53 protein-coding genes (2 of these 53 running past the window's edge) are annotated in these 56,490 nt (G+C 70.1%); 33 read left to right on the forward strand and 20 right to left on the reverse strand.

Going from position 1 to position 56,490, the window contains the following annotated elements; genetic code table 11:
• A protein-coding gene (locus tag AB0P08_RS14645) for an alpha/beta fold hydrolase (protein WP_363590325.1) crosses the window boundary here: on the reverse strand, positions 1–390 show its 5' end (the start). It extends 612 nt beyond the left edge of the window; only the first 390 of its 1,002 coding nucleotides appear in the window; it begins with the start codon at positions 388–390; its stop codon lies beyond the left edge, outside the window.
• Between the two features lie 72 nt (positions 391–462).
• On the opposite strand from AB0P08_RS14645, the gene AB0P08_RS14650 reads away from it, so the two are divergent.
• Positions 463–1,110: a TetR family transcriptional regulator C-terminal domain-containing protein gene (locus tag AB0P08_RS14650; protein WP_363590326.1), complete on the forward strand. Its 648-nt coding sequence runs from the start codon at positions 463–465 to the stop codon at positions 1,108–1,110.
• A gap of 423 nt (positions 1,111–1,533) precedes the next feature.
• Here AB0P08_RS14650 and AB0P08_RS14655 read toward each other — a convergent pair whose 3' ends face one another.
• Positions 1,534–2,256, reverse strand: coding sequence for a MarR family winged helix-turn-helix transcriptional regulator (locus AB0P08_RS14655; protein ID WP_363590327.1), 723 nt, complete (start codon positions 2,254–2,256; stop codon positions 1,534–1,536).
• Between the two features lie 126 nt (positions 2,257–2,382).
• Between AB0P08_RS14655 and AB0P08_RS14660 the strand changes: the two genes are divergently transcribed.
• Positions 2,383–2,940, forward strand: a complete 558-nt coding sequence (locus AB0P08_RS14660) for a MarR family winged helix-turn-helix transcriptional regulator (protein ID WP_363590328.1) — start codon at positions 2,383–2,385, stop codon at positions 2,938–2,940.
• Positions 2,941–2,946: 6 nt separating this feature from the next.
• Here the strand turns inward: AB0P08_RS14660 and AB0P08_RS14665 are convergent, their stop codons facing one another.
• The 5 genes from AB0P08_RS14665 to AB0P08_RS14685 form a co-directional block, all read right to left on the reverse strand.
• A complete protein-coding gene (locus tag AB0P08_RS14665) occupies positions 2,947–3,864 on the reverse strand; it encodes a cation diffusion facilitator family transporter (protein WP_363590329.1) in 918 nt (305 codons plus the stop codon).
• A 46-nt stretch (positions 3,865–3,910) separates the two neighbouring features.
• Complete coding sequence (locus AB0P08_RS14670) at positions 3,911–5,317, reverse strand: MFS transporter (protein ID WP_363590330.1); 1,407 nt, start codon at positions 5,315–5,317, stop codon at positions 3,911–3,913.
• Between the two features lie 73 nt (positions 5,318–5,390).
• Positions 5,391–5,879 (reverse strand): DUF3253 domain-containing protein, encoded by a 489-nt coding sequence (locus AB0P08_RS14675; protein ID WP_363590331.1) that lies wholly within the window; start codon positions 5,877–5,879, stop codon positions 5,391–5,393.
• Between the two features lie 63 nt (positions 5,880–5,942).
• Entirely contained in the window at positions 5,943–6,098 is a 156-nt protein-coding gene (locus tag AB0P08_RS14680) for a hypothetical protein (protein ID WP_363590332.1), read from the reverse strand.
• Positions 6,099–6,233: 135 nt separating this feature from the next.
• Complete coding sequence (locus tag AB0P08_RS14685) at positions 6,234–7,130, reverse strand: Lrp/AsnC family transcriptional regulator (RefSeq protein ID WP_187662664.1); 897 nt, start codon at positions 7,128–7,130, stop codon at positions 6,234–6,236.
• Positions 7,131–7,348: 218 nt separating this feature from the next.
• On the opposite strand from AB0P08_RS14685, the gene AB0P08_RS14690 reads away from it, so the two are divergent.
• From AB0P08_RS14690 to speB, 4 genes are read left to right on the forward strand one after another with little or no spacing between them, the layout of a single operon-like run.
• Entirely contained in the window at positions 7,349–8,692 is a 1,344-nt protein-coding gene (locus tag AB0P08_RS14690) for an MFS transporter (protein ID WP_187662663.1), read from the forward strand.
• 42 nt (positions 8,693–8,734) lie between these two features.
• Positions 8,735–10,402, forward strand: a complete 1,668-nt coding sequence (locus tag AB0P08_RS14695) for an amidohydrolase (protein ID WP_363590333.1) — start codon at positions 8,735–8,737, stop codon at positions 10,400–10,402.
• A 10-nt stretch (positions 10,403–10,412) separates the two neighbouring features.
• The gene (locus tag AB0P08_RS14700) at positions 10,413–12,029 is read left to right on the forward strand and encodes a thiamine pyrophosphate-binding protein (protein WP_363590334.1); all 1,617 of its coding nucleotides are present in this window, start codon (positions 10,413–10,415) and stop codon (positions 12,027–12,029) included.
• 32 nt (positions 12,030–12,061) lie between these two features.
• The gene (gene speB / locus AB0P08_RS14705) at positions 12,062–13,009 is read left to right on the forward strand and encodes an agmatinase (RefSeq protein ID WP_363590335.1); all 948 of its coding nucleotides are present in this window, start codon (positions 12,062–12,064) and stop codon (positions 13,007–13,009) included.
• Positions 13,010–13,017: 8 nt separating this feature from the next.
• On the opposite strand, the gene AB0P08_RS14710 is transcribed toward speB, so the two are convergent.
• Positions 13,018–13,890, reverse strand: a complete 873-nt coding sequence (locus tag AB0P08_RS14710; RefSeq protein ID WP_363590336.1) for a serine protein kinase RIO — start codon at positions 13,888–13,890, stop codon at positions 13,018–13,020.
• A 250-nt stretch (positions 13,891–14,140) separates the two neighbouring features.
• On the opposite strand from AB0P08_RS14710, the gene AB0P08_RS14715 reads away from it, so the two are divergent.
• Positions 14,141–15,337 (forward strand): MFS transporter, encoded by a 1,197-nt coding sequence (locus AB0P08_RS14715; protein WP_363590337.1) that lies wholly within the window; start codon positions 14,141–14,143, stop codon positions 15,335–15,337.
• Between the two features lie 150 nt (positions 15,338–15,487).
• On the opposite strand, the gene AB0P08_RS14720 is transcribed toward AB0P08_RS14715, so the two are convergent.
• On the reverse strand, positions 15,488–16,453 hold the full coding sequence (locus tag AB0P08_RS14720) for a helix-turn-helix domain-containing protein (RefSeq protein ID WP_363590338.1): 966 nt from the start codon (positions 16,451–16,453) through the stop codon (positions 15,488–15,490).
• A gap of 84 nt (positions 16,454–16,537) precedes the next feature.
• Between AB0P08_RS14720 and AB0P08_RS14725 the strand changes: the two genes are divergently transcribed.
• Positions 16,538–16,999, forward strand: coding sequence for a DUF3817 domain-containing protein (locus AB0P08_RS14725; RefSeq protein WP_363590339.1), 462 nt, complete (start codon positions 16,538–16,540; stop codon positions 16,997–16,999).
• Between the two features lie 41 nt (positions 17,000–17,040).
• Here AB0P08_RS14725 and AB0P08_RS14730 read toward each other — a convergent pair whose 3' ends face one another.
• A complete protein-coding gene (locus tag AB0P08_RS14730; RefSeq protein ID WP_363590340.1) occupies positions 17,041–17,649 on the reverse strand; it encodes an HAD-IA family hydrolase in 609 nt (202 codons plus the stop codon).
• A 190-nt stretch (positions 17,650–17,839) separates the two neighbouring features.
• Here AB0P08_RS14730 and AB0P08_RS14735 point away from each other — a divergent pair, with 190 nt between their 5' ends.
• The 7 genes from AB0P08_RS14735 to AB0P08_RS14765 all read left to right on the forward strand — a co-directional run bounded on the left by AB0P08_RS14735 (position 17,840) and on the right by AB0P08_RS14765 (position 24,539).
• On the forward strand, positions 17,840–19,105 hold the full coding sequence (locus AB0P08_RS14735; protein ID WP_363590341.1) for an HNH endonuclease signature motif containing protein: 1,266 nt from the start codon (positions 17,840–17,842) through the stop codon (positions 19,103–19,105).
• A gap of 150 nt (positions 19,106–19,255) precedes the next feature.
• The gene (gene dnaK / locus AB0P08_RS14740; protein WP_363590342.1) at positions 19,256–21,118 is read left to right on the forward strand and encodes a molecular chaperone DnaK; all 1,863 of its coding nucleotides are present in this window, start codon (positions 19,256–19,258) and stop codon (positions 21,116–21,118) included.
• A gap of 2 nt (positions 21,119–21,120) precedes the next feature.
• Positions 21,121–21,765, forward strand: coding sequence for a nucleotide exchange factor GrpE (locus tag AB0P08_RS14745; protein WP_071329295.1), 645 nt, complete (start codon positions 21,121–21,123; stop codon positions 21,763–21,765).
• Between the two features lie 7 nt (positions 21,766–21,772).
• On the forward strand, positions 21,773–22,756 hold the full coding sequence (locus AB0P08_RS14750; protein WP_187662653.1) for a DnaJ C-terminal domain-containing protein: 984 nt from the start codon (positions 21,773–21,775) through the stop codon (positions 22,754–22,756).
• 94 nt (positions 22,757–22,850) lie between these two features.
• Positions 22,851–23,264, forward strand: coding sequence for a heat shock protein transcriptional repressor HspR (locus AB0P08_RS14755; RefSeq protein ID WP_363590343.1), 414 nt, complete (start codon positions 22,851–22,853; stop codon positions 23,262–23,264).
• A gap of 47 nt (positions 23,265–23,311) precedes the next feature.
• Positions 23,312–23,971: a GntR family transcriptional regulator gene (locus AB0P08_RS14760; RefSeq protein WP_187662651.1), complete on the forward strand. Its 660-nt coding sequence runs from the start codon at positions 23,312–23,314 to the stop codon at positions 23,969–23,971.
• Positions 23,972–24,095: 124 nt separating this feature from the next.
• Positions 24,096–24,539, forward strand: coding sequence for a DoxX family protein (locus AB0P08_RS14765; RefSeq protein ID WP_363590344.1), 444 nt, complete (start codon positions 24,096–24,098; stop codon positions 24,537–24,539).
• A 4-nt stretch (positions 24,540–24,543) separates the two neighbouring features.
• On the opposite strand, the gene AB0P08_RS14770 is transcribed toward AB0P08_RS14765, so the two are convergent.
• Genes AB0P08_RS14770 through AB0P08_RS14785 form a run of 4 tightly spaced genes read right to left on the reverse strand, consistent with a single transcriptional unit; the run spans position 24,544 to position 28,396 of the window.
• Complete coding sequence (locus tag AB0P08_RS14770; RefSeq protein WP_363446214.1) at positions 24,544–24,975, reverse strand: ATP-binding protein; 432 nt, start codon at positions 24,973–24,975, stop codon at positions 24,544–24,546.
• Complete coding sequence (locus tag AB0P08_RS14775) at positions 24,965–25,297, reverse strand: STAS domain-containing protein (RefSeq protein ID WP_187662648.1); 333 nt, start codon at positions 25,295–25,297, stop codon at positions 24,965–24,967. Before AB0P08_RS14775 ends, AB0P08_RS14770 begins: the two co-directional genes overlap by 11 nt.
• Positions 25,281–27,245 carry a glycosyltransferase family 2 protein gene (locus tag AB0P08_RS14780; RefSeq protein ID WP_363590345.1) on the reverse strand — a complete coding sequence of 655 codons (1,965 nt, stop codon included), beginning with the start codon at positions 27,243–27,245 and terminating at the stop codon, positions 25,281–25,283. The genes AB0P08_RS14775 and AB0P08_RS14780 overlap by 17 nt, the downstream gene beginning before the upstream one ends.
• Positions 27,242–28,396, reverse strand: a complete 1,155-nt coding sequence (locus AB0P08_RS14785) for a PP2C family protein-serine/threonine phosphatase (protein WP_363590346.1) — start codon at positions 28,394–28,396, stop codon at positions 27,242–27,244. The genes AB0P08_RS14780 and AB0P08_RS14785 overlap by 4 nt, the downstream gene beginning before the upstream one ends.
• 198 nt (positions 28,397–28,594) lie before the next feature.
• On the opposite strand from AB0P08_RS14785, the gene AB0P08_RS14790 reads away from it, so the two are divergent.
• The 15 genes from AB0P08_RS14790 to AB0P08_RS14860 all read left to right on the forward strand — a co-directional run bounded on the left by AB0P08_RS14790 (position 28,595) and on the right by AB0P08_RS14860 (position 44,041).
• The gene (locus AB0P08_RS14790; RefSeq protein ID WP_363590347.1) at positions 28,595–29,515 is read left to right on the forward strand and encodes a carbohydrate ABC transporter permease; all 921 of its coding nucleotides are present in this window, start codon (positions 28,595–28,597) and stop codon (positions 29,513–29,515) included.
• Positions 29,515–30,468 carry a carbohydrate ABC transporter permease gene (locus tag AB0P08_RS14795; RefSeq protein WP_363590348.1) on the forward strand — a complete coding sequence of 318 codons (954 nt, stop codon included), beginning with the start codon at positions 29,515–29,517 and terminating at the stop codon, positions 30,466–30,468. The genes AB0P08_RS14790 and AB0P08_RS14795 overlap by 1 nt, the downstream gene beginning before the upstream one ends.
• A gap of 26 nt (positions 30,469–30,494) precedes the next feature.
• Positions 30,495–31,859 (forward strand): extracellular solute-binding protein, encoded by a 1,365-nt coding sequence (locus AB0P08_RS14800; protein WP_363590349.1) that lies wholly within the window; start codon positions 30,495–30,497, stop codon positions 31,857–31,859.
• A 158-nt stretch (positions 31,860–32,017) separates the two neighbouring features.
• Positions 32,018–32,977, forward strand: coding sequence for a tripartite tricarboxylate transporter substrate binding protein (locus AB0P08_RS14805; RefSeq protein ID WP_363590350.1), 960 nt, complete (start codon positions 32,018–32,020; stop codon positions 32,975–32,977).
• A 57-nt stretch (positions 32,978–33,034) separates the two neighbouring features.
• On the forward strand, positions 33,035–33,574 hold the full coding sequence (locus tag AB0P08_RS14810) for a tripartite tricarboxylate transporter TctB family protein (RefSeq protein ID WP_363590351.1): 540 nt from the start codon (positions 33,035–33,037) through the stop codon (positions 33,572–33,574).
• Positions 33,571–35,241: a tripartite tricarboxylate transporter permease gene (locus tag AB0P08_RS14815; RefSeq protein WP_363590352.1), complete on the forward strand. Its 1,671-nt coding sequence runs from the start codon at positions 33,571–33,573 to the stop codon at positions 35,239–35,241. Before AB0P08_RS14810 ends, AB0P08_RS14815 begins: the two co-directional genes overlap by 4 nt.
• On the forward strand, positions 35,238–36,107 hold the full coding sequence (locus AB0P08_RS14820) for a dihydrodipicolinate synthase family protein (RefSeq protein ID WP_363590353.1): 870 nt from the start codon (positions 35,238–35,240) through the stop codon (positions 36,105–36,107). The genes AB0P08_RS14815 and AB0P08_RS14820 overlap by 4 nt, the downstream gene beginning before the upstream one ends.
• 182 nt (positions 36,108–36,289) lie before the next feature.
• The gene (locus AB0P08_RS14825; RefSeq protein ID WP_187662638.1) at positions 36,290–37,006 is read left to right on the forward strand and encodes a FadR/GntR family transcriptional regulator; all 717 of its coding nucleotides are present in this window, start codon (positions 36,290–36,292) and stop codon (positions 37,004–37,006) included.
• 87 nt (positions 37,007–37,093) lie between these two features.
• Positions 37,094–38,341, forward strand: coding sequence for an ABC transporter substrate-binding protein (locus tag AB0P08_RS14830; protein WP_363590354.1), 1,248 nt, complete (start codon positions 37,094–37,096; stop codon positions 38,339–38,341).
• Between the two features lie 8 nt (positions 38,342–38,349).
• Entirely contained in the window at positions 38,350–39,303 is a 954-nt protein-coding gene (locus tag AB0P08_RS14835; RefSeq protein ID WP_280564493.1) for a carbohydrate ABC transporter permease, read from the forward strand.
• A complete protein-coding gene (locus AB0P08_RS14840; RefSeq protein ID WP_363590355.1) occupies positions 39,300–40,154 on the forward strand; it encodes a carbohydrate ABC transporter permease in 855 nt (284 codons plus the stop codon). The genes AB0P08_RS14835 and AB0P08_RS14840 overlap by 4 nt, the downstream gene beginning before the upstream one ends.
• Before the next feature lie 42 nt (positions 40,155–40,196).
• Positions 40,197–41,282: a mandelate racemase/muconate lactonizing enzyme family protein gene (locus tag AB0P08_RS14845; RefSeq protein WP_315636562.1), complete on the forward strand. Its 1,086-nt coding sequence runs from the start codon at positions 40,197–40,199 to the stop codon at positions 41,280–41,282.
• Between the two features lie 14 nt (positions 41,283–41,296).
• On the forward strand, positions 41,297–42,124 hold the full coding sequence (locus tag AB0P08_RS14850; RefSeq protein ID WP_363590356.1) for an SDR family oxidoreductase: 828 nt from the start codon (positions 41,297–41,299) through the stop codon (positions 42,122–42,124).
• On the forward strand, positions 42,118–43,029 hold the full coding sequence (locus tag AB0P08_RS14855) for a dihydrodipicolinate synthase family protein (protein ID WP_363590357.1): 912 nt from the start codon (positions 42,118–42,120) through the stop codon (positions 43,027–43,029). Before AB0P08_RS14850 ends, AB0P08_RS14855 begins: the two co-directional genes overlap by 7 nt.
• Before the next feature lie 28 nt (positions 43,030–43,057).
• Positions 43,058–44,041, forward strand: coding sequence for a LacI family DNA-binding transcriptional regulator (locus AB0P08_RS14860; protein ID WP_363590358.1), 984 nt, complete (start codon positions 43,058–43,060; stop codon positions 44,039–44,041).
• 10 nt (positions 44,042–44,051) lie between these two features.
• On the opposite strand, the gene AB0P08_RS14865 is transcribed toward AB0P08_RS14860, so the two are convergent.
• Positions 44,052–44,798, reverse strand: a complete 747-nt coding sequence (locus tag AB0P08_RS14865) for a hypothetical protein (protein ID WP_363590359.1) — start codon at positions 44,796–44,798, stop codon at positions 44,052–44,054.
• 202 nt (positions 44,799–45,000) lie between these two features.
• On the opposite strand from AB0P08_RS14865, the gene AB0P08_RS14870 reads away from it, so the two are divergent.
• Positions 45,001–46,518, forward strand: a complete 1,518-nt coding sequence (locus AB0P08_RS14870; RefSeq protein ID WP_363590360.1) for an FGGY-family carbohydrate kinase — start codon at positions 45,001–45,003, stop codon at positions 46,516–46,518.
• Positions 46,515–48,149 carry a fucose isomerase gene (locus AB0P08_RS14875; RefSeq protein WP_363590361.1) on the forward strand — a complete coding sequence of 545 codons (1,635 nt, stop codon included), beginning with the start codon at positions 46,515–46,517 and terminating at the stop codon, positions 48,147–48,149. Before AB0P08_RS14870 ends, AB0P08_RS14875 begins: the two co-directional genes overlap by 4 nt.
• Positions 48,150–48,162: 13 nt before the next feature.
• Here the strand turns inward: AB0P08_RS14875 and AB0P08_RS14880 are convergent, their stop codons facing one another.
• Positions 48,163–48,441 carry a hypothetical protein gene (locus tag AB0P08_RS14880; RefSeq protein WP_060922290.1) on the reverse strand — a complete coding sequence of 93 codons (279 nt, stop codon included), beginning with the start codon at positions 48,439–48,441 and terminating at the stop codon, positions 48,163–48,165.
• Between the two features lie 115 nt (positions 48,442–48,556).
• A complete protein-coding gene (locus AB0P08_RS14885; protein ID WP_363590362.1) occupies positions 48,557–50,419 on the reverse strand; it encodes a heavy metal translocating P-type ATPase in 1,863 nt (620 codons plus the stop codon).
• 190 nt (positions 50,420–50,609) lie between these two features.
• Here AB0P08_RS14885 and AB0P08_RS14890 point away from each other — a divergent pair, with 190 nt between their 5' ends.
• Positions 50,610–51,488, forward strand: a complete 879-nt coding sequence (locus AB0P08_RS14890; RefSeq protein WP_363590363.1) for an endo-beta-N-acetylglucosaminidase H — start codon at positions 50,610–50,612, stop codon at positions 51,486–51,488.
• 1 nt (position 51,489) lies between these two features.
• On the opposite strand, the gene AB0P08_RS14895 is transcribed toward AB0P08_RS14890, so the two are convergent.
• The 3 genes in view from AB0P08_RS14895 to AB0P08_RS14905 are tightly spaced (each overlapping or abutting the next) and all read right to left on the reverse strand, a layout consistent with a single transcriptional unit that may run on beyond the window.
• Entirely contained in the window at positions 51,490–54,690 is a 3,201-nt protein-coding gene (locus AB0P08_RS14895; RefSeq protein WP_363590364.1) for a GH92 family glycosyl hydrolase, read from the reverse strand.
• Positions 54,687–55,619 carry a carbohydrate ABC transporter permease gene (locus tag AB0P08_RS14900; protein WP_197971856.1) on the reverse strand — a complete coding sequence of 311 codons (933 nt, stop codon included), beginning with the start codon at positions 55,617–55,619 and terminating at the stop codon, positions 54,687–54,689. Before AB0P08_RS14900 ends, AB0P08_RS14895 begins: the two co-directional genes overlap by 4 nt.
• Positions 55,616–56,490, reverse strand: the 3' portion of a protein-coding gene (locus AB0P08_RS14905; RefSeq protein ID WP_363590365.1) for a carbohydrate ABC transporter permease. 13 nt of this gene lie beyond the right edge of the window; 875 of the gene's 888 nt are visible here — the last part of the coding sequence; its start codon lies off the right edge, out of view — the gene reads right to left on this strand; its stop codon occupies positions 55,616–55,618. Before AB0P08_RS14905 ends, AB0P08_RS14900 begins: the two co-directional genes overlap by 4 nt.

A 56,490-nucleotide genomic window follows, 5' to 3' on the forward strand; every position in this document is an offset into this window, starting at 1 on the left:
CAGCTCCTGCGCGGCCTCGACCCAGTCGCGGATGTCGGTCCTCCGCCCGCCGGAGGAGCCGTGGGCCGGAGCGTCGAAGGCGACGACCCGGAGCCCCTCGGCGACGAGCTCCCGCACGAGTGGCGCGAACTGCGAGGCGCGGCCACGCCAGCCGTGCAGCAGCAGCACGGTGCGCGGACCCCCGCCCCACGTGTAGGTCGTGACGGGGATGTCGCGCACGAGGATGCTCCCGCGGCGGGCGGCCTCATGGGTCGCGGCGTCGGTGGCACGCACGCCCATCCGCGGACGGGTGGAGAAGAACAGTCCGTATGCGAGGTCGCCGGCGAGGCGGGGAGTGACACGTCCCACAGCGGGGAGGGTGCGGACGAGGAGGGTGGACGCGGACGGCATGGGGGCTCCTTCACCGAACTATACGAACGATCATCCGTATAGTAGGCGAACGATCGTTCGTATACTAGGGCTATGACGGACACGGTTATGCAGGACGGTCGGCGGGCGCGGGGCGATGCCTCCCGCCGCATCGTGCTGGAGAGTGCGACCGACCTCGCCTCCGTCGAGGGGTTGGACGGCGTGACGATCGGGCGCCTCGCCGCGGCCTCGGGGTCGAGCAAGAGCAGCATCGCGACGCTGTTCCAGAGCAAGGAGGGCCTGCAGCTCGCGACGGTCGCCGCCGCTCGGGACGTCTTCGTCGCGCGGATCATCGAGCCTGCCCGCGCCCAGCCGAGAGGAGCGCATCGCCTGGCCGCGCTCCTCCACAATGCCTTGGTCTACTCGAAGGACCGCGTCTTCACGGGCGGCTGCTTCTTCGCGGCGACTGCGGCGGACGTCGACTCCAAGCCCGGCCCCGTGAGCGATGCCGTGCAGGCAGCCCTCGTCGACTGGTACGGGTACATCGAGGCCCAGCTGCGGTTCGCCGCGGCGGAGGGCGAGGTCGAGGCGGCCGACGTGGAGGTCCTGGCGTTCGAGCTCGTCGCCCTCAATGAGCAGGCCAACGCGCGGTCGCTCCTCCTGCGGAGCGACAAGCCGTACGGGCTCGCGGCGGCCGCCATGCGCGCGCGCCTCCGAGTCGCCGGTGCCCCCGACACCGCCCTCGCCCTCCTCGCCCTCTAGCCCCATCCCGCGGCCGGGGCCCCATTCCCCTGCGGGATCACGAACGCCCCGCAATCCCCCTTCGAAGGCCCGCTTCTGATCCCGCCCGACCGTCGGGTCTGCCCCCTTCGCGTGCGGGATGGGAATCGGGCCCCGAGATCCACCGGGAGGCGCGATTCTGATCTCGTTCGGAGAGTGGGCGCTCGCGTCGCCGAGGTGTGGGATCAAGAATGTGCCGCGGGGCGGCTGTGGAGGCGCGACTCTGATCCCGTCTCGGCTCAGGGCGCTTCGCCCGCGTCTCCGCCTCGGGGCGCTGGGGTACGGGTGGGGGATCAGAAGAGTGCCGCTGGGGCGCTCGGGAGGCGCGGAAGTGATCCCGGCTCTGGTTTCGCGAAGCGCAAAGCGCCTCACCCGGGAGTCGGGTGAGGCGCTTGAGGGGGACGGTCAGGCGGCGTGGCCGTGGCGGAATCCGGCGTCGAAGCCGCGCTCGAATGCGCGCTCCGCCATCCGCTGCGCCCGATGGCCGTGGCCGTGGCCGCGATGCGCGTGACCGTGATCGCGGTGTGCGTGACCGTCGTGGTGACCGCGTCCGCGGTACCCGCCGTCCTCCTCGCCGTCGTGACGGTCGAAGCCGTGCCGGGGCTCGAAGTCCCCGGGGTCGAAGCCGTGTCCGGGCCCGAAGCCGTGCCCGTGCCCGTGCCGGCGACCGAAGCCGTGCCGGGGGCCGAAGCCGAACCCGGGACGCCGCTTCCGGGGGAGAGGAGTCTCCTCGTCCCAGTCGAAGGCGCGAGCGATCTTCTCGAGTGCGGCGAGGGTCGTCGCCATCTCCTCGTCGGAGACGGCGCCGGCGACCTTCGCGCGAATGCTGTCGACGGCGGCGCCGAGGCGTTCCTTCGCCGCGCGGCCTTCCTCGGTGAGTGTCCACCCGTCGCCGTCCGCTTCGACCCAGCCGCGGTCGACGAGGTCGTGCAGCTTGTGCGGGTTCAGCGGGCGGCGCGAGGGCGCCGAGCCGTCGACGACGTTCAGCAGCCGCCAGTCGCGACGGGTCGCGCCCTCCGCGGCGAAGGCGGTGGCGAAGTCCTGTGCCATCAGGCGATCCACGGCCTTGAGCCAGTAGCCGAACGGACGGGAGCTGTTGTCAGAGGTGTTGTCTGTCGTGGTGTTCATGGTGATCCTTCGTGGTCTGTGGTGCACCGGTGATGAATGTCATCCGACATATCAATGTGAGTGTGCATGTACATGCAGTGTGACATGGATGGGAGACGCATGTCAAGCTGCATGTAAAATCGGGGCATGGCCACCGATCCGATCGACCCCGCGCCCCCCGACGCCGCCGAAGCGATCGCGCAGGCGCTCTCCCGACTGCGCGGACGCCGGCCCGGACCCGGCGGTCGCGAGCACGGCGGGCCGCACGGTGCACACGGTCACGGCCCTCACGGCGACACGCACGAGCACTTCGCTCACCATCGTGGTCACCCGGGGATGCCGCCCTGGATGGCCGACGGCGGCCGCCTCGGCGGACCGGCCCGTCTCCGCATGCTCGAGGCGCTCGCCGCCGCGCCGGAGCCCCTGAGCGTGAGCGCGCTCGGGCAGGCGATCGGCGTGGATCAGCCGCGGGCGTCCCGGCTCGTGCAGCAGGGGGTCCAGGCCGGTTTCGTGCGGCGCGAAGCCGATCCGGACGATGCCCGCCGCACCCGCATCGCGTTGACCGAGGAGGGCCGGCGGCTCGCCCGCGGGATGCGGGGGGAACGCCGCGAGATGCTCGGCCGCGCGCTGGAGTCCTTCACCGAGGAGGAGCGCACCGAGCTCGCGCGGCTGCTCACCAAGCTCGCCGACAACTGGCGCGCCTGACCGGCCTCACACCCGGGCGAAATCCAGCGAGGTCTCGTCGTCCACCGAGAGCGACAGCACGACGGTCTCGACAGCATCGTGGGCCTCGATCCGCCGCTCCACCTCCCGCAGCCGCCCGGCCACGTCGTGCTCGCGCGCATCGCCCGCGAGGTCGACCTCGGCGACGAGGAACAGCCGATTCGGCCCCACGTACTCGATGTGCAGGTAGGTGACCCGCTCGATCTCGTCCATGCCGAGGAGGGCCGTGCCCACCCGCGAGCGCAGTGCGGGGGACACCGACGTGCCCACGAGGAACGCGATGTTCCGCCCGATCAGGATCACGGCGACGACGCCGAGCAGGATCCCGACGAGGATCGACCCGATCGCATCCCACGCGGCGACGCCGGTGAGCTGGTGCAGGAGGATCGATCCGCCCGCCAGCACGAGGCCGATGAGGGCGGCGGAGTCCTCGAAGAACACCGCCCGGAGCGTGGTGTCGCTCGTCTCGAGCACGAAGTCCCACGTGGAGGACCCGCGTTCCTTGGCCAGCCGACGGGAGCGGACCATCGCCTGCGTGAACGACGCCCCCTCCAGCACGAAGGCGATGCCCAGCACGACATAGGCGACGACCGGGCTCTCCACGGGGCCGGTGTCGGACAGCTCCTGGATCCCGTGCATGATCGACACGATCGAGCCGGCGGTGAAGATGCCGAACGCGGCGATGAGAGACCAGACGAACGCGTTGCGGCCGTAGCCGAGCGGATGCCGGGCGTCCTTGGTCTTCGCGCCGCGTCGATCGGCGATGAGCAGGAAGATCTCGTTCCCCGCGTCGGCCCAGGAGTGCGCGGCCTCCGCGACCATCGACGCGGACGAGGTGATGACGGCGGCGACCGTCTTCGCGATCGCGACGAGGATGTTGGCGAGGAAGGCGAGGACGACGGTCACCGGGTCAGGCTACTCCCGCCTGGCCGAAGTCGTGCACGGAGCGGACTCAGCGCGGTGCCTTCACGGGCAGCAGGAGGAGGAACCCGATGATGAGCACGATGACGATGCCGAGGATGCCGTAGGCGGTCTGACTCGTGGCGACGATCAGCACGGTCCAGGCGGCCGAGGCCATCCAGCTCGCCGCCCTGCCCGTCGTGGCGTAGAGGCCGAAGATCTCGCCTTCCCGTCCGGCCGGTGTGACGCGGGCGAGGAAGGACCGTGCCGCTGCCTGCGCCGGTCCCACGAAGGCGCAGAGGACGAGGCCGCCGATCCAGAACACGAGGGACCCGGCGTCGCGCAGCAGGAACACCGCGAGGCCGGCGACGATCATCGACCCGATCGAGCCGAGGATGATCCGCTTGGGGCCGAGGCGGTCGTCGAGGCGTCCGGCGATGATGGTCGAGACACCGGCGACGAGGTTCGCGGCGATGCCGAAGACGATGATGTCCTGGGTGCCGAACCGGAACACCGCGGTGCCGATGATGGCGCCGAACGCGAAGACGCCGCCGAGACCGTCGCGGAACACGGCGCTGGCGAGCAGGTACCAGAAAGTCGACCGGGTCTGCGGGTCGCGGTAGAGGCCGATCACGTCCTGCACGAGCACGGCGTACGAACGGAAGAACCCGACCTTGCGCTCCGGCCGCCCGAGGGACGGCTCCGGCACGTTGAGGAAGATCGGGATGCTGAAGACGATCGCCCAGACGGCGCATCCCACCGCGATGAGCCGGTACGCGAGGCCGTTGTCGGTGGACATCCCGAACCAGTCGAAGGTGTCCAGCAGGACGACGATGACGAGGGCGATGATGCCGCCGAGGTAGCCGAAGCCCCAGCCGAGTCCGGAGATGCGGCCGACGTTCTTCGGGTTCGCGATGCCGATGAGCATGGCGTTGGAGTTCACCGCGGCGATCTCGCCGAACACGGAGCCGGCGGAGATCAGCGCGACGCCGAGCCAGAACAGGGCCGGCTGCGGCTCAACGAACCACAGCCCCAGCATGCAGAGGATGAGGCCGCCGGTGCCGATGCCCAGCCAGAGCTTCTGTCGTCCGGCCGCATCGGCGCGCTGACCGAGGACGGGGGCGAGCAGGAGGATGCCGAGGGCGGCGATCGTCGAACCCAGTCCGAGACCGGAGGCGAGGTCGGCCTCCGCGGCGACGCGGACCGGGTCGCTCGGGTCGAGGGCGGCGACCTCCGGCGGCAGGAATGAGGCGCTGACGAGGTACAGCGCGGTGAAGACGAACGTGAGGATGACGGTGTTGAACGGCTGCGTCGCCCAATCCCACAGTGCCCAGGAGTACACCTGTTTGCGGGGTGCGGGGGTGTCTCCGCGCAGCTCGAGTCCGACGACGGCAACGGCGCCGCTGTTCGCTGTCGCCACGGGCTCGGGGGCGCCCGCGGCGGGATCGGGTGAGGTCATGCTCGAAGTCTGGCCGCGGACGGTGAACGGCCGGTGACGGCGCGCCGTCACCGGCCCCGAGCGCGAGGCGGGGTCAGAGGGCGGGACCGCGACGGATCCGCACGGGTCCGCGGGCGTCGGCGATCCAGACCGGTTCGCCCTTCTGCGTGACGACCACGACGTCGCGGGAGGCGAGGTCCGCGGCGACACGGCGGACGTCGGGCATCCGGTCGCGCCAGGCCTCGCCGCCGACCGCGCGGGCGACGTCGCTCGGGCAGATCGACGAGTCGGTGCGCTTCCTGGTGAGGGCGCGCATCGTCGCGGCGATCCGCTCCTCCGCCTGGGCTGCGGAGGGCTCCTCCCACCACGGCGCCCCCCGCTCGCCGAGGGCGGTCTTCGCATCCTGCACGCGACCGCGGGCGTCGGGCTCCGCGTTCTTGACCGCGCGCCGCGCGGCCATCAGCTCGTCCACGAGCTCCTGTCGCAGGTTCTCGGGGATCGACGGATCGGTGGCGCGCCACCGCCGGCCGTTCACGACGATGTGGTGTCCGTCCGCGGTCTGCGCGGGGCCGTCGTCCGTCATACCGGCCATCCTGCGCGCCGGCCGCGCGTGCCGCCATCCCCTTGACGTCCGAGCGGCTTCCGCTCAGCGGTAGAGGAGGTCGGCGTCGACGAGCCCCGGCCAGTCCGGCACCGCGAGCGACTCCGGGTCGTCCCACTCGCCCGCCGTGATCCGGCGGCCGCGGCCGGGGCGCGGGATCGAAAACGGTCCTCCACGCGGCTTCCGAGGCCCCTTTTCCATCCCGCACCGAGAGCGCCACCCGGTGCGAGTGCAGAAACGTGCCGGAAGTCGGCGACGGAGGCGCGCTTTTGGTCCCGCCACGCGGCGGGGGACAGGGGAGGGGGACGGGTCGGGACGGGTCGGGACGGGAGGAGCTCAGTCCGTCCGGAGGGGGCGGAGGGTGCGGGCGTAGTCCTCCTTGAGCACCGCGAGGTGCAGCCACGCCTCGATCCGGGTCACGCCGGGGAGGGCGCGCAGCCGCTCGAGACTTGCGTACAGGGCTCCGGCTGAGGGCTCCACGAGGGTCGCGACGGCATCGAACCGCCCGAGGGTCCGTGCCGCGAAGTCGACGCCGCGCCCCCGCCGCAGTTCGTCGATCACGGCCTCGTCGTCGTCTCCGAGCGTCATGCCCACGCCCATCGAGAGCTGTCGATGCGCGAGCCCGCGGGCCTCCACGGCGCTGATCTTGATGACCCCGGCGTCGATGAGGCGCTGCACCCGGGTGGCGACAGCGCTGGGGGAGAGCCGCACCTGCTCGCCGAGCGCGCGGAAGCTCATCCGTCCGTCGGTCTGCAGGAGTTCGATGAGAGCCTCGTCGATCCCGTCGAGCGTCACCCCGCCGTGGTACTCCGAGACGAAGAACCCCTTGATCACGGTCGAGTAGATGATGGTGTTGATGTCGAGCACGCCGGCGCTCCCGCGGATGCGCGCGAGCAGGTCGTGGAGCTCCGACATCGACCCCACCCGCACCTCCGTCACGATGTCGTGCGCGCCGCCGACCGCCGACACCAGCACGGTCTCGGACATGTCGCGCAGGTGCTCGGCGACCACCTCGACGGCGCCGTCGGTCCGGATCGACACGTGTGCGAGGACGTGCTGGCCGAGGAACACCGGGTCGACGGCCGCGACCACTCGCACCGTGCGGTCGCCGAGCAGGGTGCGCAGGCGTGCCGCCACGATGGCGCGGGACTGGCCGACGCGCTCGGCGAGGGAGAGGATGCTGGCGCGGCCGTCCTCCTGCAGCGCCCGGATGAGTTCCGCGTCGAAGTCCATGTCCGATCCGATTCCGTTGATTTCCCCGCAGTGCACGGTCGTCCGTGCAGAACCTCAGCGTAGAGCGCGTTGAGGCAGAGAGGAAGGCCCGCTGTGCGCGGTACTGTCGACAGACCTCCAGTGAATGACGCGTACGGCTGGAGTTCTGCCCTTGCTCACGGTGCTCCACGTCCGTAGCATCCTTCGCTATCCGACACCATCCGCGAAGGAGCGGGTCCATGACCACTACCCCCACCCCCCGAAGCGGCGTCCACAGCCGCGCACGCCGCGCCGGCATCGCCGCCTTCGTCGGCACCACCATCGAGTGGTACGACTTCTACGTCTACGCCACGGCCGCCGCCCTCGTCTTCGGCCCGCTGTTCTTCCCGAGCGACGACCCCCTGGCCGAGACCGCCGCGGCCTTCGCGACGTTCGCGGTCGCCTTCCTCGTCCGCCCCCTCGGCGGCATCGTCTTCGGGCACATCGGCGACAAGCTCGGCCGGCGTGTCTCGCTCGTCATCACGCTGCTGCTGATGGGCGCGGCGACCGTCCTCGTCGGCTGCCTCCCGACGTACGAGAACATCGGCATCCTCGCGCCCATCCTCCTCATCCTGCTCCGCGCCATCCAGGGCCTCGCGGTCGGCGGCGAATGGGGCGGCGCGGTGCTCATGAGCGTCGAGCACGCTCCCGAGAAGTCGAAGACCTTCTACGGCGGCTTCACCCAGCTCGGCAACCCGGCCGGTGCCCTCCTCGCCTCCGGCATCTTCGCGATCATGGCCCGCGGCGGCGACACGTTCATCATCGACGGCGGCTGGCGCATCCCGTTCCTGCTGTCCATCGTGCTGATCGCCGTCGGCCTCTGGGTCCGGTATCGCGTCGAGGAGTCGCCGGTCTTCGAGGAGAAGATCGAGGGTCGCAAGCAGTCCATGCCGCTGGCCTTCGCCCTCCGTGTCAACTGGAAGCCGATCCTCCTCGGCATCGGCATCCTGCCCATCTCCACCGGCGGCTACTACCTGGCCACCACCTTCGCCACCGCCTACGCGACCGGCGAGCCCATCGCGATCAGCGAGCAGGTCATCCTCGACGCGATGACCCTGGCCTCGTTCGTGGAGTTCGTGGTGACGCTGCCGGTCGCCTGGCTCGGCGACAAGTGGGGTCGCAAGAACGTCATGTACATCGGTCTCATCACCTCCGTGCTGACCTTCGCGCCCTTCCTGCTGCTGATGCCCGGACGCGTGGAGCCGTTGATCTTCCTCTTCGCCTCGCTGGTGCGCATCGCGATGAGCGCGACCTACGCGCCGATCGCGGCGATCCTCGCGCAGATGTTCCGTCCGCAGGCCCGCTACACGTCGATCGCGCTGGCCTACGGTGTCGGCGCTGCGATCTGGGCCGGGTTCTCGCCCTGGTTCGCCACCCAGCTCATCGCCTGGACCGGGAGCGTCTGGTCGGTCATCGCGATGTTCGTGGGCATGGCGGTCATCGCCGGGATCTGCACGCGCCTCGCGCCGCAGCACTCCGACGAGGCTCCGGTCACGGCCTCGTTCACCGCCCGAACCGACACCACGGCGAACCGCCTGCCCTGACCGGCCCCTTCCCCGTACGACACGACCGCGAACAGGCTCCCCATGAGAAAGCTCACTCCCTTCGACCGCTCGGCCCAGGCCGCTCCCGCCCTCATCACCGCGCGGGCGATCCACACCGCGGACGCCTCCGACACGACGGCGACCGCGATGCTGACCGACCGGGGACGCATCGTCGCCCTCGGCACGGCGGCGGAGTGCGAGGACGTGGCGGCGCGGGCGGGCCTCACCCCGGAGCGCGTCGACCTGGGGGAGGCGGTCGTCGTCCCCGGCTTCGTGGACGCACACGCGCATCCGCTGATGTTCGGGCAGATGATGACGTGGGTGGACTGCGGCCCCGAGAAGGCGGGGAGCATCCCGGAGATCGTGGCCCTGCTGAAGGCCGCGGCCGCCGACCTCCCCGCCGGACGCCCGGTTCGCGGCTACGGCTACGAGCAGCGCAACCTCGCCGAGAAGCGGCACCCCACCCGCTTCGAGCTCGACGAGGTGGCCGCCGACCGCGAGGTGTACCTCATGAACGCCTCCGGTCACGGCGGCGTGGTGAACTCGTACACGCTCGACCTCAACGGCGTCGACCGGGACACCCCGAACCCGGACGGCGGCGCGTTCTTCCGCGACGCCGATGGTGAGCTGACGGGTGAACTCTCGGATGCGGCGTGCAACATCCTCACCGGCGTGCACGGAGTGAAGATCGGCCATCACGGTCCGAACTTCCACCTCGCGGACGAGCCGGAGGAGCACCTGCGGCAGCTCGACGCGGCGACGCAGCGGTTCCTCGCGGGCGGCGTCACCTCGATCGGCGACTGCCAGGTCACGCGGCGCGAGTTCGACATGTACCTGCGGCTGGCCGAGGCCGGGCGGCTCGAGCTTCGGGTGTCGATGTATCTGCTGTCGCACCTGCTCGACGAGGCGCTGGAGATGGGGCTGGTCGGGCAGTTCGGCAACGCGCACCTGAGCTTCGCCGGCATCAAGTTCTACGCCGACGGCACCCTCGGCGGTTGGACCGCGTACTTCCCGGACGGCTATGTCGGCGACCCCTGCCGCACCGGCCAGCTCTACCACGAGCCCGCCGACTACGCGGAGCTCATCCGCAAGGCGCATGCGGCCGGGCTGCAGACCGCGACGCACGCCCAGTCGCCCACCGCGATCGAGATGGTCGTGTCGGCGGTCGAGGCGGCCCTGGCGGAGCGTCCGGACGCCGACGCCCGGCACCGCATCGAGCACTGCGGCCTGCCCACGCCCGCACAGATCGAGCGGATGGCGGTCGCCGGCATCCGTCCCGTCAACCAGACCCAGCACTACTTCAACTGGGGCGAGGGTGTGGAGGAGGCCATCGGCACCCCCGGCGAGCGCTTCAACCCCCTCGGGGAGTTCGAGCGCGCCGGCGTGCCCATGACGATCTCGTCGGATGCCCCGGTCGCCGACCCCATCCCCCTGGAGGCGATCCAGACCGCGGTCACCCGGGTCACCCGTCGCGGACACCGGCTCGGCCCGGACGACCTGCGCATCTCCGCGATCGCGGCGCTCCGGGCGCACACGATCGAGGGCGCGGTGTCGATCGGACGGGAGGACGACCTCGGCTCGCTGGAGCCGGGCAAGTACGCCGACTTCGCGGTGCTCTCGGACGACCCGCTCGCGGTGCCTGCCGAGGAGATCGCCGCGATCGAGGTCCGTGAGACCTGGGTCGACGGCGTACGTCGCCACGCGATGTGAGGATGACACGATGAGCACCGACATCAGCGGAGACGACCGGTACACCGACACCGCGGGCCGCGCGGTCCTGGAGACCATTCGCGGCTACGGGGTCACCGCGATCTTCGGCATCCCCGGCACGCACAGCCTGGAGTTCTACCGCCCCCTCGCCGACCTCGGCATCCGCGCCGTGACGAACCGCCACGAGCAGGGATCGGGGTACGGCGCCGACGGCTGGTCCCAGCAGACCGGCCTTCCCGGTGTGGTGATCACCACCTCCGGTCCCGGTCTGCAGAACGCGATGAGCGCCATCGGCACCGCGTTCTGCGAGTCGCGACCACTCATCGTCCTGTCCCCGGGCGTGCCGCTCGGGGCGGAGTTCGCCGACGTCGGCACGCTGCACGAGACCAAGGACGCGACGGCCATGGTCGGCGCGATCGCGGAGTGGTCGCGGCGGGTGTCGTCCGCGGCGGAGGCGGTGCAGGCCGTGCACGACGCGTTCCACCTCTTCCGCACCGGCCGCCCCCGACCCGTGCACATCGAGATCCCGCTCGACGTGCTGGAGGGGACCGCCGAGGTGCCCGCGGAGGACCGGAGGCCGCGGTCGATGCCCGACCGCATCTCCGGAGACCCGATCGCGCTCGCCGAGGCCGCCCGACTGCTGTCCGCCGCCCGCACCCCGGTGATCGTCGCCGGAGGGGGCGCCGTGGACGCCGCGCACCAGATCGTCGCGGTGGCCGAGCGGCTCGGCGCCCCCGTGCTCACGACCCTGAACGGCAAGGCCGTGCTCGACGAGCGGCATCCGCTGTCGCTCGGATCGAACCTGCGTCTGGCCGCCGCCCGCGCCGTGGCCGAGGACGCCGACGTGCTCCTCGTGATCGGCTCGAAGCTGGGCGAGGCGGAGCTGTGGGCGCCGCGGCTCGAGGCGCGCGGTGCGGTGATCCGCATCGACATCTCCCCGGAGCAGCGCGACAAGAACCTCGCGGCGACGGTCGGCCTCACCGGAGACGCGGCCGCGGTGACCGACGCCCTTCTCCCCCTGCTGCCGGACCCCGCCCGTCCCGCCCGCGACCTCACGGTCGAGCGGGCCGCGATCGAGGCGGAATCGCGGGAGACCGCGCCGGACACCGTCGCGCTCGCCGAGGTCATCGCCGACGCCCTCCCCGCCGACGCGATCATCGCGGGCGACTCCTCCCAGATCGTCTATCTGGCGCTCGGCAGCGTGCTGCGGCAGGAGCATCCGCGTTCCCTCCTCTACACGCCGACCTACGCCACGCTCGGCTACGGCCTCCCCGCCGCGATCGGTGCGGCGGTCGCGCAGACGGAGCGCCCCGTCGTCACCGTCATCGGCGACGGCGCCCTGATGTTCTGCGTGAACGAGCTCGCCACCGCCGTCGAGCAGCGCCTCGACGTCACCGTGGTGTGCGTGGACAACGGCGGGTACGCCGAGATCCGGCAGAACGAACTCGACCGCGGGATGGCGCCCATCGGCGTCGACCTCGTCCAGCCCGACTGGGCCGCGCTCGCCACCGCCTTCGGGGCGACCGGGCGGCGGGTGGCGTCGCGTGCCGACATCGCCCCGAGCATCCGCGCGGCCATCGCCGACGGCGGTGTGCAGCTCGTGCACATCCCGCAGCACGCCCTCTGAGCCTCACACCTCCCGACGAACAGGAACGAGAAATGACCGACAACATCGGCCCCATCGACGCCTCCGTGAACCCGCGGTACTCCGGCATCGCCACCTTCGCCCGCCTGCCCCGCATCGAGGACGTGCCTCGCGCCGACATCGCCGTGGTCGGCATCCCGTTCGACTCCGGTGTGAGCTACCGCCCCGGCACCCGCTTCGGCCCGTCCCACGTGCGGGAGTCGTCTCGACTGCTGCGGCCCTACAACCCCGCGCAGGACGTGTCGCCGTTCCAGCTCGCCCAGGTGGTGGATGCGGGGGACATCCCCGTGAACCCCTTCGACCTCACCGAGGCGGTGACCGAGGTCGAGCGCGCGGCGCTGGCGCTCGGCGAGCAGGTGCAGCGCCTCGTGACGATCGGCGGCGACCACACGGTGGCCCTTCCCCTGCTGCGTGCGGTGGCCGCGAAGCACGGACCCGTCGCCGTCCTGCACTTCGACGCCCACCTGGACACGTGGGACACCTACTTCGGCGCCCCCATCACGCACGGCACCCCCTTCCGCCGCGCGAGCGAGGAGGGGCTGATCGACCTCACGGCGAGCTGCCACGTCGGCACCCGCGGCCCCCTCTACTCGAAGCAGGACCTCGAGGACGACGAGCGCCTCGGCTTCTCCATCGTCTCCAGCGAGTACATCGAGGAGCACGGGGTGGAGGCGGCGATCGACCGCATCCTCACCCGCATCGGCGACAAGCCGCTGTACGTCTCGATCGACATCGACGTGCTCGATCCCGCGCACGCGCCCGGCACGGGGACCCCCGAGGCCGGTGGGCTCACGAGCCGCGAGCTGCTGCGCATCCTCCGTGCCCTGCGCGAGCGGGACATCGTCGGCGCGGACGTCGTGGAGGTGTCGCCCGCGTACGATCACGCCCAGATGACCGGGATCGCCGCGAGCCATGTCGTCTACGAGCTGGTGACCCTTCTCGCCGCCCGACTCGCCTCCTGACCCGGGAGTCAGAACAGGGTCCTGAGGAGGTCGGCGAACAGGGCCTCGGCGTCGCACTGCACCCGCCGCCGCGTGAACCAGTCGCACACGTTGACGCAGTCGCGGTGCAGCAGGTCGAGGCCCTGCGGATTCGCGATCACGTCGACGATCTGCGGCAGGTCGATCACCCGCACGCACCCCTCGTGCACGAGGAGGTTGTAGGCGGAGAGGTCGCCGTGCGCGAAGCCCGCGGCGGCGAAGACCCGCATGAGCTCGACCACCTGCGCGAAGTACTCCTGCAGTTCGGCGTTCGACCCGCGCACTTGCGCGAGCCGGGGTGCCGCGATGCCCCGGTCGTCGCCGAGGAACTCCATGAGCACCTCGGTGCCGCTGACCTGCACGGGATAGGGGACCGGGGCGCCGCGCTCCCACATCCGGCACAGGGCCTCGAACTCCGCGAGCGACCACTGGGCTGCGGCGACCTCCCGTCCGTGGGCGGTCTTCTTGGCGAGGGCGCGGGTGTCGCGGGTGTTCCGCGTGCTGCGCCCCTCGGTGTAGACCGCGGAGCGCTGGAAGCTCCGGTTCTCGATGCCGCGGTAGCGCTTGGCGGCGAGGAGCGTGCGCTGCGCGGGGTCGTCGGGCACGGCGCGCTCCAGCAGGAACACGTCGGCCTCCTTGCCGGTCTTCAGGATGCCGAGCTCGGTGTCCAGGGCGCCGGCGGAGGTCACGACCCACGCGGGGCGCGGTTCCGGCCCGCGCTCGGTGGGGGTGGATGACGGCCAGGTCGTCCAGCGCTGGTTGGCGCCGGGCTCGACCTCTGCGAAGGAGAGGGCGGTCTCGAGGGAATCGAAGGAGGTGGCGTCGAAGGACGCGGCTTCCGAGGAAGCGGGGGATTCGGTCACGGTGTGGCTCCGGGAAGGGAGGCCACGCGGCGATCAGGAGCGGGTGGCCTCGAAGGGAAGGTGGTCGGCGAAAGGCGCGACGACGACAGCGTTCATCTCATCGCCTCCTTCGCTCGGGCTTCCCGGGTGCGTCCCGGTGCGTCGTCGAGCCTAGGGGGTCTGATCGGAGGTTGTCCAGGGCCGGACGATCGGTCGGATGCGGCGGACGACCGGTCGGGCGCGGCCCCGTTCCCGTTGCGAGTCTGGAAGCATGACCACGACCGCCTCCGTCCCGACCCTGCCGACGACCCGCGCCGATCGCATCCGCTACGGAGGCCTCATCGCCCTCATGGTGATGGGGTTCCTGTTGGTGACCGCCGAGTTCCTCCCCAACGGGGTGCTCACCGAGATGGCGGACGGCCTCGGGGTGACCCCCGGGCAGGCCGGGCAGACCGTCACCGTCACGGCTCTCGTCGGACTCTTCGTCGCTCCGACCGTCGGCCTCGTGTTCCCCCGGCTGGACCGCCGATCGCTGCTGGTGCGGATGGCGCTCGCCGCGGCCGTGTCGAACCTCATCGTCGCGATCGCGCCGAACCTCGTGGTCGTGCTGCTGGCGCGGTTCCTGCTGGGGGCGGCGATCAGCGCCTATTGGACGATGTCGATCACGGTCGCCGCGCGGCTCGCGGGGCCCGAGCATCTCGGTCGCGGGGTGATGTTCACCTCCGCCGGCGTCTCGCTCGCCACCGTCGCCGGCGTCCCGCTCGGAGTCATGCTGAGCGAGGTCGTCGACTGGCGCGCCGTGTTCGCGATCGCGGGAGTGCTGATGGTGGTGCTCGCCGTCGCGTTGCGGTGGGCGCTGCCGACCGTCCCGGCCGAGCGGGCGTCGAGCCTGCGGCTGCTCGTCGACACGGTGCGGCGGCCCGGCATCGGCCTCGGCATGGTCGGACACGTCCTCGTCGTGCTCGGCCACTTCCTCGCCTACACCTACGTCCGCCTCGCGCTGGAGCGCATCCCGGACGTGGACGCGTCGACGATCGTCGTGCTGCTGGCGCTGTTCGGTGTCGGAGGCCTCCTCGGCAATCTCTCCATCGGCCTCGTGATCGACCGCTCCTTCGCCTTCTTCGCGGTGTTCGCGCCGCTGGTGATCTCGGCCGCCGTGCTGTCGATGGTGCTCTTCTCCGGATCGATCATCGGGATCGGCGCGGTCGTGCTCCTCTGGGGGTTCTTCTTCTCGTCGTGGCTGATCGTCGTGAACACCTGGGTGGGCCACCGCATGCCGGACCGCCTGGAGGCCGGGGGGAGCCTCGTGGTCGTCGGGTTCCAGGGCGCGATCACGCTCGCGGCCGGCGTCGGCGGACTCCTCGTCGACACCCTGAGCGTCGAGCTCGTCTACACGATCGGCGCGGTCTCGCTCCTCGCCGGTGCCGTGCTGTTCGGCCTCTCCAACCGCCGCAGCTCCCGCTCCTGACCCCTGCTCCTGACCCCTGGTTGCCCGGGCACAACTTCGGAGCCGGCCGCCGACACGCCGTCGCCTCGGGCTTCGGAGACGGCGTGTCGCCCCGGGTCTCCGAAGTCGTGCCCGCCCCGAGGCTGGGACGAGGTCGTGGGATCAGGCAGATCAGACAGGCACGAGGGAGTGCGAGCCGCGCCAGGAGGACGGGGTCATGCCCGTGCGGCGACGGAACGCGCGGCTGAAACCCTCGTCCGAGGCGTAGCCGAGCTCGCGCGAGACGTTCGACACCGACTGCCCGGCCTGGAGCATCCGCTTCGCGGCGTCGATCCGCACCTCGGTGACGTAGTCGGCGGGGGAGCGGCCGACGGCGAGACGGAACCGCTCCGCGAAGGCCGACCGTGACATGGCGCCGACAGCGGCCAGGCGTTCGACGGTCCAGTCCCGGCCCGGCTGCTCGTGGATGGCGTCCACGACGCGGTCGAGGAAGGGGTCCTTTGACAGCGAGGGCCATCCGGCGGGCGCACAGCCGTTGGCCGCCCAGGCGCGGATCACCGAGAGCAGCACGGTGGTCGCCATCATCCGGCAGATCAGCGGGTCGCCCTGGCGCACGGGGCACGCGGCCGCGTCGACGATCCCCATGTTCTCGGCGAGGGCGGCGGCGGCCGGCTCCAGCGCGTCGAATCCGCTCACCGCGAGGAAGGGCGGCAGGAGCGCGGGGAGGGGAGAGGCGGTGTCCGCGAGCTCGATGTCGACGAGGAGGAGCGCGGTGTCGGCGTCGGCCTCCAGTGCGAAGGCGTCGCCGCGGAGCAGCAGGAAGGCATCGCCGGTGACGAGGCGGTCTCGGCGGCCGGGCTCCTCGAGTGTGAGCTGCTGCGACGAGCGGTCCACGTCGAGACGGCAGCCGGTGCCGAGAGGCGGATGCCCATGCACGGCGCCGTCGGCGATGTAGACGAGGGTGATCCGGCCGGGAGCCAGCGGCAGCAGTCCCCCGCGGCCCAGCTGCACCCGACGGGCGATCCCCACGCGCAGGTCCACCGTGCCGAGCACAGAGGACAGCGCATCCGCATCCACCGTCACCATGCCTTCGGCAACGCCGACCACCGTCCCCCTATTCCCCTTCGAGTTGCTCACCTTGCTCCATCCAGGCGGCGGATGGGGCACAGTGGGCGATTCGAAGCGGGATACGCTGGAGGGGTACCCCACCCGAGGAGTTCCGTGTTCCGCACCCCTGGCCGCCTGTACCGTGTCCTCGCGATCGCGGAGGCGATCACCTGGACCATCCTCATCGCCGCGATCATCGCCCGCGCCGTCGGAGCCCCCGGAGTCGTGGTGACGGTCGGCGGCGGCATCCACGGGTTCGTGTTCCTCGCCTATGCCGCGACCGCCGTCCTCGTCGCGCTCAACCAGCGGTGGCACCCGGGCGTCGGTGTGCTCGCGGTCGTCAGCGCCGTCGTCCCGTACGCGACCATCCCGATGGAGATCTGGCTGCACCGCACCGGTCGTCTCCGGGGTGACTGGCGTCTCGACGCGTCCGACGACCCGCGTGACCACCGCTGGTACGACCGCCTGATGCGCTGGTTCCTGCGTCGCCCCTGGCTGCTCGCGGTGCTGCTCGTCGTGGGCATCGTCGCGCTGTACGTGATCCTGCTGCTGGTGGGGCCGCCCGGGGGCAAGTGACGCCGATCCCGAACGGCGTGACGCCCGAAGGATGTGGCGCCCTAAGGGATCGGCGTCGATGCCGTCGCGCCGGGAACGCCGGCGGCGTCGAGAGCGGTGCGCAACGCGGAGACTCCCGCGTAGTGGTGCGTGGTCATGCCGAGCGTCCGTGCGCCGCTGAGCTTCCCCGGCGAATCGTCGAGGAAGAAGACCTCCTCCGGCGCGACGGCGAGGTCGGCGACCACGTGTCGGAACGCACGGACATCCGGCTTGGCGTATCCGATGTCCGCGGAGTTGAACACGCGATCGAAGTGCGCGGCGATGCCGCTGTCGTGAAGCTCCTCGGCGATGGTGTCCGTGCCGTTCGTGAGGATGGCGCACATCATCCCGTGAGAGCGCAGCTCGTCGACGAGCGCGAGCACGTCCGGGTCGGCGGCGAACAGTGTACGTCCCCATTCCCGCGCGGCGGCTGCGGATCCCGCGGCCTCCCCGACTCGGACGATCCATTCCTCGCGAGTGAGGTTCCCCGTGGTGACCGCGTCGATCAACGGTGACGCGAACGCGATGCGGGCGATCATCCCGGCCGGAAGTCCGTGCCGCGCCTCCAGGTCGGGGTCGTGGAGGAAGTGACGGACGACCCCGTCGAGGTCGAAGAGCACGGCACGGATCATGCCCCCATCCTGCCCGCACATGTCTCTGTTCTTCCGTCTGACACCGTGTGAGAGTCAAGCATGGCGGCTCGCGGCCATCGAGGCGGACCGGGCTCGGCGTGATCGCCGTGGCGCGCACTGCATCCCGGCATATCGTTTACTCCACCTGAACTGGGGTTTCAATGTCGGTGGTCCCTGCTTCACTCGGGGTATGACAGGACTGGCGGACGCGACGATCGAGCAGGTGGAGGCGCTCCGAGCGCTCACCGAGATGCTCGTCGGTGTCGAGCGGTCGATCAATGAACTGCAGGCCGCGCGGGACGGGATCCTGGCGCTGGGGTCGCGCCTGGCCGTGGAGGTCGCGGCGCAGGCCGCGCATCCGGACGGCGCGGATCTGAGCGTGCGCACGGTCGCGGCCGAGTTCGCTGCTGCGCTGCGGGCGAGCGACAGGACGGTGCAGCGGCGGATGGCCGATGCGGTCTGGATCGTCGAGCGATTTCCGCGACTGTGGGGTGCATGGGGCGCGGGGCAGGTCACCGCCCAGCATGCCCGCGTCATCGCGGAGGCGGGTGCGCACCTCGAAGACGAGGCGGACCGCGACGCCTTCTCCGCGCGGATGATCGCCTTCGCCGAGAGCGAGGCGCCGAACCGGGTCGCGCGCATGGCGCGCCGGGTCGCGGAGGAGTTTCAGCCGCGTACCCTCGCGGACCGTCACGAGGATGCCCGTGAGCGGCGGCGCGTGTGGGTACGGGATGCCCCTGACGGGATGGCTGAGCTCGGACTTCTGGGGCCGAGGGCGCTGGTGCACGGCGTGTTCGATCGGCTGACCACCATGGCCACGACCACGCAGGCCGGCGACGACCCGACGGACCTGCGAACCATCGCCCAGTCCCGGGCCGACCTCGCGCTCGACCTCCTCCTCACCGGTGCGCCGGCCGGCCATGATGATCATGACGGCACCCTGGCCGCCATCGTCCCCACGGTCGCGATCACGGTCCCTGTCATGACCCTCCTCGGCCGTGGCCGGGCGCCGGCGGAACTCGACGGGCGCACCCCGATCGACCCCGCCACGGCACGGAGGCTGGCAGGGGCTGCCTCCGGATGGGATCGCATCCTCACGCACCCCGTGACGGGCACCGTCCTCGCCGTCGACCGGTATCGCCCGAGCGCGGAACTGCGACGCCACCTGCGGGCCCGAGATCAGCGATGCCGCTTCCCCGGTTGCGGATATCCGCCCTCGGAGTGCGACATCGATCACCACCGGGACGCCGCGCTGGGCGGGGAGACGTCCGCCTCGAATCTCGGCCATCTGTGCCGTCGACATCATGTCTTGAAACATCAGTCCGCCTGGCATGCCGAGTCGCGTGGCGACGGCCTCTATGCCTGGACGAGTCCGACGGGGAGGGTCTACATCGACCGCCCGCCGCCGTCGAACACCGTCACCTTCGCCGAAGGATCGACGGACGCGCCGTTCTGAGCGCCCGGCGGGAAAACTTGAGCCTGTTCATATCAAGTTCATTTGACAGCCTTTCGGCCCCGGCGTACACTTGAGCCATCGCGACTCAGGTTTCCCTGATCGCCGCAGGTTTTCGGACCACTACAGACTTCCCAACAAAGGAGAGAACACATGGCACGTGCTGTCGGTATCGACCTCGGAACCACCAACTCCGTCGTCAGCGTCCTCGAGGGTGGCGAGCCCAAGGTCATCGCCAACGCCGAGGGCTTCCGCACGACCCCTTCGGTCGTCGCCTTCACCAAGGACGGGGAGGTGCTCGTCGGCGAGACCGCGAAGCGCCAGGCCGTCACCAACGTCGACCGGACGATCGCCTCGGTCAAGCGCCACATGGGCACCGACTGGAGCTTCGACGTCGACGGCAAGAAGTGGACGCCACAGGAGATCTCCGCGCGCATCCTCCAGAAGCTGAAGCGCGATGCCGAGTCCTACCTCGGCGACACCGTGACCGACGCGGTCATCACGGTCCCCGCGTACTTCAACGACGCCGAGCGCCAGGCCACCAAGGAAGCCGGTGAGATCGCGGGCCTCAACGTGCTCCGCATCATCAACGAGCCGACCGCCGCGGCCCTCGCCTACGGCCTCGACAAGGGCAAGGAGGACGAGCTCATCCTCGTCTTCGACCTCGGTGGTGGAACGTTCGACGTCTCCCTCCTCGAGGTGGGCAAGGACGACGACTTCTCTACGATCCAGGTGCGCGCCACTGCCGGTGACAACCGCCTCGGCGGTGACGACTGGGACCAGCGCCTCGTCGACTACCTGATCAAGCAGTTCAAGGAGACCACGGGCGTCGACGTCTCGGGTGACAAGATCGCGCTGCAGCGCCTCAAGGAGGCTGCGGAGCAGGCGAAGAAGGAGCTCTCCAGCTCCACGTCCACGAGCATCAACCTCCCGTACCTGTCGCTGACCGACTCGGGCCCCGTCTCGCTCTCCGAGACCGTGACCCGCGCGAAGTTCGAGGACCTCACGAAGGACCTGCTCGACCGCACCAAGAAGCCGTTCGAGGACGTCATCCGCGAAGCCGGCATCAAGGTGTCCGACATCGACCACATCGTCCTCGTGGGTGGTTCGACCCGTATGCCCGCCGTCGCCGAGCTCGTCAAGCGCGAGACCGGCAAGGAGGCCAACAAGGGCGTGAACCCGGACGAGGTCGTCGCCGTCGGCGCCGCGCTGCAGGCCGGTGTCCTCAAGGGCGAGCGCAAGGACGTCCTCCTCATCGACGTCACCCCGCTCTCCCTCGGCATCGAGACCAAGGGCGGCATGATGACCAAGCTCATCGAGCGCAACACGGCCATCCCGACCAAGCGGAGCGAGACCTTCACCACGGCCGACGACAACCAGCCGTCCGTCGCGATCCAGGTCTTCCAGGGTGAGCGCGACTTCACCCGCGACAACAAGCCGCTCGGCACGTTCGAGCTGACGGGCATCGCCCCGGCTCCCCGCGGCATCCCGCAGATCGAGGTCACCTTCGACATCGACGCCAACGGCATCGTGCACGTGTCCGCGAAGGACAAGGGCACCGGTACCGAGAAGTCGATCGTCATCTCCGGCGGCTCGTCGCTGTCGAAGGAGGACATCGAGCGCATGGTGCGCGAGGCCGAGGAGCACGCCGCCGAGGACAAGGCGCGTCGTGAGGCCGCGGAGACCCGCAACCAGGCGGAGACCCTCGCCTACTCGATCGAGAAGCTCATCTCCGAGAACGAGGACAAGCTCCCCGAGGACGTGAAGACCGAGGTCAACGCCGATGTCGACGCGCTCAAGACGGCTCTGGCCGGCGACGACGACGAGGCCGTGAAGACCGCGTTCGAGAAGCTCAACCAGTCCCAGTCGAAGCTCGGCGAGGCGATCTACGCCTCCTCGCAGGCGGACGCCGCCGGCGCTTCGGCCGAGGGCGAGGCCCCGACCGGTGACGCCACCTCCTCCGAGGAGGACGTCATCGACGCCGAGGTCGTCGACGACGAGGACGAGAAGAAGTAATCATGACGGACAAGAACTTCGACGAGAACGAGGTTCCGGAGGGGTCGGATGCTCAGGCATCCGGCCCCGTGCCGCAGAACCAGGACTCCCGCGAGGCGAAGGCCGCCGAGGGCTCCGACGAGACTCCGGTCGACGCGGCTGCCGAGACCGAGGAGGGGCTGACGGTCGAGGACATCCTCGGCGCCGCCCAGACCGCGGATGCCGCCGCCGGCGACGCCGCGATCGCCGACGCCGAGAACGCCCTGCTGACCGACCTCAAGCGCCTGCAGGCCGAGTACGCGAACTACCGCCGCCGCACCGAGGAGCAGCGCCAGATCGAGATCGAGCGCGCGAAGGGCGAGGCCGCCAAGGGCCTCATCCCCGTGCTCGACGACCTGGCCCGCGCCGAGCAGCACGGCGATCTGGTCGAGGGCAGCCCCTTCGCCGTGATCGCCGAGAAGGTGCGCGCGGTCGTGGAGCGCCTCGGCGTGGTCGCTTACGGCGAGAAGGGCGAGGAGTTCGACCCCCAGCGTCACGAGGCGATCTTCCAGCAGCCGACCCCCGGCACCTCGAAGACCACGGTGCTCGAGGTCGTCGAGGTGGGGTACCGCCTCGGCGAGGTCGAGCTGCGTCCTGCGAAGGTCGTCGTCGCCGTCCCTGCGGAGTAGGTGATCGATGGCCAGCCAGGATTGGTTCGACAAGGACTTCTACAAGACCCTCGGGGTCTCGAAGGACGTCAGCGACGCTGACCTGAAGAAGACGTACCGCAAGCTCGCGCGCAAGTATCACCCCGATTCCAATCAGGGCGATGCGAAGGCCGAGGCCAAATTCAAGGAGATCAGCGAGGCCTACTCGGTGCTCTCCGACGCCGAGCAGCGCAAGGAGTACGACGAGATCCGCGCCATGGGTTCGGGCGCTCGCTTCACGGCGAGCGGCTCGGGCGCCGGCGGGTTCGAAGACGTCTTCAGCCGGTTCGGACAGCAGGGGCGCGGCCAGACCGCCGACTTCGAGGACATCTTCGCGATGTTCAACCAGGGCCAGGGCAGCTCGTTCGGCGGTGGCCGATTCGGGCAGCCGAGCGGCGGCTTCCGTGGCTTCGGCGGTCCGCAGCGCGGCGCCGACGTCACGGCCCGCACCACGCTGGACTTCAGCACCGCTGTGCAGGGCGAGACGATCACCCTGCAGGGCGAGGACGGCAAGCCGTTCAAGGTGAAGATCCCCGCGGGTGTCGCCGATGGGCAGAAGATCCGGCTGCGCGGCCGTGGTCGCCCCTCGCCCGATGGCGGGGAGAACGGGGACATCGTGGTGCAGATCACGGTGCGCCCGCACCCGGTCTTCACGCGGGACGGCCTCAACCTCCGCGTGGTGGTCCCCGTGACCTTCACCGAGGCGACGCTGGGCGCGACCATCGAGGTCCCGACGCTCGGCGGCGACGTGGTGAAGCTGCGTGTGGCCCCCGGGACCCCGTCGGGCCGCGTGCTCCGCGTCAAGGGCCGGGGTGTCGCGACCGCGAAGGGGACCGGTGACCTGCTCGCCGAGCTCCAGGTCGCGGTTCCGACGCACCTCGACGACGCCGCGCGCGAGGCCCTCGAGAGGTTCCAGGAGCTGGAACCTCAGGAGAACCCGCGGGCCGAGCTCATGGCGAAAGCCCGCCGTTGACGAGAAAAGGCTTTCGCGCCGGGTCAGGCGGTTCCGGGAAGGAGCTGCCTGACCAGGCGCGACGGCCTGACGTGAAACCAGGAAGGAAGGCGTGATGGACGCGGACACTCCGGTCTTCGCGATCGCCGCAGCCGCCAAGCTCTCCGGCCTGCACCCCCAGACCCTCCGTCAGTACGACCGGATCGGCCTCGTGGTGCCGGGTCGGACGCCTGGCGGATCCCGTCGTTACTCGCACCGCAACATCGAGCAGCTGCGCGAGGTGGCCCAGCTCTCCTCCGAAGGGGTCAGTCTCCCGGCGATCGCCCGTCTCCTCGACCTGGAGGACGAGAACCGGATGCTGCGCGATCGCGTGCTCGCGCTGGAGGGCGCCCTCCGTGCCGAGCGGGAGAACCGCCCCGGCGTGCGGGTGTTCGCCGCCGGCTCCGCGGGCGTCGTGCCGATGCCGAGCGGCCGCCGCATCCGGCGCTCGACGGAGCTCGTGCTCTGGAGTCCGCGCTCCGGAGCCTGACCGCGCACCCCGATGTGTATCCTGTCAACTGTTAACAGGAGGTCACCATGACGCAGACCGTCACGCGCGGGGAGTCGCTCGGAGCGCAGGTCGCACGCGTGCTGCGCCAGCGCATCGTGCGAGGGGAGCTCGCCCCGGGGGCCCGCCTCACCGAGGAGGCCCTCGCCGAGGAGTTCGCCGTCAGTCGCGGCCCCGTGCGCGACGCCCTGACCCAGCTCAGCTTCGAGAAGCTCGTCGAGGTGCAGCGTCCCCGCGGCGTCTACATCGTGGGCCTCACGAGCGACGACGTCGACCAGCTCTACAGCCTCCGGGGCGCGCTGGAGCAGCTCGCCCTCTCGCGCGCGATGCGGGTCGACGACGACGAGCGGTGGCAGCCGATGGCCGACGCCGTCCAACGCATGGCCGAGGCCGCGGACGCCGGCGACCATGCGGCCTTCGTCACGGCCGACCTCGACTTCCACTCCCAGATCTACGCCCTCGCCGATCATCCCCGGCTGGAGGGTGCCTGGAACCAGTACCTCCCGACCTTCACGGCCCTCCTCGAGGTCACGATCAACCACGACGAGGACCTGCACGAGTCGTCGGACGATCACGTGACGCTGCTCGACGTCATGCGCACGGGAGCCCCGGAGGACGCCGCCGCGGTCCTCTCGGCTCACCTCGACGGCGCCCGGGAGCGGATGCTCCACGAGGTCGGCTCCCGCTGAGCCTGCGTCCGCCGGCGCCGAGGCGTTCAGCGGACGAAAAAGAACGGTTCCTACCGTGGGGGCCAGGGCAAGAGCCCTGGTCCGCGCCCGCGCGGGTGTCCTGCCACGAAGGAAGAACCTCCTCATGACGAACACCACAGCCTCCGCCACCTCCGCCTCGTCGCTCGGACTCCTCGTCCTGCGCGTCGTCGTCGGCGCGATCTTCGCCGCCCACGGCGCTCAGAAGATCTTCGAGTTCACGATCCCCGGCACCATCGGCAGCTTCGCCGGCATGGGGGTGCCGCTCGCCGAGATCGCCGCACCCGTCGTCGCCTTCCTCGAGCTCGTCGGCGGGATCCTGCTGATCCTCGGCCTGCTGACGCGCCCGGTCGTCATCCTCCTCGCCGTCGACATGCTGGTGGCACTCGTGCTGGTGCACCTGCCCGCCGGCCTGTGGGTGACGGCCGGCGGCTACGAGTTCGTCGCCGTGCTCGGCGCCGCGGCTCTCGCGCTCGCGCTCACCGGCGCCGGGCGCTACTCCATCGACGCCGCGGCCCTCCGCGGGCGCGCGCCGGCCTGGCTCGCCTGACCGGTCAGTCGCCCGCCTCGCGCGCGGGATCCACGCGCCGGACGAGGACCCAGGTGTTGCCGAGATCGGTGACCGTGTGGGTGAACTCGTCGAGCGCGGCCTGCGACAGCGCGAGCCCGCGTCCGCTCTCCGCCTCCTCGCCCGGCATCGACACGGCGTCCCAGTCGATCGGTGCCGGCGGGGCGGTGTCGCGGATGTAGGCGCGCAGCTCCTCCGCCGTCACGCGGACGTCGATGCTCAGCACGACGTCCGCGTGCTCATTGTGCTGGGCGACGTTGGTCGTGACCTCGCTCAGCGCCAGGGTGAACAGCACCTGATCCTGGGCAGGTACCTCCGGAGCCAGCGGCCACAGCCGGTCGAGCTCGTCGAGGGCGCGGTCGACGAGGGCGAGCCCGGCGGGCCCGTCGATGTGGAAGGCCCGGGTGTCAGCGTCCATCGAACGCCGATTCCGGCGTCGGGTAGTCGCGGAGCACGCGATCCAGGTTGGTGAGGTGGAGGACGGTGCGCACGGCCTCGGGAACGGCGGCGATGCGCAGATCGCCGCCGGCCACGCGGGCGCTCTTGAGGCCGCCGACGAGGGCGCCGAGACCGGAGGAGTCGACGAACTCGGTGCCGCTCAGATCGATCGCGATGCGCGGCTGCCCCGCGGCGACGAGGTCGCTCACCGCGTTGCGCAGCAACGGCGCTCCTGAGGCGGTCAGGCGGCCCGTGATCGTGACGACGGCATAGCCGTCCCTGGTGTCAGTGCTGACGTTCATTCGACTCCTTCTCGAGGACCTTCGCGGCCGGACCGCGATAGCGTGCCGCCTGGATGATGACGCTGAGGACGACCAGGTCGTACAGGACCCAGGCGGTGTTGACGAGGGTGCCGGTGCCGTCGCCGGTGCCGACGATGACCCGGGCGACGCCGATGACGAGGGCGATCACGAGGACGACCATGGCGGTGAGCTGCGGCCAGATCTCGCGCCACGGGATGCCCCGAGGATCGCGGCCGTCCTTCCTGGTCACGGCGAAGGAGAGCGGTCGGCCGAGCACCACGTTGGCGAAGGCCGTCCAGCACGCGCGGATCCACACGGGGAACAGCGCAAGCGAGTACTGCTGACCTCGCCAGGTCTTCACCCCCTTCGCCACCACGAGGAACAACGCCTGATTGACGAGGAAGTACGGCAGGAAGCGCGCGAAGAAGTCGACCGACCAGGCGGTGACGGGGAGCACGCCGAACACGAGATAGATCACCGGGGCGGCGAGGTAGACGATCGCGGCGAAGCCCGAGAGGTAGCTCCACATCGTCGCGAAGTACATGAGGCGCTGCCCCACCGAGAGTCCTCGCTTGGCCAGGGGGTTGTCGCGCAGCATGACCTGCAGCGTCCCCTGGGCCCACCGCAGCCGCTGCGTGAGCATCGTCCGGAGGTCTTCCGGGGCGAGCCCGTGAGCCAGGATCTCGTGGTGGTAGACGCTCTTCCAGCCGAGGGCGTGGAGCTGCATCGCCGTCGCCATGTCCTCGGTCACCGAGATCGTGGCGAGGGGGAGGATCGGCTGCGCCTCATCCGCTCGGTCGAGGCGGAGCGCATCGAGCAGTCCGCGGACGGCCTCGACGGCGGTGAGGGGGGAGAGGTCGGAGGAGGCGAGGGCTTCGAGCCCGGCCTCGTCCACGATCACCTGCCCGAGCTCCGCGTCCTGCTGCACCGGCAGGGACTCGATCACCGCGAGGTCGGCACGGATGCCCTCGAGGTCGTGGGCGACGAGGATGCGGGAGGCGCTGTCGACGGCTTCCCCCACGCGGGCGGCCACCTCGGCGACCGATTCGCCCGCGGCGAGCTCCTTGCGTCCGCGCGCGATCGCGATGCGGAGCGCGCCGAGCTCGGTGGCGAGCGCCGGCTCGGTCGCCGCCTCGGCCTCGCGGGCGATGAGGGCCTCGGACGTCTTGAGGGCCCGCGCGGCGGAGTCGGTCACGTTCCGCACGTAGCCGACGATGCCGAGCTGCATCAGTGCTTCGCGGCGGAGCACGGCGTTCGAGCCGCAGAAGAAGGCCGCGTTCCAGCCGTCCTTCCCCTGCTGGATCGGCCCGTAGAAGAGCGGCGCCTGGCTGCCGAGCGGGTCGGCCTCGTCGACGTTCACGAACCATTGCGGCGTCTGCACGAGGGCGACGTCGGGATCATCGGCGAAGTAGCCGAGCGTGCGGTGCAGGATCAGCGGGTCCGGCACCTGGTCGGCGTCGAGGATGAGGAGGAACTCGCCGTCGGTCTGGAAGAGCGCACTGTTGAGATTGCCCGCCTTGGCGTGCCGGGGCTTGCCCGTCCAGTCCTCGGAACGCGTGAGATAGCCGACGCCGGCGGCCCGGGCTTCGGCTTCGAGCTCGGGGCGGGAGCCGTCGTCGAGGATCCAGGTCGAGTGCGGGTAGGCGATCCGCTTCGCCGCCTTCGCGGTGGTCATGACGAGCTCGATCGGCTCGTCGTAGGTCGTGATGAACACGTCGACGGTGCCCTGCGGAGGCGACACCGGCGCCGGACGCTCCTTCGCGCGCCACATCGTCAGGCAGAACAGGAACGTGTCGATGAGGCTGTACGTCTCGGCGATCACGAGCGGCACCGCGATCCACCAGGCCGACCAGTTCACCGACTCCAGCCAGCGCCAGGCGACGTAGTTCACGCCGAGCAGGACCGACAGCAGCGCGAGGACGCGGATGGTCGCGAACCGGGCGGTCACGCGTCCCTCCGCACGACCACGACGGTGATGTCGTCGGTGGCGCGCTCATCGTTCGCGAGTCGCAGGGCCTCGCGCACGGCGCCGTCCGGTCCCATCGCGGTGAGCACCCGCTCCACGTGGCCGAACGGGTCGTCGGCGTCGAGGACGTCGAGGAGACCGTCGCTGCAGCAGATGAAGGCGTCCCCCACCTCGAGCCGCGTCGTCACCGGGACCCGGGGGTCGGCGAGGCCCATCCCCATGCCCAAGGGCAGGTTCGTGGAGCGCAGGGGCGTCCACGACCCGTCTGCGCGGACGACGAACGCGAGGCTGTGGCCGGCGTCGATGACCTCGAGCTCTCCCGTCTCCGGCTGCAGCTCGGCGACGACCGCCGTGACGAACATCGACGTGTCCGCGAGATCGTCCTCGAGCAGGCGGTCCACCTCGATCACGGCGTCGGACAGCGAGCGCTCCGGCGCCGTGCGCAGGGACGCCCGCACCGTGGCCGCGACCAACGCCGGCCCCGTGCCCTTGCCCATGGCATCGGCCAGGGTCACCCGCAGGGCCTCGCCGTGGCGCGAGAAGTCGTAGTAGTCCCCGGCGAGCGTTCCCCGCGGGGCGGCACCGGCGGCGATCGTGTACCCGGCGATCTCCGGGTGCGCCCGGGGGCGCAGCGCTCGCTGCACCACGGCGGCGTGGTCGACGTCGGCGTCCTGTGCCAGCTCCGTCTGCACCCAGAACGCCAGGTCGCGCAGGAGGTCCTGCTGGGCGTCGGTGAACGTGTGCGGCTCGGTGTCGAGCACGCACAGCGTCCCGACCGGCTCCCCTCCCGGCGCGTGCAGCGGATGGGCCGCGTAGAAGCGCAGGTGCGGGTCGCCGGTCACGAACGGATTCTCGGCGAAGAGGTCGGTCGTGCTCGCATCCTCCACCACCACCGTCCGGTCCTGCGACACGGTGTAGTCGCAGAACGAATCCTGTCGCGGTGCCTCGTTCCCCCCGAGGCCGATCTGCGATTTGCGCCACTGCCGGTCGCGATCGATCAGCGAGACGCTGACCATCGGCACGCCGAACATCTCCTTCGCCAGTCGTGCCACCCGATCCACCCGCTCATCGGGTGGCGTGTCAAGGATCCCCAGTTCCTCGAGCGCTGCCTGTCGCCGTCGCTCGTCGAACATTCCCCCGGCCCTCCTCCGTGTTTATTCCCCTCATCCTAGGGAGGAACCGCACCCGGGGCGCCAGGCTGTCCGGGGGCATTCAGGTGAACCACAGGAAACGGTTCTGCGCAAGCCCCGCGGAGAACCGCTTCTCCGGATCTACCATCGCGCCAGGACCAGAGCGCCGTGTCTGCGCGTCCTCGGAAAGGAGGCAGGTGGATGCCGCTCAAGAACCGCCAGCGGGACCGGTACAACCGCCGAGAAGCCCTCGCCGGCTATCTCTTCATCTCGCCATGGCTCATCGGATTCCTCATCTTCACGGCCGGCGCGATGGTCTACAGCCTGTACATCTCGTTCAGCAGCTACAACCTCGCTACGAACAGCGCGCGCCCGGTCGGCATCGACAACTACGCCAACCTCTTCGAGGACCCGCGGGTGGGCGTCTCGCTCGCCAACACGCTGTTCTACGTGGTGATGGCGGTGCCGCTGGAGATCGTGTTCGCGCTCGTCCTCGCGCTGCTGCTCAACCGGGTCGGGCGAGGTGCGGGATTCTTCCGCGTGCTCTACTACCTGCCGAAGATGACCCCGGCCGTCGCCACGGCCGCCGTGTTCTTCCTCCTCCTCAACGGCAACTCCGGAGCGATCAACCAGTTCCTCCGACTGTTCGGCATCCAGGGGCCCCAGTGGCTCGTCGACCCCGCGTGGGTCAAGCCGAGCATCGTGATCATGACGCTGTGGACCGTCGCGGGAACCATGGTGATCTTCCTGGCCGCCCTCAAGAACGTGCCGGTCGAGCTGTACGAGGTGGCCTCGCTCGACGGGGCGGGACCGATCAGGAAGTTCTTCTCGATCACCCTGCCGATGATCTCGGGGGCCATGTTCTTCAACGTCATCGTGCTCTCGATCGCCGCCTTCCAGATCTTCGATCAGGCGTATCTGCTGTTCTGGCGGGATCAGAGCAACTCGTCTCCTGAGGCGTCGCTCTTCTACGCGATCTACCTGTTCCAACAGGCCTTCCGGCAGTTCAACTTCGGCTTCGCGGCGGCGATGGCGTGGCTGCTCTTCGTCATCATCATGATCATCACGCTCATCCAGGTGAAGGTCGGCAACCGCTTCGTCTACTACGAGGGAGACCGCTGATGTCCCAGACCCTGCGTCAGGTCCCCGTCGAGGCGGAGCCCGAGAAGGCCCCAGGCACGTTCACGACCACCGTCGGCACCCGTTCGCGCTGGCGACGGCGACTGCGACAGCCGAAGAGCCTCGTCGCCCGGATCGTGCTGAACATCATCCTCGTGCTGTTCGCGCTGCTGTTCCTGTACCCCTTCGCGTGGCTCATCGCTGCCAGCTTCAAGCCGCGGGGGGAGGTGTTCGACAACGCCCTCATCCCGAAGACGTTCGTGCCGGAGAACTACGTCGAGGTGTGGAATCAGCTCCCGCTGCTGAACTGGATGGGCAACAGCATCGCCATCGCGCTGCTCGCCGCCGGTGCCGTGGCGATCTCCAGCTCGATCGTGGCGTTCGGCTTCGCCTACTTCCGCTTCCCGGGGCGCGGGCTGCTGTTCGGCCTCGTGCTCGCGACGATGATGCTCCCCGGCGCGGTGACGATGATCCCGATCTACCTCATCTGGAAGGAGACCGGACTCCTCGGCACCTGGGTGCCGCTGTGGGGCATGAACCTGTTCGGCTCGGCCTTCTACATCTTCCTGCAGCGGCAGTTCTTCCTCGGCCTTCCTCAGGAGCTGTTCGAGGCGGCGCGGCTCGACGGGGCCAGCGCCTGGGGCCTCTTCTGGCGGATCGCGATGCCGCTGTCGATACCGTCGTTCGTCATCGTGTTCCTGTTCGAGTTCCAGGCGAGCTGGAACAACCTGCAGGCCGCCCTCATCTACCTCAACGCCGGGTCGGTGGACGAGTTCACCGCGCCGCTCGGCATCGCCTACGCGATGACCAAGTACAGCCCCACGGCGGGCGGTCACGGTGATTACCAGTACGTCATGGTCGCCTCCCTCCTGGTGACCCTCCCCATGCTCATCCTCTTCGCCTTCGGGCAGCGTGCCTTCATCGAGGGCGTCGCCACCCAGGGGCGCAAGGGATGACGAACCACAGATCGAAAGGAGCAGTCATGCGCACACGCATGCTGGGAATCACCGCGGTCGCCGCGGCATCCGTCCTCGTCCTCGCCGGGTGCGGCGGGGGAGGGGGAGACGACCAGGCGGCCGACGCCGACTTCGGCGCGGAGCCGAGCGGCACGCTCAAGGCGTGGGGCTTCGAGAACGCCGACGACGTCGGCACCTCGCGCATGGACTACGCCGCCGAGCAGCTGAAGGACATCGAGGTCGACCTCGACGCGACGGCCTTCGACGCGCAGAAGTTCACCACGCGGATCGCGAGCGGCGACGTGCCCGACGTCGTGCAGATGGACCGCCGGTACGTGACCACGTATGCCGCGCAGGACCTCATCATGCCGCTCGACGAGTGCTTCGCCGCCCAGGACGTCTCGCCGCGGGACCACTGGTACCCCTTCGTCGTCGACGACGTCACCTACGACGATGCCGTGTGGGCGGTGCCGCAGTTCTACCAGCCGCCGGCGATCCTGCTGAACAAGGCCGTGCTCGACGAGGCGGGGGTGACGGCGGACGAGATCGATACCTCGCAGCCCGACGTGCTGCTCGGCGCGATCGAGAAGATGTACCAGGAGTCCGGCGGCGTGCCGACGCGGCTCGGGTTCGACCCCGTGGCGACCGGTCAGGCCGGGCTGTGGATCCTCGGCATGGGCGGCCAGCTCAACGATGAGAAGGGGGCGCCGACCCTGGACGACCCCAGCAACGTGGCCGGCATCGAGATGCTCAAGCAGATCACCGACGCGCAGGGCGGCTTCGCGGCCGTCAAGAGCTTCACCGACTCGTTCGACGCCTTTGGCGACCAGAACCAGTTCGTCGCCCAGCAGGTCGGCGCGCAGGTGAACGCGCAGTGGTATCCGAACGTGCTCAGCCCCTACGCCGACCAGATCGACCTCGAGGCTGTGCCGTTCCGGAATGCCGACGGGGAGCCGTTCTCGGTCGCGTCCGGCACCGCGTTCGTGATCCCGGCCGGGGCGGAGAACCCCGCGGCGGCGTGCGCCTGGATGGTGAACCTCACCTCGGACGACGCCTGGAACGCGGCGGGCGAGGCCCGTGCCGAGACGCTGAAGACCGATGGCGGTATCAACACCGGGCTCTTCACCGGATCGCCGTCCGCCGATCAGTCGATCCGTGAGACCTTCGTGACGGACAGCGGCAACGCCGGCTTCGACCAGGTCATCTCGACCTACTACGACGTGGTGGACTACGGACAGTCCTTCGGTTCCTCGCCCGCGGGCCAGGAGATCCAGAACGAACTCAACAACGCCATCACCGCAGCGCTCCTCGGGGACAAGTCTCCCGAGGACGCGCTGAAGGAGGCGCAGGAGGCGGCGATGCGGGCGTACGAGAACGCCACGGCCGGCTAGACCCCGGAGGGGCAGAGCGCCAGGCGGCCATATCCGCCTGGCGCTCGTCGTCTACCAGGTGCCGGACCTCGTAAGTGTTGACTGTTAACAGTCAACACTGGTAGCCTCGCGGTGTCGACAACACGGTCGACCCACGTAGAGGAGCAAAGATGCCCCGCATGCGCATCACTCGGGCGGCCGCTGCCTTCGCCGCCCTCGCCGCCACCGCTCTGGTGCTGTCGGCCTGCACGAAGGTCGACGAGAGCGAGGGGGCCGCCTCGACCTATCCCGAGGACGACATCCGGCTGATCATCCAGGCCAATCCCGGCGGCGGCTCCGACCTGTCGTCCCGCGCGCTCGCCACCGAGCTCGAGAAGATCCTCGGTGTCAGCGTGATCCCGGAGAACATGCCCGGTGCCGCGGGAGCGCTCGCGATGGAGTACGTCGGCTCGCAGGATCCGGACGGCTACGTCATCGGCTTCGCGCCCGTCGAGATCGCGATGCTCAACACGACCCAGAGCGCCGACGTGCTGCCCGACGACTTCGACCTGCTCGGCCAGATCATGCTCGCTCCCGGCGTCATCACGGTGGGTGCCGACAGCGGCATCGAGACCCTCGACGACCTCGTGACGCAGGCGAAGTCCGGCGCGGTCACGGTCGCGAACTCCGGTGCCGGCTCGATCTGGGAGGCCGCCACCCTCGGCCTCGGCCAGGCGACCGACGCCGACTTCACCCCCGTCCCCTACGACGGCGGCGCCACGGCGGTCGCGGCGGCCGCATCCGGTGAGACCGTCGCCGCCGTCTCCGGACTCGGCGAGGCCCTCGCGCAGGGCGAGGCCGTCCGCATCCTCGCGGTCATGAACGACGAGCGTCACCCGGACGCGGAGGACGTCGAGACGGTCGAGGAGGCCATCGGCGAAGAGGTCGTCTTCGGTGGCTGGGGCGGCATCTACGCGCCCGCCGGTCTGCCCGAAGACGTGAAGTCCACGCTGGAGGACGCGGTCAAGGAGGCCGTCGAGTCCGACAGCTACCAGAAGTTCCAGGCGGATGCCGGAAACCTGGTCGTCTACCGCGACTCCGCCGAATGGACCGGCTACGTCGAGGACCAGTTCGCGCTGTTCCAGGACCTCCTGGGCTGAGAACTCCGGTGGGGCCGGTCACCCGGCCCCACCGCGCACCTCCGACGAAGGAGCACCATGACCACTCCCGACACCGCCGGCGAGTCGGCTGCGCAGGTCGAGTACCAGGGCGCACCCGCCTCCCGGCCCCTCGAGATCGCGTTCGCCGTCGTGGCCCTCGCGTTCACCGCCGGCTACCTCTTCCTCGCCACGCAGATCCCGCTGCGCCGCGAGGCCGCCCCCGGACAGATCGACGCCCGCTTCTGGCCGCTCGTCATCGGCGTGACCGGCGTCGTGATCGCGATCGCCCTGCTCGCCGTGGCGATCACGCGACCGGCACCCACGCGGGAGGATCTCGAGAGCATCCAGCCGGGCGGCGTCCTCCGGGTGATCGCGACGATCGCGATCGCCGGCGCCTTCATCGCGCTGTGGTCCCTCGGCTCGGTCATCCTCTTCGGCTACCGGATCGAGGTCTTCCCGATCGCCTGTGCTCTGCTCATGGCCGCACTGATGCTCCTCTACGGCCACCGCCGCTGGCTGAGCCTCGTCATCTACTCCGCCGCCGTCACGGCATTCGTCTACGTCGTCTTCGGCATGCTCCTGAGGATCCCCCTGTGAATGCGCTCCTGGAGGGGCTGAACTCGCTCCTCGACATCTCGATCCTGCTGTACATGGCAGTCGGCCTCGTGCTCGGCTTCATGGTCGGCGCCTTCCCCGGCATCACCGCGACCATGGCCGTCGCACTCGCCGCCGGCTTCACCATGACCCTGGAGCCCGTGCAGGGCCTCGCGGTGCTCCTGACGATCTACGTCGCGGCGAACTTCGGCGACCGGGTGCCGTCCATCCTCATCAACACCCCTGGGACTCCCGCCTCCATCGCCACCACCCTCGACGGCTATCCCATGGCGAAGCAGGGCAGGGCCGGTCTGGCGCTGACGATCTCCGCGATCGTGTCGGCCGTCGGCATCCTCGCCTCGCTCGTGCTCTTCTCGGTCGCCGCCGTGCCGATCGCCAGCTTCGCCCGGGACTACTTCAAGTCGCCCGAGCTGTTCGCGCTCGTCGTCTTCGGCATCGCGATCATGATCGGCATCTCGTCGAAGTCGATGCTCAAGGGCATCCTGGCCGGTCTTTTCGGGCTGATGCTCGGGAGCGTCGGCACCTACGCGGCCACCGCCGACCAGCGCTTCACGTTCGGCGTGCTGGAACTCGTCGAGGGCGTGAACTTCATCGCCGTCATCATCGGTCTCTTCGGCATCGCCGAGCTGTTCGATCAGCTCCTCACGCACCGGAAGTCGCACGTCCGACCGATCTCGAGTCTCGGCCGGTGGTGGCCGAACCGCGCCGAGCTGAAGCAGAGCGGACGGGCCACCGCGGTCGGCGGGGCGGTCGGCCTCGGCGTCGGCCTCATCCCCGCGGCCGGCGGCGACATCGCCGGGCTCATCGGCTGGGAGCGGGCGCGGAAGGCGTCGAAGCACCCGGAGATGTTCGGAAAGGGCTCGATCGAGGGCGTCGCCGCGTCCGACACCGCCTCCAGCGCCACGCTCGGCGGCTCGCTCACCACCACGATGGCGCTCGGCATCCCCGGCGACTCCGTGATGGCGGTCATGATCGGCTCGATGATCATCTGGGGCATCACCCCCGGGCCCACGCTGTTCACCAACCGCCCCGACCTCGTCGTCTCGATCGTCGGCATCATGCTCGTCGCGACCCTCCTGTCGCTCGCGCTGAGCCTCGTGCGGATGAAGGGCATGGTCAAGCTGCTCGACGTGCCGCAGCCGTATCTGTGGAGCGGCATCCTCATCTTCTGCATCATCGGCACCTACGCCACCTCGAACAGTCTGTCGACGGTCGTCACGATGCTCGTCTTCGGGGTGATCGGCGTGCTGCTCAAGCGCATGCAGGTCCCGGCAGGACCCGTGGTGCTCGGCCTGCTGCTCGGTCCGCTCGCCGAGGAGAACCTCGCCCGCACGCTGGCGATCCTGCCGACGCGGCCGTTCTTCGAGGTCGTCAGCCCGATCGCCCTCGTGCTGCTCGCGCTCGCGGTGCTGTCGATCGTGATGCCCGCGATCCGCGCCGCCCGCACGCCCCGCGCCGCGCGGGCCTCGTTGGAGGACTCGATCCTCCACACCGACAGCATCGTGCAGATCGAGAAGGCGCACGACGAGCTCGCGGCGCAGCCCGACCTGCTCACCTCCACCGTCCGCAACGTCGACGCCGGTGCGCGCCGGGGACGCGCCGACCGCAAGAACCGCAAGAGCACGACCCCCGAGGAGACCGAGAAGTGACCCGCTACGACATCCTGACCGCCGTCCCGACCGCGTTCCACCGCGACGGGACCCTCGACCTCGACGGGTCGCGTGCGATCTTCCGGTTCGTGGCCGACTCGGGGAACGAGGGCGCCTTCGTTCTCGGCACCACGGGCGAGTTCCCCGCGGTGGACGCGGACGAGTTCCGGGCGCTCGTGGCCGCCGCGCTCGAGGAGCTGGCCGGCCGGATGCGCGTCATCGTGCACGTCGGGCAGCCGAGCACGTTCGAGGCCGTGCGTCTGGTCGGCATCGCGAAGGAGCTCGGGGCCACGGAGTTCGCGGCCCTCACCCCCTATTACCTGCGTGCCACGGACGATGCGATCCTCGACTACTACCGTGCCGTCTCGGCGGCGGTGGGCGACGGGCGCCTGTACGTCTACATCTACCCCGCGCGTAGCGGGAACCCGGTCTCGCCGGAGCTGCTCGTGCGCATCGCCGCCCTTCCGAACGTGGTCGGGGCCAAGGTGAGCGAGCTCTCCCTCGACGACATCGCGGCGTACCGCGCGGTGGTGCCGGCCGACTTCGAGTTGTACACCGGCGCCGACCGCGACCTCATCGCGGCCGTCGAAGCGGGCGCGCAGGGCGTCGTCTCGGGCGTCTCGTCCGTGACGCCGAAGCCGTTCCGCGCACTCGCCGACGCCGGACGCTCCGGAGATGGGGAGGCCATCGCCGCGGCGCAGGCAGCCGTGGACGACGTCGTCGCGCTCATCGGCGGCGACATGGCGCGGATGAAGGAGGCGTACCGCGTGCTCGACGTCGTGGACACGCACTGCCGCATGGCGATCGCCGAGCCCTCCGCCGATGAGCGGGCGGCTGTCGCGCAGGTGGTGGCCGCGCACCGCTGACACGACTCCGGGACATACACGGGCGGAATGCCGCGGCCTTCGGGTCGCGGCATTTCTGCATGGGCTCCCTCTTACTTGTCCGACAAGTGAGCGCTGCCAGGAGCCTACTTGACGACACGCGGGGAGAGTGTCTAGGCTCAAGAACGGAAATTCCACCGATGTCGCGAAGGAGCGAACGGGACATGTCAGACAAGATTGAGATCACCGGGTCCGACTTGTCAGACGCGCTCGCTCGACGTCTGGCTCAGCACCTGCAGCGCTCCGGGCTGGAGATCGGCGACCCGCTGCCCACCGAGGCCGAGCTCGGCGCCGTGCTGGAGGTGGGACGGCAGCGCATCCGGGAAGCCCTCAGCGTGCTCGAAGCGTTCGGCATCGTGGCCTCTCGGCAGGGCGCGCGCCGCGTGTGGCGCGGGTTCCGTGCCGCCGATCTCGCCACCCGCTGGATCGGCTTCGTCGACGACCCGGAGGCCGCCACCCGCGAGCTCCTGGAAGTGCGTCACGCGCTGGAGACTTCGCTGCTTCCCCTGGTCATCCCGCGCCTGCAGCCGAGCGACCTGACCCGCCTGCGTCTGCTCTCGGAGGAGATGGTGGAGCGGGCCCTGCGCAACGAGAGCTTCGCGGAGCTCGACCAGCAGTTCCACCGCGGGCTGCTCGCGCCGATGCGCAATGCGTTCGTGGACCAGTTCCTGCAATCCTTCTGGGTCGTCTTCGCGGCCGCGCGACGGGAGGAGCCCGTGGAGGAGGACCCGGCCATCGCCGCGATGCACGGTCGCATCATCGACGCGATCGAGGCCGGCGACACCCGCCGAGCCGTCCACGAGCTCGACGCGCACTTCTACGGCGTCCGCAACCGCTACCCGGACATCGACTTCGGCACCACGGCCGCGCTGCCGGTCTGACCCCTCCCCGCACCGGCGCTTTCTGCCGCACCCGTTTTGAAATCGATTTCGCACCACCCTCATCTGATCGACGAAGGAGTACGCATCATGAGATCCACCCGATTCCTCCCCGGATTGGCCGTCCTCGGCGTGGTCGCCCTCACCGCCGGCTGCGCCGGAGGCGCCCCGAAGGGCGAGGGCAACGGTCCCGTCGAGATCACCTACTGGCTCTGGCAGGACGACGCGACCGACCCCACCTGGACAGAGCTCGCGGACGAGTTCAACGACGCGCAGGACGAGGTGGAGGTCGTGCTGGAGACGATCCCGCTCGACCAGTACCAGAACCAGCTCGTGTCCTCCGCGATGAACGGCACCGGTCCGGACGCCGCCCGCAGCAAGGACTGGTGGCTCGGGCAGTTCGCGCCGCAGGGCGCCATCGCGGACCTCACCCCGTACGTCGACGACTGGGACGCCTCGGATGACGTGGTCGACTCCCTCTGGGCGACGGGACAGCTGCCCGGCGAGGACGCGGTGTACATGCTGCCGCACCAGTACACGACGCTCTACCTCTACTACCGCACGGACTACTTCGAGGAGCTCGGGCTCGACGCGCCGCGCACGCAGCAGGACCTCCTCGACGCGGCGGCCGCCCTCACCGGCGACGGCCGCTACGGCATCGACGTCCGCGGCGGTGCGGGCGGGCAAGACCAGTGGCTCGCGTGGATGTACGCCGGCGGCGCGTCGGTCGTCGACGACTCCGGCGAGGTCGTCCTGGACGACGCGAAGGGCGTCGCGGTGAACGAGGACTACCTCAGCATCGTCACCGACCTGCAGGCCGCGCCCCCCGGATCGATCACGGCCGCCTTCGCCGACGTCAAGACGAACTTCGTCGAGGGTCTCACCGGCATGATGATCCATCACCCGGGTTCCCTGAAGGAGCTGCAGGGCGTCTTCGGCGACAAGCTCGGCGTCGTCCCGATCCCCACGGAGGACGGGAAGCCGGGCGCGACACTCGGCAGCATGAGCGGCAACGTCATCCTCGAGGGCTCCGACAAGAAGGACGCCGCGTGGACCTGGATCTCCTGGCTGAGCGAGGAGGCGCAGATGGAGAAGATCTCCGCCTCGCCGCAGGGCCAGCTGCCCGTGCTCGAGTCGGTGATCGACACCGAGGCGTACTCGTCCGACCCGCAGCTCGCGGTCGCGGTCGACGCGATCCCCACCGCCAAGACCTGGCCGGCGCTGGAGGGGGTGGCGGAGCTCGCCGCCAAGGAGTGGAACCCGCTCATCCAGCAGGCGTTCCAGGGTGAGATCAGCAGCCAGGACGTGCTGACGAAGATGTCCGACGTGCTGCGCTGAGGACCGACATGGCAAGCTCCACTCTCACGGAAGCGGTCGTCACCGGCCGGCCGGCCCCGCGCCGGCCGGTGACCCGGCCCCGGCGGCGCGCTCGCCGCGGGTCGGTCGCCCCGCTCGTCCTGCTCGCGCCGGCGATCGCGCTGGTCGCGGTCTTCGCCGGGTATCCGCTGGTCCGCTCGATCTGGTTCTCGTTCAACGACGTGAGCGTCTTCACCGGCGTGCTCGAGTTCGTCGGGTTCCAGAACTTCGCCAGTGTCATCGGCACGGCGGAGTTCCTGCCCACGCTCGGCCGCACGGCCATCTGGACGTTCGGCGCCGTCTCCCTCCAGCTGATCGGCGGGCTGTCGCTCGCGCTCATGCTGAACAACCGCTTCCCGCTGCGGGGCGTGTACCGCGGGCTGATCATGATCCCGTGGGCGACGCCCAGCGTCCTGGTCGCGCTGATGTGGAAGTGGATCCTCGATCCGAACAACGGCGTCCTCAATCAGTGGCTGCTGAACGCCGGGGTCATCGACGCCCCGATCGAGTTCCTGTCGCAGAACAGCACCGCGCTGCCGACCCTCGTGATGATCGACGTCTGGCAGGGCATCCCGCTCTTCGCGATCATGATCCTCGCGGCGCTGCAGAGCGTGTCCGGCGAGCTCAAGGAGTCCGCGCAGATCGACGGATGCGGGCCGGTCGGCGTGTTCCGTCACGTCGTGCTGCCCGCCATCCTCCCGACGATCCTCATCACGACGCTCCTGCGCCTGATCTGGACCTCGAACTACGTCGACCTCATCTTCATCCTCACCGGCGGCGGGCCGGGCACGTCCTCGACGACGCTGGCGCTCGAGTCGTATCTGACGACCTACAAGGCCAGCGACTTCGGTGCCGGCGCGGCGTACGCCGTCATCCAGGCCCTGTTCCTCGCCGTCTTCATCGCGCTCTACGTGCGCCTCACCCGGAAGGACACCACGCGATGAGTACGACGACCGTCCCCGTCCGCTTCGGCCGCTTCGCGGGAAGGACCGGCTTCGCGATCGCCCTCCTCGGCGTCCTCGCGATCGTGCTCGGGCCGTACATCGTCATGTTGCTGACGTCGCTCACGCCCCGGGATCAGCTCGCCGGCGCCGGAGCGAACCTCATCCCCTCGGAGTTCACGACCGCCTCCTACGCCGAGCTGCTGTCGACCACGCCGTTCCTGACCTATCTGCGGAACAGCCTCACCGTCGCCGCGATCGCCGTCCCGGTGACCCTCGTCGTCTCCACCGGCGCCGCGATCGCGATGTCGCGGTTCGACTTCCGCGGCCGCGGGGCCGTCATGATCGGGCTGCTGCTCGCACAGATGTTCCCCGCCGTGCTGCTCGTGATCTCGCTGCAGGGGCAGCTCCGCGGAATGGGGCTGATGGACACGACGCTGGGCCTCGCACTGGTCCACGCCGCGTTCGCCACGCCGTTCGCCACCTGGCTGCTCAAGGGCTTCGCGGACTCGATCCCGCGCGAGATCGAGGAGGCCGGCCAGATCGACGGGGCCTCGTCCTGGCAGATCATCCGCATCCTGCTGCTGCCCCTGCTGCGGCCGGGGATGGTGGCGGCGGGAACCTACGCGTTCATCCTCACCTGGAACGAGTTCCTCTACGCCCTCACGTTCACCTCGCAGACGGCGACCCGCACCCTGCCGGTCGGCCTGCACCTGTTCATCGGCGAGTACCAGATCCGGTGGGATCTGCTCACCGCGGGCGGCGTGCTCTCGGTGCTCCCCGTCGTCGTCGGCTTCCTCCTCGTGCAGAAGCGCCTCGTCGCCGGACTCGCCGCCGGCGCCGTCAAGGGCTGACGCCCCCTCCGACCCCTCCTCGTCGTCCCGGAAGGACCACGCATGAAAATCGAATCGATCGACCTCCAGCTCTCCCGCATCCCCCTCCCCAAGGGGCCGTGGGGGGACCAGATCCATCGGGTGACCCACATCGAGATCATCCTCGCCGACATCACCACCGACACCGGCCTGGTCGGCACCGGGTTCAGCCACACCTCCGGCGTCGGCGGCCAGATGATGATGGCGGCGCTGCGCGAGCTCATCCCCACGCTCATCGGCCGTGAGGTCAATCCGCGAGCCGTCTGGCAGCACTCCTGGCAGCATCTCCGCGACAACGGCCCCGGCGGGACCACCACGCTCGCGCTCGCCGCGATCGACGTGGCGCTGTGGGATCTGCTGGGGCTGCACTACCAGCAGCCTCTCGCGAAGCTCCTCGGGCAGGTGCGCGACCGGGTCGCGCTGTACGGCAGCGGCATCAACCTCAACCTGTCCGCCGAGGAGGTCGTCGAGCAGGTCAAGGAGTGGAAGGCCGACGGGTACGCCGCCGGGAAGGTCAAGGTCGGCAAGCCGGACCTCGAGGAGGACGTCTACCGGCTCACCAAGATCCGCGAGGCCGTCGGCGAGTACCCGCTCATGGTCGACGCCAACCAGGGATGGACCTACGGAGAGGCGGTCCGGGCGGTCACCCGGTTCCGCGACCTCAACCTGTACTGGGTCGAGGAGCCGCTGCGCGTGGACGACGTCGCCTCCCACGCCCGCCTCCGGGCGCGCTCTCCGATCCCGATCGGCCTGGGCGAGAACGTCTACACGCTCCAGCAGTTCAACCAGTACCTCCTCGCCGACGCGTGCGACTTCATCCAGGCCGATGTCGGTCGTGTGGGCGGCATCACGCCCTACATGGACATCGCCGCCCTGGGCCGGGCGTACAACGCCCCCATGACGCCGCACTTCGTGATGGAGCTCACGGCCAACGTGCTCTGCGCGGTGCCCAACGCGCTGTTCGGCGAGATGACGGACGGCGGCACGCTCACCGACCTCGGCGTCATCGTGCCGCAGCGGCCGCAGAACGGGTTCTTCGTCCCGACCGGAGCGCCGGGCAACGGCCTGGAGTACGACCGCGAGAACCTCGCGCGGCACGCGGTGAGCTGAGGGAGACGAACGACATGACGGACATCTTCGACCTCACCGACCGCATCATCCTCGTCACCGGCGGCCTCGGCCAGATCGGCTCGGCTTTCGTCCGCGAGCTGCACGGGCGCGGTGCCCGGGTGGCCGTGGCATCGCGCACCGTCGACGCCGCGCGCGTGAAGGAGACGTTCCCCGAGATCGCCGACAGCCCGCGCCTCCTCGGCGTCTCCGTGGACATCGTCTCGAAGGACAGCGTCGAGGCCGGCCTCGATGCGATCGTCGATGCGTGGGGTGCGGCGCCGGACGGCGTGATCAACAACGCGGGACTGGACACCCAGCCGAGCGCGCCGCCCGAGGTCTCCGGCCCGTTCGAGGACTTCCCCCTCGACGTGTTCCGGGAGGTGGTCGACGTGAACCTCGTCGGCACCTTCCTCGTGACGCAGGCGGCCGGTGCCCGGATGCGCGCCGCCGGAAAACCGGGCTCGATCATCAACGTCGGCTCGATCTACGGGATGGTGTCCCCGGTGCAGGACATCTACGCCTACAAGGAGGAGCAGACCGGGGTGCCGTTCGTGAAGCCGGTGGCGTACTCGGCGGCGAAGTCGGGGCTCTACAACCTCACGCGCTACTGCGCGACGTACTGGGGGCGGCAGGGGATCCGGGTCAACACCCTCACTCCGTCCGGCGTCGGCCGAGACACGCAGGACGCGACCTTCCGGCAGAACTACACGGCGCGCATCCCGATCGGGCGGATGGCGGAGGCGACCGACTTCAACGGTGCCGCGGTCTTCCTGCTCTCCGATGCCTCGCGCTACATGACCGGAGCGAACCTCGTCGTGGACGGGGGGTGGACGGCATGGTGACCACCGCGGCGGACCTCGGGGTGTTGATGGCGGCGATCGCCACGCCCTACGACGCGGAGGGGGCGTTCGACACCGGGCTGCTCTCGACGCTCATCGGGGACTACGTGGCGCGCGGGGTCGAGGGGATCTACTGCTGCGGGTCGTCGGGGGAGGGCCTCCTCCTGTCGGCGGACGAGCGGACCGCGGTGGTGGAGACCGCGGTGAGCGCCGCGGAAGGGCGGATACCCGTCGTCGCCCACGTCGGCGCGCTGTCCACGAGGGAGGCCATCGAGCTCGCGCGACGGGCGCAGCAGGCCGGCGCATCCGCGCTCTCGATGATCCCGCCGATCTACTACTCGTTCGGCATCGAGGCCGTCCTCGACCATTACCGCGCGGTGCTGGACGCCGTGGATCTCCCGCTCATCGTCTACAACATCCCGCAGTTCACCGGGACGGAGTTCACGGTCGAGACGGCCGGCGAGCTCCTGGACGACGATCGGGTGATCGGACTCAAGCAGACCGCGCACAACATGTACGCCCTGGAGCGCATGAAGACGGCTTTCCCCGACAAGGCCTACATCAACGGCTTCGACGAGGTGTTCGTGCCGGCGCTCGCCGCCGGCGCCCGCGGGACCATCGGCACGACCGTCGGGCTGCAGGTCGAGCTCTTCCAGGCGGCGCGTCGCCTCCTCGACGTCGGCGACCTGGCCGGAGCGCAGCGGGTGCAGAGCCGGATCAACCATGTCATCGCCGAGCTGGTCGCGATCGACGTCTTCCCCGCGGCGAAGTACCTCTCCGGTCGCAATGCGGGAGGTGCCGGGGCGCTGGGTGACTGCCGCCGCCCGTTCCGGCCGCTCTCGGACGCCGCTCGGGCCCGACTGGATGCCCTGGGCGCGACACTCGACGGGTTCCTCGCGGAGGTCTGAGGGCTGAAACCGGTTACAGTGGGTGCCCATGGCCACGATCTACGACGTCGCGCGGCGGGCCGGCGTCTCACCGGCCACGGTCTCACGCGTCTTCAACGGTACGAGCGTGTCAGAGGAGAAGGCGGCGGCCGTGCGGGCGGCGGCGGAGGAGCTCCGATTCACGCCGAACCGGACGGCGCGCACGCTGCGGACCCAGAGCTCCGAGGTCATCGCCCTGGTGATCCCGGACATCGAGAATCCGTACTTCACCGAGATGGCGCGTGGGGTGGAGGACGCGGCGTCCGAGGCGGGGTACTCCGTCGTGCTCTGCAACTCCGACGCCCAGGTCGAGAAGGAGGCGACGTACCTCCGGATCGCGATCGCCGAGAACATGTCGGGGGTGATCATCGCGACGGCGGATGAGCACTCGGATCTCGCGCCGGTGCGGGCGACGGGGCGACCCGTGGTCGCCGTGGACCGTCGCACGGCCACCGACATCGACGGCGTGGTGATGGCCAACCGGGAGGCGGGAGCCGCAGCGACGCAGAGCCTGCTCGACGCCGGGTATCGCCGCATCGCGTACATCGGGGGGCCCGCGCACATCGACACCGCGGCCGAGCGGGCGGAAGGTTGGCGGGGAGCCCTCTCGGCGATGGATCCCCATCATGAGCTGTCCTCGCTCCAGCGCTTCGCCACGTTCCGGGTCGACGGCGGGCGTGCGGCCATGGAGGAGCTCCTCGCGCTGCCGGAGCCGCCGGACGCGGTCGTCGCCGGGAACAACCTCATCGGCGTCGGCGCGATCCAGGTCCTCACGGAGCGCGGCCTCACCCCTCCGGAACTCGGTGTCGCGGTGATCGGATCGCTGCCCTTCACGACGCTGTCTCCCTCCGCTGTGACCGTCGTGCGGTTGCCGGCGCGGCACATGGGCGTGACGGCGGCGCGGATGCTGCTCGAACGGATCAGGGGAGACGTGCAGCCGGCTCGGACGGTCGTCCTCTCCGGTGAGGTGCAACGCGCAGCCGCACGCGCCTGACCGCAGGTCTCTACTGCGACCGCCAGAACCGCGCTGCGAGGTTCGTCATCTCCTTGTCGAGATCGTCGACCTTCACCTCCAATCGGTCGAGGCGGTGATCGAGACCGTCGAGTCGTGCGGTCATCTCGCCGCGGAGCCCGATCATCTCGCCACGCAGCCCGATCATCGCTCCCTGCAGCGCACCCATCGCCGCGCGCAGCGCTCCGATCTCGCTCATCATCACTCCGTGCAGCGCTGCCAGCGCCGCGTGCAGCCCACCAGTTTCGTTCGTCATCTCGATGCGGAGGGTGCCGATCTCGGTGGTCATCTCGGTGCGGAGGGTGCCGATCTCGGTGGTCATCTCGGTGCGGAGGGTGCCGATCTCGGTGGTCATTTCGGTGCGGAGGGTGCCGATCTCGGCGGTCATGTCGGTGCGGAGGGTGCCGATCTCGGTGGTCATGTCGGTGCGGAGGCCGTTGATCTCGCCGGTCATGTCGGTGCGGAGGGTGCCGATCTCACTGCGTAGTCGTGTGGTCTCGGTGGTCATCTCGGTGCGGAGGCCGGCGATCTCGGTGGTCATGTCGGTGCGGAGGCCGGCGATCTCGGTGGTCATGTCGGTGCGGAGCCTGCCGATCTCGCCGGTCATCTCTCCTCGCAGTCCGCCGATCTCCGCACGGAGCACGCGACCGAACTGCGTCGTCATGAGGGTCATGCCGCCGAGCATCGTCGTCACGAAGATGCCGATCAGCGTCCATACCTGCGGGTCGTCCAAGGGCATGCCTCCAGTCTCGATCGGAGGGGTCAGGATGTCACGGTATTCCGGTGCTGAACCGGCGTTTTCCCGGTCAGGAGCGGGGATGGTGGAATCTTCGGAGATCGGCCATCGCGGTGCAGGAGCGGTCACCTCCTTGCGCCCTGAAATCGATTTCGCGTAGCCTGGGTCCAGGTCGGCACGGCCCGTCGGTATCGAAGGAGAGACCATGCGCTGCACCCTCGGGGTGGACATCGGCACGTCCAGCAGCAAGGGCGTCCTCGTGGACCCCGCCGGCACGATCCTCGCGACTGCGACCCGCGCGCACGACGTCTCCCGTCCGCAGTCCGGATGGGTCGAGATGGACGGCCGGATCTGGTGGGACGAGTTCGCCGAGCTGGCCACCGACCTTCTCTCCGCGGTCCCCGACGCGGAGGTCGTGGGGGTCGGAGTGAGCGGCATGGGCCCGTGCATCCTGCTCGCCGACGAGGACGACGAGCCCGTGCGCCCCGCGATCCTCTACGGCGTGGACACCCGTTCCACCGCGCAGATCGAGCGCATGACGGCGGAGCTCGGCGTCGAGGAGATCACCCGCGTGGGCGGCTCGACCCTCACGTCGCAGGCCGGCGGCCCCAAGATCGCCTGGGTCGCCGAGGAGGAGCCCGAGGCCTGGCAGCGCGCGCGGCGGCTCTACATGCCCGCCTCCTGGTTGGCTCGCAAGCTCACCGGTGCCTACGTCCTCGACCACCAGTCCGCCAGCCAGGTTTCGCCGTTGTACGACATCGAGGGCGAGCGCTGGCACGAGCCCTGGTGGCAGCGGTTCGCCGGGACGGTCGAGCAGCCGCCGCTGCGCTGGGCGGGGGAGATCGCGGGCACCGTGACCGCCGCTGCGGCGGCCCTGACCGGCCTGCCCGAGGGGACGCCGGTCATCACCGGCACGATCGACGCCTGGACCGAGGCGGTGAGTGTCGGCGCCCACGAGGTCGGCGACCTCATGCTGATGTACGGTACGACGATGTTCCTCGTCGCGACCGGGGAGCAGACCCTCCGTACGCCCTCGATGTGGACGACGGCCGGCGCCTTCGCGGGAACGCGCAACCTCGCCGGCGGGCTGTCCACATCCGGAGCGCTTACCGCGTGGCTGAAGGACCTCTCCGGTGCCGACTACCCGGCGCTGCTGGCCGAGGCGGAGGAGTCGGGGCCCGGCGCGAACGGCCTGCTGATGCTGCCGTACTTCGCCGGCGAGCGCACCCCGATCCAGGATCCGGATGCCCGCGGGATCATCGCCGGGCTCACCCTCCGGCACACCCGAGGAGACCTCTACCGCGCCGCCCTCGAGGCCACCGCGCTGGGCGTGCGCCACAACGTCGAGACCATGCGCGCCGCCGGGGCCGATATCCGCCGCATCGTGGCGGTCGGCGGGGGCACGCAGGGGCGGCTGTGGCTGCAGATCGTCTCGGACATCACCGGGCTCGTGCAGGAGGTGCCGCAGACCACGATCGGCGCGAGCTACGGCGCGGCCTTCCTCGCGGCGACGGCCACGGCCGCCGAGGGTGCCGCGCCCGCGATCACCGACTGGAACCCCATCGCCGACACCGTCCGCCCGGACGAGGGTCTGCGCCCCTTCGCCGACGCCCTCTTCGACCGCTACGTGCGGCTGTACGACGGCTCGAAGGACGTCGTCCACGAACTCGCCGCCGCTCAGCGCGACGGCTCCCCGACCACCTCGACCCCGGAGAACTCATGACCGCTTACACGCTGCCCACCCCGGCGCCCCGTCCTGCCACGGCGCCGAAGACCGCCTACCTGATCGCGTCCGGCGATCTCCGTGAGTCGGCCAACACGGCCGGCTGGCCCACCCAGGTCGAGCTCGAAGCCGGGGTCACCGGCGTGCTGAACGACCTCGGCTGGACGGTCATCCGCGCCAACGAGGTCGACCCGGAGACCGGTCACGGGTTCATCTCCAGCCAGCGCATGGGTCTCGAGGTCTTCACGAACATCCCCGTCGACGCACCGCTCATCGTCGCCGAGGCCGTCTGGCAGTACTCGCACCACGTGCTCGCGGGCCTCCGCACGCACGAGGGTCCGATCCTCACGGTGGCGAACTTCGCGGGCGACTGGCCCGGCCTCGTCGGCCTCCTCGGCCTCAACGCGGGCCTGACGAAGATGGACAAGCCGTACGCGACGATCTGGTCGGTCGACTTCACCGACGACTGGTTCCGCGACGGCATCCGGGAGTGGACCGAGACCGGCGCCATCACCCACGATGCCTCCCACGTGCGTCCGCTCCCCGCGCTGCCCGACAGCCCGGAGAAGCAGCTCGGCGAGGCCCTGGCCGCGGAACTGCGCGCTGAGAAGGCCATCATCGGCGTCTTCGACGAGGGCTGCATGGGAATGTACAACGCCATCTTCGACGACGAGCTCCTCAACCAGACCGGCATCTACAAGGAGCGCCTGTCGCAGTCGGCGCTCTACGCGGAGATGCTGAACGTGACCGACGAGGAGGCCGACGCCGCGTACGACTGGCTGATCGAGCGGGGGATGACGTTCCGCTACGGCGAGGACGCCGCGACCGAGCTCACCCGTGAGCAGGTGCAGTGGCAGCTGAAGATGTACATCGCCGCGCTCCGCATCGCGGACGACTTCGGGCTCGACGCGGTCGGCATCCAGTACCAGCAGGGGTTGAAGGACCTCGTTCCGGCCTCGGACCTGGCGGAGGGCATCCTCAACTCCACCGAGCGCCCGCCGGTGACCTCGCGCGACGGCTCCCGCGTGCTGCACGAAGGGCGCGCGTTCCCGCACTTCAACGAGGCCGACGAGGGCGTCGCCGTCGATGCGCTCGTGACCGACCGCGTCTGGCGTGCGATGGGGCTCGTCCCCGACAACACTCTCCACGACGTCCGCTGGGGCGAGGACCACGACGGGCAGTTCGTATGGGTGTACGAGATCTCCGGCTCGGTGCCGGCCTCCCACCTCGGCGGCTGGCAGAACGCGGAGGGCTGGCGCCAGGGGCACGTGTTCTTCCCTGCGGGCGGCGCCACGATCAACGGCGTGTCGAAGCCCGGCGAGGTCGTGCTCTCGCGGGTGTTCATCGCCGAGGGGGTCCTGCAGGCGGACATCTTCCGGGCGTCGGTCGTCGAGCTGCCGGCGGAGGAGACGCAGCGCCGGAAGGACGCCACGAACCCGGAGTGGCCGATCGCCCACGTGGTGCTGCACGGCATCTCGCGCGACCAGTTCATGGCACGGCACAAGGCGAACCACGCGCAGCTCGTCTACGCCCCCGACGCCGAGACCGCGGACAAGGCGCTGATCGCGAAGGCCGCGATGTTCGACGGCATGGGCATCAAGGTCAACCTCGTCGGCGACGTGGCGATCTGAGGCCGCGGGACGGTCACTGCGAGCGCCAGAACCGCGTCGCGAGGTTCGTGAGCTCCCTGTCGAGATCGTCGACCTTCGTCTCGATGCGTCCGAGCCGGGCGTCGAGGCCGTCGATCCGTGCGGAGAGGGTGCCGTCGATGCGATCGATCCGTGCGGAGAGCGTGCCGTCGATGCGGTCCACCTCCGCACGGATCACGCGGCTGAGCTGCGACGTCATGAGTGTCATGCCGCCGAGCATCACGGCGGCGAAGACGCCGATCAGTGTCCATACCTGCGGGTCGTCCACGGTCATGCCTCCAGTCTGAGTCCGGGGTCTCAGGCTGTCACGGTATTCCGCAGGGGCAGGGCCGCGAACACGGGACCTGTGGACGGGAGAAGCGGTACCGGGGTCGGTGCAGGAGCAGCCCTCAGGGGGAGGGGCGGAGGTCGCTCGGCGGGCCGCTCAGCGCGCGCAGGGCGTAGAGGATCGTCGCGAGGTCGACGAGCTCCTGCACCAGTGCGCCGACGACCGCGGGGATGACGCCGGTCATTGCCACGACCATCAGTCCCACGCTCAGACCGATCCCGATCCAGATCGCGGTGAGGGCCACGCGGAGGGTGTGCCGTCCGATCGCGACGGCGTCGACGACCTTGGCGAGCGAATCCACGAGGATGACGACGTCGGCGGCGTCTCCGGCGGCCGTCGCCCCCTTCGCACCCATCGCGATGCCGATGTCGGCCGCTGCCAGCACCGGGGCGTCGTTCACACCGTCGCCGACCATCAGCACGGGCCGTGGCTGCATCTCGGCGGCCAGACGCACCTTCTCGGGAGGCAGCAGCTCGGCGTGGATCTCGTCGATCCCGACCTGCCGTCCGATCGACTCCGCCGTGGTGGCCACATCCCCGGTCAACATCGCGAGCCGGTCGACCTCGTGCGTCCGCATCCAGGAGACCACGGCGGGCGCCTCCGGGCGGGCGGCGTCGGCGAGCACAAGGACCCCTGCGAACCGACCGTCCACGGCGACGTACGCGGCGGCCTGTCCTGGCGCGAGCTCCGCCCGCATGGTGTCCGAGGCGAGGGAGGCCACGTAGGCCGGCTTGCCGACGACCACTGAACGGCCGCCGATCGTCGCGGAGACGCCGTTCGTCGCGGTCTCGCTCGCCTCCGTCGCCCCGTGCAGCGCCAGGCCCCGTGCGGCGGCGGCGCGACGGATGCCGTCGGCGAGCACGTGCGACGAGTACTGCTCGGCGGAGGCGGCGAGTCGCAGGATCTCATCCGCATCGAAACCGCGGGACGGTCGCACGTCGACCAGCTCCGGCCTCCCCTGGGTGAGCGTCCCGGTCTTGTCGAACGCGGCCGAGCGCACCCGGGCGATCTGCTCGATGACCGCGCCGCTCTTCATGATGACGCCCGACTTCGCCGCCCGGGAGAGTCCGCCGAGGAAGGCGACGGGAGCGGCGATCAGCAGGGGACAGGGCGTCGCCAGCACGAGCACCTCGGCGAACCGAGTCGCGTCGCCGGAGAGTGCCCACGCCGTCCCCGCGAGCACGAGCGCGACGGCGGTGAACGGGATCGCGAACCGGTCGGCGAGACGCACGATGGGAGCGTGGGAGGACTCGGCCTGGGCGACCAGGGCGACGATCTGCTGATACTGACTGTCGGCGCCGGTGCGGAGGGCGCGGAGGCGGATGGCCCGGCTGCCGTTGATCGCGCCCGACAGCACCTCGTCGCCCGCACCGCGCGTCACGGGCAGACTCTCGCCCGTGAGCGACGATTCGTCGAACGACGCGCTGTCCGTGAGCAGTTCACCGTCCACGGGGATGATCTCCGCCGGGCGCACGAGAAGCACGTCGCCCACGGCCACATCGTCGACCGGCACCTCCCTCGCCGCGTCCGAGTCCGCGTCCTCGGGACGCGTCAGCACATGGGCGCTGCGGGGCGAGCGATCCAGCAGTGCGGAGAGGTCGCGCTTCGCCCGGCGGCCCGCGAAGTCCTCCAGCGCCTCGCCGCCGGAGAGCATCAGGACGATGATGAGCGCCGCGATGTATTCGCCCACCGCGAGCGTCGCGACCATGGCGACGACGGCGAGGATGTCGAGTCCGACGTGGCCGCGGAGCACGTCGCGCACCATTCCGATGAGGGTCCAGACCACCACCGCAGCCACGAAGACCGTGGCGACCCACCGGCCGATGGTCTCCTCCCCGGCGGCGTGAAGCCCTCCGACCACGGCGAAGACGATGACCGTCAGGGTGATGACGGGGTACCGCCAGAGGAGTCGGAGGGCGCGCATGCGTCCAGCATCGTCGGAATCGGTGCGCACCGCCAGCATCCCCCTTCCGACACCTCTGCTTAAGCGATATAGTCGGCCGCGAGTCGCGACGTCGCGGCCCGCTCTCGACAACGACGCCGAAGGAGAAGACACCGTCATGAGTTCCTCACCCGCACGATCGTCCCGCCTGAGAAGAGGTGTCGCGGCAGCAGTGGCGATCGCTGCCGCCGGAGCCGCCGCCCTAGCCGCCTCGACGACGGCCGTCGCCGATGCGGATGCCGCCGACCCGCAGCTCGCCGTCTACGTCGAGGTCAACTCGAACACTTTAGCGAATGTCGCGGACTACACGCTCGCCGAGTCGGGCCGCCCCGCCGTCGATCTGGCCATGATCTTCGCCGCGAACATCGACTACGACGGGGAGCGGGCGGTCCTCCACCTCAACGAGCGGGTCACCGAGACGCTGCAGGACGCGCAGAACCAGATCCGCCCGCTGCAGGCCCATGGCACCAAGGTCCTCCTGTCGGTGCTCGGAAACCACCAGGGTGCCGGCTTCGCGAACTTCACCTCGTACGCGGAAGCCGACGCCTTCGCCGCGCAGCTCGCCGAAACCGTCACCACCTACGACCTGGACGGCATCGATTTCGACGACGAGTGGAGCAACTACGGGGCGAACGGCACGCCGCAGCCGAACCCGCAGTCCTTCGGCTGGCTCGCCTCCGCGCTGCGCGATCGCCTGGGACCGGACAAGCTCATCACGCTGTACGCGATCGGCCCGTCCTACACGACCACGGACTTCGGCCTCTTCGACGCCGGCAGCGTGCTCGATCACGCCTGGAACCCGTACTACCCGACCTACGACGCTCCCACCGTGCCGGGCCTGGACGACCGCGGCCGGCTCGGCGCCGCGGCGATCGACCTCGCGAACACCAGCGCCACGACGGCCGCCGACTTCGCCCAGCGCACGGTGGCGGACGGGTACGGCGTCTACGTCGCGTACAACCTCACCGCGACGGATCAGTCGGCCTACCTCTCCGGCATCACCCAGGCGCTGAAGGGGGAGGCGACTCTGTACCGCGCAGCGTCGCGGTGAGTCAGCTCAGGTCGAAGAGCTCGATCTGACGGAGCGTGACCTCGACCGTCGCCCGCACGCGGACGGCCGAGGTCACGACCGGCATCTCCAGAGTGAACGGCACCGTCCGGTCGGGAGCCAGGTCTTCGCGGTGTCTGGTGGCGAGGGGATGCCAGGCTCCATCGGCACCCTCCATCTCCCAGCGGAGCGCATCGGCCGCCGTGGGCCCGAGGCTCGTGACGGTGACGTCGGTGAGGCCGCGTGGTGAGGGGAATCGCCAGCCCGCCCACGAGCCTTCCGGCAGCCGGACGCCCGCGTCGCCCTGCGGGTCGCCGTCGTCGAACAGCCGTGGCGCATCGAGGACATCCGCGGAGGCGACGATCTCTCCCGCGTCGGCGGTGAGGTCGCACCGCCACGGCTCGGCGTCGAGTGCGTCCTCACCGCTCTCGAGCGCCCGCGCCGGGTCCGTGCCGAACACCAGGTCGAGCACCGCGTCCCCCCGAAGCGCGTCGATCGGCAGATCGGCGGTGGGGAGAGGGCGTCCGTCCAGCCGGGCGTCCTCCAGCACGTGCGCGGCGGGGGAGCTCCGTCGCGAGCGGATACGCAGCGACGAGCCGTCCCCGCGCGCGACCCGGATGTCGTCGGACAGCGGGGACCCGATCCGCAGAGTCCCCGCCGCGAGTTCCAGGGGATAGAGGCCGAGCGCGGCCCAGAGCCACCAGGCGCTCATCTCTCCGTTGTCCTCGTCGCCGGGGAACCCCTGGCCGATGTGGGCACCGGCGAAGAGGCGGCGCGCGAGGCCGTGCACGAGACCCGCGCTGTGCCACGGCCGGTCCGTGAAGGCGTACATGAAGGGGATGTGGTGCGCCGGCTGATTCGACAGCGCGCACATGCCCGACCGCTGGGCGCGGGCTTCGCGCTGCTCGTGGATGACGGTGCCGTACGCACCGCCGAAGCGCTCGTCGGCGGTCTCGGGCTCGGCGAGGAGGGCGTCGAGGTGCCGACCGAGTCCCGCAGGGCCGCCGTGGAGCGCCGCGAGGCCCGGCCCGTCGTGCACCGTGCCCACGGACATCCCCCACGCGTTCGTCTCGACGTTGTCGCCGCCCCAGACGCGAGGATCGAAATCCGGTGCGAAGGACCGGTCCGCCGTGCGACCGCGGAAGAATCCGGAGGCAGGATCGAACAGGGCGCGCGCCGCGCGGGAGCGGTTCGTGAAGTACCGCGCGAAGGCCCGGTAGCGCGCGGCGTCGTCCGCCGCCGTCGACGCCGCGAGCTGGGCGGCGAACCGGCCGAGGGCGGCATCGCTCACGGCGTTCTCGATGCTCCAGCTCATCCCCTCCGGCACGTCGGACGGGATGAAGCCGAGGAAGCGACCGCGGCCGATGCCCTTGCGACCCCGTCGCGGATCGGGTCCCGGCTCGCACGCGTCGCGCCACCCGCTCTCGAACGCCGTCTCGCGGTCGAACCGCACTCCCCATCGTGCGGCGTCGGCGAAGATCTGGTCGCTGGAGGTCCCGACCATGCTGTCCACATACCCGGGTGCGCTCCACCGCGCCATCCAGCCGCCGCGGCGATACTGCATGAGCTGTCCGTCCAGCAGGCGTCCGGCCAGCGCGGGGTCGAGGAGCGCGAGCGCGGGCCACTCGGTGCGGTACGTGTCCCAATAGCCGTTGTTGACGACGAGTTCGCCTTCCGCGACCGGCGCCCCCGTGGCCGACTCGCCGAAGGCGGTCCGCGGGGCGAACACGTCGGCGAAACGCCACGCCGGCGCCTCCGCGGTGCCCGTGTTCTCCGCCGCCGTGTTCGGATACAGATGCATACGGTGGAGCGCGGCGGCGATCCGGGCGCGCTGCTCCTCGTCGGCCAGGCGGCGGAACGGGCGCTCGGCCTCGGGGAGCGGGGGGATCGTCACGCGCCCGAGCAGGCGGTTCCACGCGGCGGCCGCGCGGGCGCGGAGCTCGTCGAAGGGGACGGCGGGAGGTGCCTCGAGGATGAGGCTGTGCCGAGCCTGCGCGACGGAGAGCAACGAGACCCCGACCCGCACCTCGACAGCGCCCACGGCGCGGACGAAGCCCGCGACCCGGGGACGCGCGTCGTCCTCCAGCGCGCCGTGCGCGACGTCCGATGCGCTATGCACGGTCCCGGCGAAGTAGCAGCGTGGCGCGTTCCCCCAGTCCTCGGGGCCCTCGGGGATCCACCCCTCGAAGCCGGTGTCGGTGAAGGTGAGCAGCCCCTCGTTCGTGAGCTGATCGATCACGAAACCCACGGCGGCGCGCGGATCGTCGCACCGCACGCGGAAGGCCGCGGTGTGCGAGGTCGCGGTCATCTCGACATGCACGCCGTCGCCGAGGTCGGCGGTGTACTCGTGCGGGCGGGCGCGTTCGCTTCCCTCGACGATCCACCGGCGTCGATCCTCCCTGGCCGACCGTGCTGTGCCGAAGAACGGCATGAGCTGAAGAACCGTGCGATCGCCGATCCACGGGCTGGGCTGGTGCGAGAACTGCAGGGCTTCGAGACGCCGTCCCTGCGGATCGTCATGCACGAACGGGCGGTAGGGCCAGCGTGCGTCCGCGGCGTCGGTCGCCGGCGTGACGAAGGTGAACCCGTGCGGCACGGCGACCGCCGGGACCGTGTTCCCGCGGGAGAAGCGGGGGCCGGAATGGGAGCCGCGCCGGGTGTCGACCCGCTCGACGGGTGGGAGGTCGCCGGGGCCAGGGCGCTCCTCGACGAGGACCTGCACGAAACCGGTGACCTCCGCGGGCACATCCGGCGTGGTCGCCAGCTCGGCCGTGCCGAAGACGAGCTCGACCGTGCCCGTCCCGGTGCCGAGGGGTGCGAGGGCGACGCTGTCGGCGTTCCACTGCTCAGGCATGCTCCACCGGGCGGCGAACTGCCCCTCGGCCGTGAGCGGGAAGTCGTACCGGTCGCGGACAGCGGCGATGTCGCTCAGCCGGCTGCCGTCGGCGGTCCGCACGTCGACGGTGACCGCGAGCGCGGCCCAGGGGGCGAGGGTCGCGGCGGGGCCGTCGGCGTAGAACGCCCAGTGCAGCACGGTGTCCGGGCTGAGCGCGACGCCGTCCAGATCGGGGAGGTCGATCCGGTGCGCCCCGCGGGAGGGGTCGAACGTGTAGGCGTAGACGGGGCCGGGGAGAACCCCGGCGCGCGGGCGCGACGACGGGGGATCCGCGGGACCGGAGGCCGGGCGGAGCAGCGGCGCGCTCACCCCTTCAGCGCACCCTCCTGCACGCCCTTGAAGAAGAAGCGCTGCGTGAACGAGAACATGATGACGATCGGCACGAGCGCGATCATGGTGCCGGCGGCGATGAGTCGCGGATCGACCGAGAAGCTGCTGTTGAGGTAGGCCATGCCGACGGTCAGGGTGTACTTGGCCGGGTCGGAGAGCACGATGAGCGGCCAGAGGTAGTCGTCCCACGCGCCGATGAAGGCGAAGATCGCCACGACCGAGACCATGCCGCGGATGTTCGGCCACACGATGTGCCGGATGCGCTGCCACGTGGTCGCACCGTCGACGGTGGCCGCGTCGAGCACGTCCTTCGGGATCATCCGGCACGCGGTGGCGACGAGCAGCACGTTCATGGCGCTGATCGCTCCGGGCAGGAACACGCCCCACAGGGTGTCGGCGAGCCCGAGAGCGCGGATGGTGAGGAAGTTGCTCGTCACGGTGACCTCGCCGGGGAACAGCAGCGTGGACAGCAGGATGCCCATGACGACCCACTTGCCGCGGAAGCGCATGCAGCCCAGGGCGTAGCCGGCGAACGTGGCCAGGATCACGTTGCTGAGCACGGTGCCGAGCGATACGAGCAGCGAGTGCCAGGCGTAGAGGTAGACGGGGACGATGTCGGCGACCCTCGTGTAGTTCTGCAGCGTCGGATCGCGGGGGATGAGCTCGGGTGGGAAGGAGTAGATGTTCTCCTGGGGGCCCTTGAACGACGTGGAGAGCTGCCAGACGAACGGTCCGATGACGAGGAACAGGACGAACAGCAGCAGCGCGTACCTGCCGATGAGTCCGCCGAGCGTGGGCTTGCTGAAATCGCCGGAGCCGCGGCGGCGGAAGATGCGCTCGCGACCGGGCCGCGGGGCCTCCTCCGCAGGCGGGGTGCTCTCCACCGGGGGCGTCGTCAGAGTCGTCATGCGGAGACCTTCGCCTTCTTCTCGCGGTTCATGAACGCGATCGCCGCGAGCGGCACGAGCGTGAGGAGGAACAGCGCCACGCTGATCGCGGACGCATAGCCGATGTTGCCGTTCAGGCCCGAGCCCACCTGGCGGATGAGCATCACGAGCGACATGTCGTAGCCGCCCGGGCCGCCCGTGCTCTTGGAGAGCACGTCGAGCTCGGCGAACACGCGCATGGCGGACACCGCGATCAGCACCGCGATGAGGAGCATCGCCCCGCGCACCGACGGGATCGTGACGGAGAGGAAGCGGCGGAACGAGCTCGCGCCGTCGAGCATGGCGGCCTCGTGCAGCTCCTTGCCCACGTTCCCCAGGGCGGCGAGGTACACCACCATGTAATACCCGAGTCCCTTCCACACCGTGAGCAGGATCGCGCAGCCGAGCAGCAGCCAGCGGTCGACGAGGAAGGCCATCGGCTGATCGATGAGGCCGAGGAACTCCAGGGTCTGGTTGATGATGCCCCGGCTGTCGAACAGCCACGTCCAGATGAGGGCGACCACGACGACCGAGGCGATGACGGGGAAGTAGAACGTGGTGCGGAAGAACGAGATGCCGGGGAGCTTCTTCTGCACGAGGAGGGCGAGGAGCAGCGGGAGGATCGTGAGCAGCGGCACGCACACGACCACGTAGATGAGGCAGGTGGTCAGCGCGTTCCAGAACATCTCGTCGCCGAACATGCGCTCGTAGTTCGCGCCGCCGACGAACTCCGGGGTCCGCAGAGGGCGGGCGTCCGTGAAGCTGAGGACGACGGTGTTCAGGAACGGCCAGAGCGCGAACACCAGCACCCAGGTCACGGCGGGGGCGAGGAGCAGCCACGGGGTGAACCACT

It is taken from the genome of Microbacterium meiriae (assembly GCF_040686935.1).
In the GTDB taxonomy this organism is placed as follows: domain Bacteria; phylum Actinomycetota; class Actinomycetes; order Actinomycetales; family Microbacteriaceae; genus Microbacterium; species Microbacterium meiriae.

Coding starts and splice junctions, on each gene's coding strand:
- AB0P08_RS14650 (WP_363590326.1), top strand. CDS start 463: ATGACGGACACGGTTATGCAGGACGGTCGGCGGGCGCGGGGCGATGCC.
- AB0P08_RS14655 (WP_363590327.1), bottom strand. CDS start 2,256: ATGAACACCACGACAGACAACACCTCTGACAACAGCTCCCGTCCGTTC.
- AB0P08_RS14660 (WP_363590328.1), top strand. CDS start 2,383: ATGGCCACCGATCCGATCGACCCCGCGCCCCCCGACGCCGCCGAAGCG.
- AB0P08_RS14670 (WP_363590330.1), bottom strand. CDS start 5,317: ATGACCTCACCCGATCCCGCCGCGGGCGCCCCCGAGCCCGTGGCGACA.
- AB0P08_RS14675 (WP_363590331.1), bottom strand. CDS start 5,879: ATGACGGACGACGGCCCCGCGCAGACCGCGGACGGACACCACATCGTC.
- AB0P08_RS14680 (WP_363590332.1), bottom strand. CDS start 6,098: ATGGAAAAGGGGCCTCGGAAGCCGCGTGGAGGACCGTTTTCGATCCCG.
- AB0P08_RS14685 (WP_187662664.1), bottom strand. CDS start 7,130: ATGGACTTCGACGCGGAACTCATCCGGGCGCTGCAGGAGGACGGCCGC.
- AB0P08_RS14690 (WP_187662663.1), top strand. CDS start 7,349: ATGACCACTACCCCCACCCCCCGAAGCGGCGTCCACAGCCGCGCACGC.
- AB0P08_RS14695 (WP_363590333.1), top strand. CDS start 8,735: ATGAGAAAGCTCACTCCCTTCGACCGCTCGGCCCAGGCCGCTCCCGCC.
- AB0P08_RS14700 (WP_363590334.1), top strand. CDS start 10,413: ATGAGCACCGACATCAGCGGAGACGACCGGTACACCGACACCGCGGGC.
- speB (WP_363590335.1), top strand. CDS start 12,062: ATGACCGACAACATCGGCCCCATCGACGCCTCCGTGAACCCGCGGTAC.
- AB0P08_RS14715 (WP_363590337.1), top strand. CDS start 14,141: ATGACCACGACCGCCTCCGTCCCGACCCTGCCGACGACCCGCGCCGAT.
- AB0P08_RS14730 (WP_363590340.1), bottom strand. CDS start 17,649: ATGATCCGTGCCGTGCTCTTCGACCTCGACGGGGTCGTCCGTCACTTC.
- AB0P08_RS14735 (WP_363590341.1), top strand. CDS start 17,840: ATGACAGGACTGGCGGACGCGACGATCGAGCAGGTGGAGGCGCTCCGA.
- dnaK (WP_363590342.1), top strand. CDS start 19,256: ATGGCACGTGCTGTCGGTATCGACCTCGGAACCACCAACTCCGTCGTC.
- AB0P08_RS14745 (WP_071329295.1), top strand. CDS start 21,121: ATGACGGACAAGAACTTCGACGAGAACGAGGTTCCGGAGGGGTCGGAT.
- AB0P08_RS14750 (WP_187662653.1), top strand. CDS start 21,773: ATGGCCAGCCAGGATTGGTTCGACAAGGACTTCTACAAGACCCTCGGG.
- AB0P08_RS14755 (WP_363590343.1), top strand. CDS start 22,851: ATGGACGCGGACACTCCGGTCTTCGCGATCGCCGCAGCCGCCAAGCTC.
- AB0P08_RS14760 (WP_187662651.1), top strand. CDS start 23,312: ATGACGCAGACCGTCACGCGCGGGGAGTCGCTCGGAGCGCAGGTCGCA.
- AB0P08_RS14765 (WP_363590344.1), top strand. CDS start 24,096: ATGACGAACACCACAGCCTCCGCCACCTCCGCCTCGTCGCTCGGACTC.
- AB0P08_RS14770 (WP_363446214.1), bottom strand. CDS start 24,975: ATGGACGCTGACACCCGGGCCTTCCACATCGACGGGCCCGCCGGGCTC.
- AB0P08_RS14775 (WP_187662648.1), bottom strand. CDS start 25,297: ATGAACGTCAGCACTGACACCAGGGACGGCTATGCCGTCGTCACGATC.
- AB0P08_RS14785 (WP_363590346.1), bottom strand. CDS start 28,396: ATGTTCGACGAGCGACGGCGACAGGCAGCGCTCGAGGAACTGGGGATC.
- AB0P08_RS14790 (WP_363590347.1), top strand. CDS start 28,595: ATGCCGCTCAAGAACCGCCAGCGGGACCGGTACAACCGCCGAGAAGCC.
- AB0P08_RS14795 (WP_363590348.1), top strand. CDS start 29,515: ATGTCCCAGACCCTGCGTCAGGTCCCCGTCGAGGCGGAGCCCGAGAAG.
- AB0P08_RS14800 (WP_363590349.1), top strand. CDS start 30,495: ATGCGCACACGCATGCTGGGAATCACCGCGGTCGCCGCGGCATCCGTC.
- AB0P08_RS14805 (WP_363590350.1), top strand. CDS start 32,018: ATGCGCATCACTCGGGCGGCCGCTGCCTTCGCCGCCCTCGCCGCCACC.
- AB0P08_RS14810 (WP_363590351.1), top strand. CDS start 33,035: ATGACCACTCCCGACACCGCCGGCGAGTCGGCTGCGCAGGTCGAGTAC.
- AB0P08_RS14825 (WP_187662638.1), top strand. CDS start 36,290: ATGTCAGACAAGATTGAGATCACCGGGTCCGACTTGTCAGACGCGCTC.
- AB0P08_RS14830 (WP_363590354.1), top strand. CDS start 37,094: ATGAGATCCACCCGATTCCTCCCCGGATTGGCCGTCCTCGGCGTGGTC.
- AB0P08_RS14835 (WP_280564493.1), top strand. CDS start 38,350: ATGGCAAGCTCCACTCTCACGGAAGCGGTCGTCACCGGCCGGCCGGCC.
- AB0P08_RS14840 (WP_363590355.1), top strand. CDS start 39,300: ATGAGTACGACGACCGTCCCCGTCCGCTTCGGCCGCTTCGCGGGAAGG.
- AB0P08_RS14845 (WP_315636562.1), top strand. CDS start 40,197: ATGAAAATCGAATCGATCGACCTCCAGCTCTCCCGCATCCCCCTCCCC.
- AB0P08_RS14850 (WP_363590356.1), top strand. CDS start 41,297: ATGACGGACATCTTCGACCTCACCGACCGCATCATCCTCGTCACCGGC.
- AB0P08_RS14855 (WP_363590357.1), top strand. CDS start 42,118: ATGGTGACCACCGCGGCGGACCTCGGGGTGTTGATGGCGGCGATCGCC.
- AB0P08_RS14860 (WP_363590358.1), top strand. CDS start 43,058: ATGGCCACGATCTACGACGTCGCGCGGCGGGCCGGCGTCTCACCGGCC.
- AB0P08_RS14865 (WP_363590359.1), bottom strand. CDS start 44,798: ATGCCCTTGGACGACCCGCAGGTATGGACGCTGATCGGCATCTTCGTG.
- AB0P08_RS14870 (WP_363590360.1), top strand. CDS start 45,001: ATGCGCTGCACCCTCGGGGTGGACATCGGCACGTCCAGCAGCAAGGGC.
- AB0P08_RS14875 (WP_363590361.1), top strand. CDS start 46,515: ATGACCGCTTACACGCTGCCCACCCCGGCGCCCCGTCCTGCCACGGCG.
- AB0P08_RS14880 (WP_060922290.1), bottom strand. CDS start 48,441: ATGACCGTGGACGACCCGCAGGTATGGACACTGATCGGCGTCTTCGCC.
- AB0P08_RS14885 (WP_363590362.1), bottom strand. CDS start 50,419: ATGCGCGCCCTCCGACTCCTCTGGCGGTACCCCGTCATCACCCTGACG.
- AB0P08_RS14900 (WP_197971856.1), bottom strand. CDS start 55,619: ATGACGACTCTGACGACGCCCCCGGTGGAGAGCACCCCGCCTGCGGAG.